Below are 57,051 nucleotides of genomic sequence, written 5' to 3' on the forward strand. Positions count from 1 at the left end.
CAGCAATCGCGCGTGACGATGCCGGGCGGCACACCGGAAAACGCCGGGGTGTCCGACTTCCTTGTCGGCGGTTCGGCGCTGTTGTACAACAACATCACGTTCAGCACCGATGTGCAGTACAGCCCTAACACGTCGCAATTCAACCGTTCGGACGCGGGCATCACGTGGCGCCCGGGCGAGCGCAGGGTGTTCAATCTGTACTACCGTTACCTGCGCAACCCTCCGCCGGTCGTGGGACAAACCGCATTGACGGTCACGCCGATCAACCAGATCGAACTTTCCGGTCAATGGCCGATCACACCGCGTCTTGGCATTGTCGGGCGTCTGAACTACAGCATTACCGACAAGACGTTCATCGATGCCCTGGCGGGTTTCGAGTATGATGCCGACTGCTGGGCCTTCCGGGTGGGGCTGCAGCGCTACGCGACCAATGCCACCACGACGACTTCGCGCATCTTCGCGCAGTTGGAGTTGAAGGGCTTGACCAAGTCGGGCACCTCAGCCACAGAAGCCTTCAAGGTCGGTGTGCCGGGCTATCAGCCGCCGCCGACGAACCAGATTCCTTCTCGATTCAGCAACTATGAATGACATGTTTGTGAAGCGTGCCTCGCTGCTGGCGAGCCTGTGTCTCGCCGCCGGGGTGGCGGTGGCCCAGCCGGCGCCGGTCAGTGCCAAAGCCGCCGGTGTGCCCGCGTCGTCCGCCCGCGCGGTCGATTCCATCGTGGCCGTGGTCAACGACAGTGTGATCACGCGCAAGGAACTCGACACGCGCATCGATGAGGCCAAGCACCAGCTCACGCTCGCCAAGCGCCCGATTCCGGACGCCGACATGCTGCAGCGTCAGGTGCTCGAGCAAATGATCGTCACGCAGGTGCAGCTCCAGCGTGCGAAGGAAGATGGCATCGTCGTGAAAGACGCTGACGTCGAGCAGGCCCTGCAGCGCATTGCCGCCGACAACCGTCTGAGCGTCGACCAATACAAGGCGCGTCTGTCGCAGGCCGGTGTGCCCTGGGACGCCTTCCGCAAGGAAGTGCGCGAACAGATCATTCTGGCGCGTTTGCGCGATCGCGAAGTCGACAGCCAGGTGCAGGTCAGCGATTCGGAAATCAACACGTTCCTCGCGGCACAGCGCGGCGCCACGGCAACGCCGTCCTCGACCGAATATCGTCTGAGCGAGATCCTCGTGAAGCTGCCGGATGGGGCGACACCCGATCAGGTCAGCGCAGCGCAGAAAAAGGCTGGCGAAGCGCTGGACAAGGCGAAAGCCGGCGGTGACTTCGCAGCGCTGGCGAAGCAGTATTCGGACGCAGCGGACGCCGTCAACGGCGGCGACATGGGCTTTCGCATTCCCGAGCGCATTCCCGATCTGTACCTGAATCAGGTGCAGAAGCTGCAGCCGGGCACGGTCGTGCCGCAGGTGCTTCGCAGCAACAATGGTTTTCACGTCGTCAAGCTGGTCGAGACCCGCAAGCAGGGTGGTGATCAGGGGATGACCGTGCCGCAGATCCATGCGCGTCACATCCTGATTCGGGTGGGCGATGGTGTGTCGGAAGCGCAGGCACGTCAGAAGCTGCTCGACATCAAGGCTCAGGTCGAGGCGGGCAAGGGCGATTTCGCCGACTTCGCGCGTCAGGTCTCGGTGGATGGCTCGGCGTCGCAGGGCGGTGACCTCGGCTGGATCTCGCCGGGCGAGACGGTGCCGGCGTTCGAGCGGGCAATGTCCGAACTCAAGGACGGCCAGATCAGCGACCCGGTGCGCTCGGAGTATGGCTATCACCTGATTCAGGTGCTCGGTCACCGCGAGTCGCAAGTCTCGGGCGATCAGGAGCGCAATCTCGCGATGCAGGAACTGCGTGGCCGCAAGGCCGAGCAGCAATATCGCGACTGGTTGCAGCAACTGCGCGACAGCGCTTACGTCGACTACCGTCTGAGCAACGCGCAGCAGTAAGCGCCGCGTGAGACGTTTCGCAACCTCCATCACTATCCAGGCATGACTTCCGACCGGTCCTTCGTCCTCGCCATCACCACGGGTGAACCGGCGGGCGTCGGGCCGGAGTTGACGGTGCAGGCGCTCGTGAAGTGCCTGTCCACCCCGGAAGCGACTGCTGGTGCCTCCGTCGACGCCTCCCTTTCCCTTTCCCTTTCCCGTTGCCAGTTCGCTGTGCTCGGCGATGCCTCGTTGCTCGCCGCGCGCGCGCAGGCGGTAGGACTTGGCGACGCATGGCAGGCGCTGCTGGCGGGCACCCGCGTGCGCGTCGTGCATCATCCGCTTGCCGTCACGGCACAACCGGGGCAACTCGACGCGGCCAATGGCCGCTATGTGCTGGGCTTGCTCGACGACGCCATCGACGGCGCGCTGGCGGGCACCTATGACGCCATCGTCACCGCCCCCCTGCAAAAGAGCACGATCAACGACTGCGGCGTGGCGTTCACGGGACACACCGAATACCTCGCCGAGCGCACCGGCACGCCCCGCGTCGTCATGATGCTCGCCGGTGGCGGATTGCGCGTGGCGCTGGCAACGACACACCTGCCGCTGGCGCAGGTCGCCGGTGCGATCCGCCGCGACGACCTGCTGCAAACGCTCGTCATCCTCAATCAGGATCTGATGCGCCACTTCGGCCTGACGCGACCGCGCATCCTCGTGACCGGGCTCAACCCGCACGCGGGCGAGTCGGGCTACCTGGGGCGCGAGGAAATCGACGTCATTTCCCCTGCGCTCGACGATGCGCGCGCCGCCGGCATCGACGCCCGCGGCCCGTATCCTGCCGACACGCTGTTCCAGCCGAGGTATCTCGAAGGGGCCGACGCGGTGCTCGCGATGTACCACGACCAGGGGCTGCCCGTGCTCAAATATGCGAGCTTCGGCGCAGGCGTGAACATCACACTCGGCCTGCCCATCATTCGCACGTCGGTCGATCACGGGACTGCGCTCGATCTCGCCGGCACCGGGCAAGCCGAGAGTGGCAGCCTGATCGAAGCCTTGCGCACGGCCGCTATCATGGCGGCCAACGCCGCAACACACGCACAATTGACGGCTGGCACGACCGGCGGTCCGGACGCCGCACAACCGCGTTCATAAGGAATTTCACATGAGTAGCGCATCGAAGCGCACGGGCGTCCAACAGGGCCACGTGGCGCGCAAACGTTTTGGTCAGAACTTTCTCGTCGACATGGGCGTGATCGATGCGATCGTGAGCGCCATTTCGCCGCGCGCCGATGACCTGATGGTCGAGATCGGGCCGGGGCTGGGCGCCCTGACGACACCGCTGACCGAGTGGGTCACCCATTTGCATGTCGTCGAACTCGACCGCGATCTGGTCGGCCGTCTCTCGCGCAAGTTCGGTGAGCGCGTGAGCGTGCATGCGGGCGATGCGCTCGACTTCGACTTCGGATCGCTCGTCTCGGCAGATCGCCGCGACGAAGCACCGCTGCGCATCGTCGGCAACCTGCCTTACAACATCTCCAGCCCGCTGCTCTTCCACCTGATGCGCTACGCGACGCTCGTGCGCGATCAGCATTTCATGCTGCAGAATGAAGTGGTCGAGCGCATGGTGGCGCCCGCCGGGTCGAGCAACTACAGCCGGCTTTCCGTCATGCTTCAGTACCGCTACTGGATGGACAAGGTGCTCGACGTGCCGCCGGACGCATTCAATCCGCCGCCGAAGGTGGATTCGGCCGTCGTGCGGATGATTCCGCGTGCGGTGGCCGACCTGCCGCAGGTCGATCTGGACGTGTTCGAAGCGGTGGTCGCACAGGCGTTTTCGCAACGCCGCAAGATGCTGCGCAACACGCTGCACAGCTATCGCGATCGGGTCGATTTCGACGCGCTCGGGTTCGATCTCACTCGCCGCGCCGAGGATGTTCCGGTCAACGAATACGTGAGCCTCTCGCGCGCGATCAGCGGCGCCGGTTCACAAGGCTGATCCCGGCGAACACGAGGACGACGGCGCCCGCAAAGCGCCAGCCGACCGATTCGCCGAGAATCAGCACGCCAAATGTCACGCCGAAGAGCGGACTCAGGAACGAGAACGACGCGAGGCGGGCGGCGCTGTAGCGCGTGAGCATCCAGAACCAGATCAGATAGCTCACAAACGCCACACCGATGGACTGGTAGACGAGGCTGATCCACGTTGTGGTCGTCATCGGGCCGATATGGACGTTTCCTGTCATCAGCGCCAACGCGCAAAGCAGAATGGCCGAGACGGCGAGCTGGTAGAGCAGCGTCTTTGACGGCGCGGCCGTGGCCAGGCGCGACGCCCGCACGACCACTGTCGTCAATCCCCAGAAAAGCCCCGCAATGATGCCGAGCAGGTCGCCAGGCCAGGTGGTCGCGAGGTCTGAGCCGCTGCCGTCGGAGAACGCCACCACGATGCCGCAAAAGGCGATCGCCATGCCGAGCCATTGCATGGGCCGCAGACGCTCGCTTGGCACCGTCCAGTGCAGGCCGATGGCGGTAAAGCACGGCGCCGAGTACAAGAAGACGGCCATGCGGGAGGCGGTCGTGTGCGTCAGACCGATGAAGATACAGAGGAATTCCAGCGAAAAGAGCGCTCCGGCGAGCAGGCCAGCCGGCAGGGTGCCGTCGCCGGTCATCAGCTTCTGACGGCGCCACAGCATCCAGCCGCCCACAAATATCGCCGCGATCACGGAGCGCAAACCCGCTTGCAGCACTGGGGGAGCGGCGGATACGGCCAGTTTGACGGCAACCTGCTGGCCGCCCCATATCGCGCACAAGACCAACATGATGGCAAGCGCGGTGGCATCGATCGGACGCGGAGTAGTCTTCATGGAATTGGTTAGGATGGCGATGCATTGTGCGTGCGGTGCACAGTGTCGCCCATTGTCACCGATCCCACCTCAGTAAGCCTCATTCCGGGGCGGGCAACATGGGTAATGCGGTGGGAATTGTTTCGTCGTTCGGCACAATATTTCCCGATTTCAAGGCTTTATTGCATACTATCGCACCGATACAATGCTCCGCGCGGCCTGTTATCGCCGCGCTTACCTACGCTTCCCCGCTTTCCGCCGACATTCATCGCAGTATCTCGTATGTACAAGAAAGGCTCTGCCGTCGAACTTCAGTTCTCCCCGTCGCGACTCAATGACGGCGCAGGCGATCCGTACTGGATCGATCTCACCCGTGACGAAGCACAGGCGTTGCTGACGGCCCTGCAAACGCATCTGAGCCGCCCGGCGCACGATGCCTCGGGCACGGAGTCGCCGCTGGTGTTCACGTTGCTCGACCCGGGCGCGTCGCAAAAGGTCGACAGCCCTCGGGGCGATGAGGTCGCGCCGGTGGCGTCCGATGAGGCGGTCGCGGCTTCCCGGCAATGGGTCTGCGTCATCTGCGGCTGGATTTATGACGAGGCGCTGGGTTACCCCGAAGACGGCATTGCGCCGGGAACCCGCTGGGAAGACGTGCCGGAAGACTGGCGTTGCCCGTTGTGCGACGTGGGCAAGGAAGATTTTGCGATGGTGGAGTTCTGAGGCCTCGCTGGCGTCGTGCCGGTATGCATCAAGGCCACCGGCATGACGTTGCGACGTCGGCACAGCGGCCACCGACGACAGGTGGCCGTCAGCGCATGCCCCCCGGGGCAGGCAGGGCTTACAGAGCTTACAGAGCGCCCTTGGCCGAGTGCTTCTGGATCAATTCGATCTTGTAGCCGTCAGGATCTTCCACGAAGGCGATGACCGTGGTGCCACCCTTGACCGGACCGGCTTCACGGCTGACCTTGCCGCCGGCCGCACGGATCGTTTCGCAGGCCTGATACGCGTCGTCGACTTCGACGGCCAGATGGCCGAACGCGGTGCCGATTTCGTACTTTTCCACGCCCCAGTTATAGGTCAGCTCGAGCACGGTGTTCTCCGACTCGGCGCCATAGCCGACGAAGGCCAGGGTGTACTTGTACTCGGGGTTCTCGCTCTGACGCAGCAGTTGCATGCCGAGCACGCGCGTGTAGAAATCGATCGAGCGCTGCAGGTCGCCGACGCGCAGCATGGTATGGAGCATTCGCATGGTGTTTTCATGTGTGGGGACAACGAGGCCTCGATTGTACCCGCGTCCATGAAAATGAGCCGCGTTCATGTGGCGTTGAAAAATTCTGAAAACCGGATGCGGCGTCCGATCAGAATTCTGGCAGCCACTCCGGCGCATGCGACTTGAGGGTATCGCGCGCAGCCTCGAATTCCGGGAAGATCGACGCCACCGCCTGCCAGAAGCGGGGTCCGTGGTTCATTTCCTTCAGATGCGCCAGTTCGTGCGCGACCACGTAATCGATCACGCCCAGCGGGAAATGAATCAGCCGCCAGTTCAGACGGATGCGTCCGTCGGCGCTGCAACTTCCCCAGCGGGTCGATGCGGATGACAGCCCCAGCGCCGTATGCCGCACGCCAAGCCGCTCGCCGTAGACCTCAAGCCGTGTCGTAAAGAGCTTGCGGGCTTCCTGCTGCAGCCAGCCTTGTACGCGATCGCGCATTTGCTCCGGCGCGGCCTGCGGCGGCAGGTCGAGCCATAGCGTATGGGTATGAATGTCGTATTGCGCGGCGCCTGCGCGTCCGCCAAGCCGCACGGTCAGCGTGTGTCCGAGGTGCGGCAGGGTGGCGCCGTCGACCCAGGTGACGCGCGGGACCACACGCCGCGCGGCGCGCTCGCGAAACTCGGTGATCTTGTTGAAGATCCAGCGCTTCTTCTCGACGATGGCCGCTTCCACATCGGCGAGCGTGACCCAGCGCGGGGCCGTCACAGCCAGTCCCGATTCGTCGATCATGAATCCGATGGTGCGGCGAGAGGAGCGTTTGAACCGGTAATAGATCGCATGGCCGTCCAGCGTGATCACGCGTTCGCCGCTCGCGGGCGTGCGGCGTGGGCCGGTGGTCCCCGACGGGGAGGTTTGCAGGGTGTTCGTGTCGGCCGCCGAGGGGCTCAGTGCAGCGGACGGGCTGGGCGCATCGGTGGCCACGCCATTGGCTTCGGCCGCGGGGTTGCCGAATAGATCGAGTTCCATCTGGGGGGCAGGTGTCTCATGCCGGGAGCGGGTGTCGCGGGTGGCGGGTTGGACTTTCGACATGAGACAGTCTCGGCGTGCGGATCAGGTCCGTGGTGTGGCGTCAGGCTTGTCGGCCGCGTTGGCCGCGTTGGGCGCGCGCGTTTTCGGCTTCGACGTGTAGGCGTCCGGGTCGATGCGCACCATCTCGCGCTCGATCCATTCAGCGACATCGGCATTGACGGCCTCGGCGGTACGGCCTTCCGTTTCAATGACCGGCCCGATCGATACGGTCACTTCGCCGGGGAATTTCTTGAACGAGTTGCGCGGCCAGACACGTCCGGCATTGTGCGCGATGGGCACGATGGGCACGCCGGTCGTTGCTGCGAGACGGGCGCCGCCCGACTTGTACTTGTTGCGCGAGCCGGTCTTCGTGCGCGTGCCTTCCGGGAACATGATGATCCACGATCCCTCGGCCAGACGCTCGCGGCCCTGTGCGACGACCGACTGAAACGCGTCGGTGCCCTTGCTGCGATTGATGTGAATCATGCTGAGCAGACCCAGCGCCCAACCGAAGAACGGCACGTAGAGCAGTTCGCGTTTGAATACAAAGCACAGCGGGCGCGGCATCAGGGCCGGCAGTGCGATCGTCTCCCACGCCGACTGATGCTTCGACAGAAGGATGGCGGGGCGGTCCGGCAGGTTCTCCCAGCCGATGACCCGGTAACGCATGCCGCACAGCTTGTCGGCCACGCGGATCACGACCTTGCACCAGCCCGCCGCGAACCAGTAACGCCGCACGCGCGAAAGGAACGGGAAGGACAAGATGCACGCAATGGCGTAGGGAATCGTCCAGACGATCAGGAAGATGAAAAAGAGAATTGAACGTAATTGCAGCATCGGGTCTTGGCCTGGGGTGGGTGCCGGAGCGATTGTCCTACGCGCTTTGATGCGCGTCCTGGGTCATGTGGCGGGCGAGCACCACTTACACGCTCTTGGCGTCCTCTTCAGCGAGCAGGTCGTTCACGAAGGCTTGCAGGCTGTCGTGGACACACGTGCCTTCGGGCAGATTGCCTGCGGCAAGCGTCTTCTTGCCCTTGCCGGTGAGGACCAGATGCGGTTTGGCGCCCACCGCGGCGGCGGCCTGCAAATCGCGCAGCGAGTCGCCCACGGCTGGCACGCCGGTCAGGTCGGTTTCGTAACGTCGCGCGATTTCCTGAAACATGCCGGGCTTCGGCTTGCGGCAATCGCAGGCGTCGACGGCGGTATGCGGGCAGAAGAACACGGCGTCGATGCGTCCGCCAGCGGCAGCCGCCAGCTTCGACATCTTCGCGTGCATGGCGCCGAGCGTCGCCATGTCGAACAGGCCGCGTCCCACTCCCGACTGGTTCGTCGCCACGACAACCCGGTACCCGGCCTGATTCAGGCGGCCGATGGCCTCAAGACTGCCGGGCAGCGGCACCCATTCATCCTTTGACTTGATGAACTGGTCCGAGTCGGCGTTGATGACGCCGTCCCGGTCGAGAATCACGAGCTTGCGGGCGGCGGGGCCGGGGGAGCGATCTTTGCGCGAATCCATGACGAACGGGCTTCCGGGACGTTAAGCCGCGATCAGGCGGCGAGCTTCGAGAGATCGGCCACGCGGTTCATCTGCACGTGCAGGTGCCAGAGCAGCGCGAGGCGATTGTTGCGCAGCGCCTCGTCGTCGGCCATCACCATCACATCGTTGAAGAAGGCGTCGACCGCATCGCGCAGTTCGGCCAGCGCCGAGAGTGCCTGCGCGTACTCGCGGGCTTCGAAGTTCCGCTGCACGACCGGCGCGACTTTCTCGAGCGCGGCCGCGAGCGACTTCTCGGCGGGTTCCATCAGCAGCGACGGCACGATCACGCCATCGGGCGGCGGTGCCGTCTTCTTCAGGATGTTGCCGATGCGCTTGTTCGCGGCGGCGAGCGCTTCGGCCTGCGGCAGTGCCGAGAAGGCGCGCACGGCTTCCAGGCGCTCGATCAGATCGCTCAGACTCAGATAGATCGACGGCGACACCAGCACCGCCTCGATCTCGTTGGCAGCGTAGCCACGCTCACGCAGATAACCGCGCAGACGATCGAGCACAAACTGGTAGACGTCGCTCAGATACTCAGGGCTGGCGACACCCGACGTGAATTGCTTGTAGGTCACGTCCAGCAGATCGGACAACATGACCGGCAGACGACGCTCGATGAGCATGCGCACGATGCCCAGCGCATGACGGCGCAGCGCGAACGGGTCTTTCTCGCCCGTCGGTTGCAGGCCGATGCCCCAGATGCCGACGAGCGTTTCGAGCTTGTCGGCCAGCGCCACGACCGTGCCGGTGTGGGTGGCGGGCAGTGCGTCGCCAGCGAAGCGCGGCTGATAGTGCTCCGAGCAGGCACGAGCGACCTCGTCGGCTTCGCCGTCGTGACGCGCGTAGTAAGTCCCCATCGTGCCTTGCAGTTCCGGGAATTCACCCACCATGTCGGTCAGCAGGTCGGCCTTGGCCAGCAGGGCGCCGCGTTCGGCCAGCGCCACATCCACGCCAATCATCTGTGCAATGGCGCCAGCCAGCTTCACCAGACGCTGCGTACGCTCGAACTGCGAGCCCAGCTTGTTGTGATAGACGACGTTCGCGAGCAGCGGCACACGATCTGCGAGCCGCTTTTTCTTGTCCTGCTCGAAGAAGAACTTCGCATCGGCCAGACGCGGGCGCACCACGCGCTCGTTACCCGTCACGATCTGCTCGGGGTGGGCCGTTTCGATGTTGGAGACGATCAGGAAGCGGTTCGTCAGACGGCCACCCTCGGCGAGCGGCTTGTCGGTCAACGCGAAATACTTCTGGTTCGTCTGCATCGTGAGAATCAGACATTCCTGCGGGACAGCCAGGAATTCCTGCTCGAAGTGGCAGGCGTAGATCGCGGGCCATTCGACGAGCGCGGTCACTTCGTCGAGCAGCGCGTCGGGCATGACCACGTGGTCGCCGCCCGCGGCGGCGAGCAATTGCGTGCGGATCGCGTCACGGCGGCCCGTGAAACTGGCCAGCACCTTGCCTTCGGCTTCAAGGGTTGCCGCGTAAGCGTCGGCGTTGGCAACGGTGACTTCGCCCTTCGACAGGAAGCGATGGCCCTGCGTCTTGTTGCCCGAGGCAAGGCCGATAGCCGTGGCGGGCACGAGCGTGTCGCCGTGCAGGGCGATGAGGCCATGCACCGGGCGCACGAACTGCACCGTCTCGCCGTCCGGGCGCTGGTAGCTCATCACCTTCGGGATCGGCAGCTTGCCGAGCGTTTCGTCGAGCGAGGCTTGCAGTGCGTCGGCGAGTTGAGCGCCCGCAGCGGTGTAGGTATGGAAGAAGGCTTCGGCCTTGCCGTCCATTGCGCGCTCGAGGCTGGCGACCGGCAGGTCGGCAAAGCCCATGGCGGCGAGTTTCTTCGCCAGCGGCGGTGTCGGGTTGCCGTTGGCGTCGAGGGCGACGGACACCGGCAGCACCTTGGCGCGGATCGTCGCGTCCGGGGCGCGCCCGAGCACGTTCGAAATCGTGACGGCCAGACGTCGCGGCGTGGCGTAGGGCGTAACGACGCTCGCGTCGGTGGTCAGGCCGCGCGTGCGCAGGCCGTTGGCAATACCGTCGGCGAACGCGTCGCCCAGACGCGCCAGCGCCTTCGGCGGCAGTTCTTCGGTCAGCAGTTCGACCAGCAGGGTGCGTTGTGCGGTGCTCATCATGCGGCTTGCGTTTGGTTTTGGGCGGCGGGGGCGTTCAGCATCGGGAAGCCGAGCTTTTCGCGCGAAGCGTAGTAGGCCTGTGCGATCAGACGCGACAGCGCCCGGATACGGCCGATATACGCCGCACGTTCGGTCACCGAGATGGCGCCGCGCGCGTCGAGCAGGTTGAAGGTGTGCGCGGCCTTGAGAATCATCTCGTAGGCGGGCAACGCCAGTTCGGCTTCGATGAGGCGCTTGGCTTCGCTTTCGTAGTTATCGAAGAAGCTGAACAGCATCGGCTGGTTCGAGTGCTCGAAGTTGTACGTCGACTGTTCCACTTCGTTCTGATGGAACACGTCGCCGTAGGTCAGACGGCGCTTGACCGGTCCGTCAGCCGTCTGCTCTTCCCACTCCGTCCATACGAGGTCGTAGACGTTCTCGACCTGCTGGAGATACATGGCCAGACGCTCGATGCCGTAGGTGATTTCGCCGAGCACCGGCTTGCAATCGAGGCCGCCGACTTGCTGGAAGTACGTGAACTGGGTCACTTCCATGCCGTTGAGCCACACTTCCCAGCCCAGGCCCCAGGCGCCGAGCGTCGGATTCTCCCAGTCGTCTTCCACGAAGCGCACGTCGTTTTGGGTCAGATCGAGACCGAGCGCGCGCAGCGAACCCAGGTACAGGTCGAGAATGTTCTCCGGGGCCGGCTTGAGCACCACCTGATACTGGTAGTAGTGCTGCATGCGGTTCGGATTCTCACCGTAGCGGCCATCCTTGGGACGGCGCGACGGCTGCACGTAGGCGGCGCGCCACGGCTCCGGGCCGATCGCGCGCAGGAACGTGGCGGTGTGCGAGGTACCGGCGCCGACCTCCATGTCGTAAGGCTGGAGCAACGCACAGCCTTGCTTGTCCCAGTAATCCTGCAACGTCAGGATGACTTGTTGAAAGGTAAGCATGATGAATTCGCGCGGACGAACAGGAAAAAGTGCGGATTTTGCGCAGTTTGCCGACCCGGCCGCGAGCGCGGCCGACAAACTAAAACGTTGAATTTTAGCGGGAATTCGACCCGAATGGGGCGTCAGTGCCCATTGGGTGGTGCGACAGGGGGATTTTCACGTCCCCCTGCGTCATTTCGATGGCGCCGGCGTGTCTCAGCGCGACGGCCGTGTCATCGCCACGCCGAGGCCCAGCGCGACGAGTGCCAGCACCAGCGCAGGGAGGTTGCCGAAGCGAACATACGGCGTGAGGCCGCTGTATGGCTGGACATGGCCCGTAAGCGCGCCCGTCGTCATTGCTGGCAGACGCCCCTGCACGTGACCCTGTGCGTCGATGATCGCCGTCGTACCGGTGTTCGTCGCGCGCAACATCGGACGCCCCGTCTCCAGCGCGCGCATGCGCGCGATCTGCAAGTGCTGGTCGAGGGCGATGGTATCGCCGAACCACGCGAGATTCGTCGCGTTGGCGAGTACCGTGGCGGGCTCCGGCATATGGCGCAACGCCTGTGCGATTTCCTCGCCGAACAGGTCTTCGTAGCAAATGTCGAGCGCCACACGCTGATCGCGCACCGGGAAGCCGCCAGGCGTGGCCGTGCCCCGCAGGAAGTCGCCCAGCGGGATGTGCATCATGTCGACGAACCAGCGGAAGCCCCAGGGGACGAATTCGCCGAAGGGCACGAGGTGATGCTTGTCGTAACGGTGCAGCGTCTGGTTGCGCGGGGTCACGCCGAACAGGCTATTGGTCAGATCCGTCGGGCCGCGATCGGTGAGGGTCGCGCCCACGGCGCCGAGCACCACGTGCGAACCGGTGCGATCGGCAAACTCCCGGATCGGGCCGGCCACTTCGGGCGGAATACCTTGCAGCAGTACCGGGAACGCCGTTTCCGGCGTGATGATGAGGTCGGCCGGCGCGGCCACGATCATGTCGCGATACAGCGCCATGGCGCGATCGATTCCGGCGCGCTCGAATTTCATGTCCTGCGCGATATTGCCTTGCAGCAGCCGTACCGTGAGCGGCTTGCCCGACGGCGTCGTCCATTCGTGCCGTGCGAGTCCGGCACCCGCGCCGAGCAACGCCAGCGCGCCGGCGACGGCCGCCAGACGCCGCGTGGGCCGCATGGGCCGCATAGGCCGCGTGGTCGCGACAACGGGCAGCACGGCACGAGCGAGCCACGCCGCCGCGAGCGCCGCGAGTCCGCCAATGCCGTAGACCCCGACGAGCGGCGCGAAGCCTGCCAGCGGACCGTCGACATGGGCGTAGCCGGGCGAGAGCCACGGGAAGCCGGTGAACACGGTGCCACGTAACCATTCCGCGAGTGTCCAGGCGCCCGCGAACGCGAAGGCGCGCCACGGGCCGGCGGCCCCGACCCAACGGGTGGCAAACGTCGCCAGTGCGGGGTAGAGCGCGAGGTAGATCGAGAACAGCACGACGGCCGCACCGGCCATGATGCCGGGCATGCCGCCGTACGTGTGCATGCTGATGTAGAGCCACCAGATGCCCGACACGAACGACGTCACGCCGAAGCAGCCGCCGAGCCAGAGGGCCTCGCGCCGCGAGACGCTGCGCTCGACGAGCGCGAAGAGTCCCGCCATGGCGAGCAGTTGCAGCCACCAGACGTCGCGCGGCGCGAAGGCCAGCGTCTGTGCAATACCGGCCAGACCGGCGAGCGCACGGGCACGCCAGGCCGGCCACGAGCGCCGCTCGGGCGCGTGGACGGTCATTTCCTGCATGGATCGATGGAGTGGTTACTCGGGCTGAACGGCCGGTGCCGGCTCCACGCGCCGCAACAGCAGCATGTGGACCTGACGGCCATCGGCGCGCAGCACTTCGAACACGAGATTGCCGATGCGCATACGCTCACCGCGGCGCGGCACACGGCCGAACTGGTGCGTGATCATACCGCCGATCGTGTCGTTTTCGGCGTCGACGAACTGCGTGCCGAAGGCGTCGTTGAACTGTTCGATCTCGGTCAGCGCGCGAATGCGGTACGTGCCGTCGGGCGCGGCGATGATGTTGTCTTCTTCCTCATCGAAGTCGTATTCGTCCTCGATGTCGCCGACGATTTGCTCGAGCACGTCTTCAATCGTGATGAGGCCTGCCACGCCGCCGTATTCGTCCACGACGATGGCGATGTGATTGCGATTCACGCGAAAGTCGTGCAGCAGCACGTTCAGACGCTTCGACTCGGGAATGAACACGGCCGGGCGCAGCATGTCGCGCACGTCGAAATCGTGATTCGCGTAGTAACGCAGCAGATCTTTCGCGAGCAGAATGCCGATGATGTTGTCGCGATTGCCTTCGTACACCGGATAGCGCGAGTGCGCCTGTTCCAGCACGAACGGGACAAATTCTTCGGGTGTCTGCTCGATGTTGATGGCGTCCATTTGTGCGCGCGGGACCATGATGTCGCGGGCGCACAGATCAGCCACCTGGAATACGCCCTCGATCATCGCCAGAGAATCGGCGTCCATCAGGTTGCGGGCGTGGGCGTCTTGCAGAATTTCGAGCAGCTCTGCGCGCGACTCCGGCTCCGGGGAGATCAGATCGGTGAGGCGTTCGAGCAGAGAGCGAGGTTTATCAGGGTTTTTTCGACCGGGTCGACTGGGATAAGGGTCGTTCATGACGGCGCGTCCAAGGCGGGCGGACGCCGAGCTGTTACAGGAAGCTCAAGGATACACCAGATGCGCGGCATCTCCGCGACAGGGCCGCAGCGTTTCGTTACGCAGTGTTCGCCGCCGGGCGACGCTGCGGATTTCAGAACATTTCAGGACATTTCGGGCGTTTCAGCGCGCACTGCAGCGGTGCAAAATGGCTTCCAGCGCCGGGTCGGGCATGCCGGCTTCGCGCAGCGCCTTGACCGTCCGGGCGACGTAATCGTGCGTCGTGCCGTAGCGCCCCTGCGCCTGATCGAAGACCTTGCGGATGATGTCGTCGGGCAGGCGGCCTGCGTAGCTCTTTACGTCGCGCCGCATGACGAACGCAAGGGCGGGTGCGGCGCGGCCGTCGGCGAGTGTGCAATTGAGCCACGCCGGACGATACGAGCCCATCGCCATTTCTCGATACCAGAGCGTTTCGAGTTCCGTGCGGGCCTTGGCGGCCGCGAGCCGCAGCGCCACGCCCGCACACGAACCGCCACGGTCGAGCGCGAGCACGAGGCCGGGGTGCTCAGGGGTGCCGCGATTGACGCGCGACCAGAGATACAGCCCCCGGTGGTAGCCATACACGCGGGCGCGCTGGCTTTCCTCGACGGGCAGACCGGGGTTCCAGATGAGCGAACCGTAAGCGAAGATCCACAGATCCTGACGACCATCCCAACCGGTGAGCGCTTCGTCGAGCGACGACGAGAGTTCTTCCGGCGTGAGGTGGCGGCCCAACCCGATGTCGGGCGGATATTTCGTGCATCCCGGACCGCTCGACACGCTGGCCGGTGACGTTTCGGAGGCAGTCGGGCGATCGGGGAAGCGGTCCATACGATGTCGGTTCAGGTGCGGCGCGGCTTGGCCGGCGTGCTGGCTTTGGCAGGCGTGGCAGGCATGGCGGGAGCGGACTTCTCCGACGCATAGGGATCGGCGTAACCGAGACCGGCGAGAATCTCCGTCTCGAGGCTTTCCATTTCCTGCGCCTCGTCGTCCGCTTCGTGGTCGTAGCCTTGCGCATGGAGCACGCCGTGCACGATCAGGTGCGCGTAATGGGCTTCGAGCGCAATACCTTGCTCGTTCGCCTCGCGCTCGACCACCGGGCAGCACAGCACGATATCGCCCGTCACCGGATCGCTGTCGTCTTGCGCGTAGGCAAACGTGAGCACGTTGGTGGCGTAGTCCTTGCCGCGATAGCCGCGATTGAGCGTCTGACCTTCCTCGGCGTCGACGAAGCGCAGCGTCAGTTCGGCGTCGGCCAGCAGCGCGGCCTGCACCCAGCGGCGCAGTGCAGTGCGCGAGAGCAGCGTCTTGTGCGCGGCGAACGCCGGGCCCGCCACGAACTGGCTCGTCAGCGCGAGCGCGTGGCGCGGCGAACGCGGGGGGCGCTCGCTCATGCCTTGCCTCGTGGCGCGCGGCCGTCGCGCCGTTCGCGGTCGGTCGATTCCGGCAGATCGAGCCCGGCTTCGGCGTGCTGCGCGTGCGCGTCGTACGCTTCGACGATGCGGGCGACCAACGGGTGACGCACCACGTCCACGCTGGTGAAGCGGGTCATGGCGATGCCGCGAACGTTCTTCAGGATCAGTTGCGCTTCCATCAGGCCGCTCTTCTGACCGCGCGGCAGGTCGACCTGCGTGGTGTCGCCCGTCACGACAGCCTTGCTGCCGAAGCCGATACGCGTGAGGAACATCTTCATCTGTTCGGGCGTGGTGTTCTGCGCCTCGTCCAGAATGATGAATGCATGATTGAGCGTGCGGCCGCGCATATACGCGAGCGGTGCGATCTCGATCATTTGCTTCTCGAAATACTTCTGCGTCTTGTCGAAGCCGAGCAGATCGTAGAGCGCGTCGTAGAGCGGGCGCAGGTACGGATCGACCTTCTGCGCCAGGTCGCCGGGCAGGAAGCCCAGTCGCTCGCCCGCTTCCACAGCAGGACGCGTGAGCACGATGCGCTTGACCGCGTCGCGCTCGAGCGCGTCGACGGCGCACGCTACGGCCAGATAGGTCTTGCCGGTGCCGGCCGGCCCGATGCCGAACGTGACGTCGTGCGAGAGAATCTGCTTGAGGTAATCGCGCTGCGCCGGGGTACGGCCATGCAGATCGGTGCGGCGCGTGTGCAGCACCGGCGAGCCGTCTTCGGTCTCGCCGGCGGCAAACGGGTTGTCGTCGCCATGGCGCACGGTCGGCGCGAGACCCTGACGCGACTCCACGAGGCCCAACTGGATGTCGTCGACGGACAACGGCTCGGTGGCGCGGTTGTAGAAGCTCTCGAGGGCCTGCGTGGCGATCACGGCGCTCTTGCCGCGAACGGAGAAGCGATGCCCGCGACGGGAAATCGAGACGTCGAGCGCCTGTTCGATCTGACGCAGGTTCTCGTCGAGCGGGCCGCAGAGGTTGGCCAGACGGCGATTGTCGTCGCGCGGGGCGGTGAATTCTTGGACGGGTGCTTTCAAAATGATCCGGTCGGGTGCCTGTTCAGGTCGTTCGATGGAGTCGCCGGGGGCAGGCTCGGGAATGCGGTGCGCACGCCAGGGACTGCCGGGTCCGTTCATATTCGCAAATATCGCTTAGTGCGTGGTGACCAGTTCGCCACGCAACGAGTGCGGGTAGGCGAACGTGATCACGACGTCGGTCATCTGGCCGATCAGGCTGGCGCGTTGCCCTTCAGAGGCGGGGAAGTTCACCACGCGGTTGTTCTCGGTGCGGCCTTGCAGCTCGTTCGGATCTTTGCGCGAGACGCCTTCGACGAGAATGCGCTGCCGCGAGCCCACCATGCTCTGGCTGATGCGTGCGGCGTTTTCCTCGATCACGGCCTGCAGGTGTTGCAGACGGCGCAGCTTGACTTCGCGGGGGGTGTCGTCCGGCAAGTTGGCGGCCGGCGTGCCGGGACGCGGGCTATAGATGAACGAGAAGCTCGTGTCGTAGCCGATCTCGTGAATCATTGCCATGAGCTTGTCGAAATCCTCTTCCGTCTCGCCAGGGAAACCGACGATGAAGTCCGACGACATCGACATGTCCGGGCGCACCTGACGCAGGCGGCGGATGATCGACTTGTATTCCAGCACGGTATAGCCGCGCTTCATGGCCGAGAGCACGCGGTCGGCGCCGTGCTGCACGGGCAGGTGCAGATGGCTCACCAGCTTGGGCACCTTGGCATAGGTGTCGATCAGGCGCTGCGTGAATTCCTTCGGGTGGCTGGTCGTGTAGCGGATGCGCTCGATGCCCGGCACTTCGGCCACGTATTCGATGAGCAGCGCGAAGTCGGCGATTTCGCCGTCGGCCATCAGGCCGCGATAGGCGTTCACGTTCTGGCCCAGCAGCGTGATCTCGCGCACGCCCTGCTCGGCCAGACCGGCGATCTCGGTGAGCACGTCCTCGAACGGGCGCGACACTTCGTCGCCGCGCGTGTAGGGCACCACGCAGTAGCTACAGTACTTCGAGCAGCCTTCCATGATCGAGACGAACGCAGTGGCGCCTTCGACCTTGGCCGGCGGCAGATGGTCGAACTTCTCGATCTCCGGGAACGAGATGTCGACCTGAGAGCGGCCGGTGGCACGGCGTGCCTCGAGCATTTGCGGCAGGCGGTGCAGCGTTTGCGGGCCGAACACCACGTCGACATACGGCGCGCGCTGCACGATGGCAGCGCCTTCCTGGCTGGCCACGCAACCGCCGACGCCAATGACCAGATCCGGCTTGATTTCCTTGAGCGCGCGCATGCGGCCCAGATCCGAGAACACCTTTTCCTGCGCCTTTTCGCGCACGGAGCAGGTGTTGAACAGGATGACGTCGGCGTCTTCGGGGGAATCGGTCTTTTCGAGACCTTCGGCTGCGCCGAGCACGTCCGCCATCTTGTCGGAGTCGTACTCGTTCATCTGACAGCCGAACGTCTTGATATAAATCTTCTTTGCCATTGAGTGTGCGCCGTTCGCAGTGGTTGACCTGGGGGCGTCCGTATTGGATGTTTCAGGGGTTCAGTCTTGCCGGGCCACGAGAGAAAAGCGGTGGCCCAAACGCAAAAGCCGGCGTGGCCGGCCTGTCCGGACCTCCGTAGCGGGGCCGGTGTGTGGTGCACGCATTATACCGCGTGCACCGCGGGGAAGCGCGGCCGGACTAGCGGTTGTCCTTCATTGCGGCGGCAATGGCGCGGATGTTGTGCTGGAACAACTGGAGGTAGGTCGTGGCTTCCGGGTTCTGCGACAGCGCGTCGGAGTAGAGCTTGCCGTCGACCGTCACCTTGGCGTCCTTGGCGATGCGCTGCACCAGACGCGGATTGGAGATGTTCTCCATGAAAACCGCCTTGATGCCCGTGCGGCGGATCACACGGATCAGGTTCGCCACATCCTTGGCGCTGGCTTCGCTTTCCGTCGAGACGCCTTCCGGGGCGAGGAACTTGATGCCGAAGCGCTGGCCGAGATAGCCGAAAGCGTCATGCGACGTCAGCACCACGCGGCGGGAGGGCGGAATTGGGGCGAGCTGCTTGTTTGCCCAGGTGATCAGGTCGTCGAGCGCGCCCTGATAGTTCCTTGCGCGATCCGCGTAGTAGGCGCTGCCGGCCGGATCGGCCTGCGACAGGGCGGCCGCGATGTTGCCGACCATTGCTTTCACGCGCTCCGGGTCTTGAAACATATGCGGATCGGTCACGGTCCTGCCGTCGTCGAGCATGGTGCGGGGCTTGAGCCCCTTCGTGACCGTGACGAGCGTGCCGGGATAGTGGCTCGACTTCATCAGGCGGGGCAGCCAGCCTTCGAAGCCCAGACCGTTCACGAAGAAGAGCTTCGTGCCTGAGATCTTGGCGACGTCCGCCGGGGTCGGCTCATAGACGTGCGTGTCCTGATCGGGGCCGACGAGTGTGGTGACGTCGATCCGTTCGCCGCCGACGGCCTTCACGATGTCGGACAGGATGCTGAAGCTCACGCCGACGGGCAGTCGCGTGTCCTGTGCGTGCGCCGGACTGGCAAACGCCAGCGCCAGGGCGAACATTGCGGCGAAGCATCCCGCGCCAAGCCACGATTTGCCACCCGACGAGTTGTTGCCCCATTGACCCAATCCGAACATGTTTTCCTCTCTTAAAGCGCCGATGCCTTGGCAGCATTCGCCTGACCCGGCGTGACAAGCAGTGCGCCCAGATAGGCGATGCCCGCCGTCAAAACGATGGCCGGTCCCGAAGGGCAGGCCAGGTAATACGAAATCAGCAGCCCGATCACGCTCGACGCGCTCGCGACCAGCCAGGCCACGAGCAGCATGCCCGGCAGCGTGCGGGCGACGAGCCGCGCGGTCGCCGCCGGCAGCATCATCAGTCCTACGGCCATGAGCGTGCCCATCGCCTGAAATCCCGCCACGAGGTTCATTACCGTCAGCACGGTAAAGCCGAGGTGATAACGCATCACGCTCTTGCCCTGCCCTTGGCCGAGGAATGTCGGATCGGCGCTGTCCAGCACGAGACCGCGATAATGCCATCCGAACCAGAGCAGCGTCACCGTCGCGATCACGGCGACCAGAATGAGCGACGGATCGTCCACCGCGAGTACCGAACCGAAGAGCAGATGCATCAGATCGACGCTGTTGCCCCATTTGGAGACGATCACCACACCACCGGCCAGTGCCAGAAGATAGAAGCCGGCAAACGAGGCGCCTTCGTCGAGCCGCGTGCGGCGGCTCGACAGCCCGGCGAGCAACGCGACGAGCAGACCGGCCACCATGCCGCCGCCCGCCATCCATGGCAGCGACAGGCCGCCGATCAGATACCCGACGGCCGCTCCTGGCAGCACCGCATGCGAGAGCGAATCGCCCATCAGACTCATGCGGCGCAGCAGCAGGAACACGCCCACCGGCGTGCATCCGATCGATAGCGCGAGGCTGCCGACGAGCGCATGCCGCATGAAGTCGAATTCCGAGAACGGGCCGACGAGCAGATCCAGCACAGTGCTCATCGGGGGCCTCCGCGTGTTGTCATGACCGTTGTTCCCGGCAGGTGTGCGCCGCCCTGGGCGCAGACGCCGGAGGTTGCCGAGACTGCACTTGCCGTGCGGGCGGTATAGCCGCCGGCGCCGGACAGTCCGGCATGTGTGCCGGCGTCTGTGCTATCACGCGACGGCAGTCCGGCGCGCAGACACTGTGCCGGCGCGCCGGACGCCACCAGCCGGCCAGCCATCACGGCGACATAGGAAAAGCGCTCGAGCACGAGCGGCAGGTCGTGAAGTACCGTCACCACCGTACGTCCTTCCCCGCGCCATTGATCCAGCAAGGCGAGTAACAGTTCCGCCGACGGGACATCGATGCCCGTGAGCGGTTCATCCAGCAAAACGATGGGGGCATCTTCCACGATCAGCCGTGCAAAGCGGGCGCGCTGCCACTGGCCGCCCGACAAGACCTCAAGCGGCTGTGTGCACTTGTCTGCGAGGCCGACGCGTGCGAGGGCGTCGTGAGCGCGATCGAACTCGTCGCGGCCGAGGCGGCGTGCGTCGCCGGTGCGCCGCCACGTGCCGGTCAGCACATATTCCTCGACGCACATGGGGAAGCGGTGATCGGTCTCGGGCCGCTGCGAGAGATAGGCCACGGGGCCGTCGCAAACGATCTTGCCCTGCGACACCTTTTGCAGGCCGGCGAGCGCGCGTAACAGGGTGGTCTTGCCGCCGCCGTTGGGGCCGACGACTGCCGAGAGCACGCCGGGCGCGAACGTGGCGCTCACCCCTTCCAGGGCAATAGTCGGTCCGAAGTGAACCGAAAGATCTTGGCAGCCGATCACAAGGCAACTCCTTGCAGCGCCCAGTAGACGAGCGCCCAAAGCGGTACGAGCACGAGCAGCGTGAGTGCCGTGCGTTCCCAGCCTGCGAGACGGTAGAGCCAAACGGAAAAGCGGATCATGGGTGAGACGGGCGATGCCCAGACACAGTTTGCAACTGTGTAATAAATGCAACAAGGTTGCATTATCGCATGAATTGACGCGTGGCGCCGTTGTGGCCGATCGAGCGCGCCGGAGCGCACAGAACGCCGGTGAAGCGTGCCGGGACACAACGCGTTACATATCAGCGCAGCACATTTGGGCGAACCGGCGTAACATGGATTCACGCTTGATCGACTGGCACGCTGTTCGCTTCATTCCAGAGATCGGCAATATGCAAGGCATCGATGAGACGGTGGCATGGTGCGGTGCGGCGACCCTGAGCCAGGGCATTCGGCGAGTGGTTCGGAATGCGCCGCCGGCAGCCGTCACTGCCTAGGAGGTTCGCCCGTTCAGACAATCGGCCGTCTTCGACTTTCCGCCTGCGACACCATGCGCCCACGCGTGTTGCTCGCACGACCTTCGCGACTTCGCGCAGTCACGTTGCCTCGACAGGAAAGCACGCCGTTACGCGCCCACGTCTTCGCATTCGTCGACGTCGTCGGGCCGCCCACTTTTTTTTCGCAAAACATGGCACGCGGTGCATCGAACGTTCGCGAGAAATTCTGTCAAATAAATAGGATTCCTTAATTAATGCCGGAGAGATTCTAACGTTCCGGAATGCAGGCAAACCCGAGTGCGCAATGCGTGTGTGAGTGCTTGAAAAGTCGCTCGAATTTTGATGTATCGGGGCTGACGTGCGCAATGCGTAGATGACTCGGAAACCCTTGTGAAATGCGGGTTATCGACAATGCTTAGCGCTGCGGAAAATATCTAGCGACAGTTTTTTTGTTTGTGCATATGATGAGTTAACGGTTGCAATTTCCGGTGACAAGTTTAAAGTCAACCTAAACCTATTTTGAGTCGTTCATGTAAGGGAGGGGACAGTGCGAAAGGTTTCGCGACAGTCGCTCCGGCATGCAGTGAGCCAGGTCGAAACCATTGCGCAGTCATCCTTGTCTTAGGCAACAGAGCGGACATCGTTTGCGATGTTTTCCGATGAAGCGGGGGTGAGGCATATGGATATTTTCAGCCACTACACGACACGTTTCGAAGCACGCAGGGAAGAGGAATACAGCATCCAGGAATATCTGGAGATCTGTAAGAAGGACTCGACGGCGTATGCGACGGCAGCCGAGCGCATGCTCAGCGCCATCGGTGAGCCTGAGCTCATCGACACGCATCACGACCCGCGGCTCTCGCGGTTGTTCTCGAACAAGATCATCAAGATCTATCCTGCCTTCCGTGAGTTCTACGGCATGGAAGACACGATCGAGCAAATCGTCTCGTTCTTCAAACATGCCGCGCAAGGGCTCGAAGAGCGCAAACAGATTCTGTACCTGCTTGGACCTCCGGGGGGCGGCAAGTCGTCGCTGGCCGAGAAGCTCAAGGCGTTGATGGAAGATGTTCCCATCTATTGCCTGAAGGGATCGCCAGTGCACGAGTCGCCTCTGGGCCTGTTCTCGTCCGAGGAAGACGGCAAAATTCTGGAAGAGGACTTTGGCATCCCGCTGCGGTATCTCAATACGATTCCGTCGCCGTGGGCCACCAAGCGTCTGAACGAGTTCAACGGTGACATCACCAAGTTCCGCGTGGTGAAGGTGCGTCCGTCGGTGCTGCAACAGATCGCGATTGCGAAGACCGAGCCGGGGGACGAGAACAACCAGGACATTTCGTCGCTCGTCGGTAAAGTCGACATTCGCAAGCTCGAGGAATTTCCGCAGGACGATCCGGACGCCTACTCTTACTCCGGCGGTCTGTGCCTGGCCAACCGCGGCCTGCTCGAGTTCGTCGAAATGTTCAAGGCGCCGATCAAGGTGCTCCACCCGCTGCTGACCGCCACGCAGGAGGGCAACTACAAGGGTACGGAAGGGTTCGGTGCGATTCCGTTCGACGGTATCGTGCTCGCCCACTCGAACGAGGCCGAATGGCAGAGCTTCAAGGGAAATCGTAACAACGAGGCTTTCCTCGATCGTATTTATATCGTGAAGGTGCCGTACTGCCTGCGCGTGACCGACGAGGTGAAGATCTACGAGAAGCTCGTGAAGAACAGCTCGCTCGCCAACGCGCCGCGCGCGCCGAACGTGCTCAAGATGCTTGCACAGTTCGCCGTGCTCACCCGTTTGAAAGAGCCCGAAAATTCCAACATCTTCTCCAAGGTGCGTGTCTACGACGGTGAAAACCTCAAGGACATCGACCCGAAGGCGAAGTCGTATCAGGAGTACCGCGACTACGCCGGGGTGGACGAGGGGATGACGGGCATGTCCACGCGTTTCGCCTTCAAGGTACTGTCGAAAGTCTTCAACTTCGACAACACCGAAGTGGCGGCCAATCCGGTGCATATGCTGTACGTGCTCGAGCAACAGATCGAGCGCGAACAGTATCCCAGCGAAGTCGAGAAACGCTATCTCGCCTACATCAAGGAGTATCTGACCGCGCCGTTTGTCGAATTCATCGGCAAGGAAATTCAGACCGCGTATCTCGAGTCGTACTCGGAGTACGGCCAGAACATCTTCGACCGCTACGTGAATTTCGCGGATCTCTGGATTCAGGATCAGGAGTATCGCGATCCGAACACCGGCGAGATTCTCGATCGCACCGCGCTCAACGATGAACTGGAGAAGGTCGAGAAGCCGGCCGGGATCACCAACCCGAAAGACTTCCGCAACGAGATCGTCAACTTCGTCCTGCGCGCACGCGCCAACAACGCGGGCAAGAATCCGCTCTGGACGAGTTACGAGAAGCTGCGAGCGGTCATCGAAAAGCGCATGTTCTCGACCACCGAGGACTTGCTGCCGGTGATCTCGTTCAACGCGAAGTCGTCCAAAGAGGATCAGGAAAAGCACGCCAACTTTGTCAACCGGATGGTGGAAAAAGGCTATACCCCGAAGCAGGTTCGTCTGCTCGTGGAATGGTACCTGCGCGTGCGCAAATCCTCGTAACCAATCGGGGCCACTATGTCAGCAATCATCGACAGACGGCAAAACGGCAAGAACAAAAGCGCCATCAACCAGCAGCGTTTCATCAAGCGCTACCGCGATCAGATTCGACGCGCGGTGGCGAAGGCGGTGGGCGGGCGCAAGATTACCGATATCGATGGCAGCGGACAGGTCTCGATCCCGGTCAAGGACATTTCGGAGCCGTTGTTCCACCACGGGCCCGGCGGGCGGCGGGAGATGGTACATCCCGGCAATCGCGAGTTCGTGGTGGGCGACAACTTCGAGCGTCCACCGTCGGGGGCTGGCGGCGGCGGAAGCCGTGCCAGCGACTCGGGAGAGGGCGAGGACGATTTCGTCTTCAACCTCTCACGCGAGGAGTTCCTGAAATTCTTCTTCGAGGATATGGCCCTGCCGGATCTCGCGAAACGACGCCTCGCGCAGATTCCCGAGTTCCGCAAGGTTCGTGCGGGCTATTCCATCGACGGCACACCGTCGAACCTCAATGTCATTCGCACGATGCGCAGCTCGCTGGGCCGCCGCATCGCGCTCACGGCCCCCTATCGCAAGCAGTTGCGCGAGCTGGAGGCCGAGTACGCGGACCTCGTCTCGCGCGAGGGCGACGCGTCGCCGCGCGCGTTGGCGCTGGCGCACGAGATCACGCATCTGCGCACGCGTGTCGAAGCGATTCCGTACATCGAGAAGCTCGATCTGCGCTACTCGAACCGGGTCATGCAGCCGCGTCCGCAGGCCCAGGCCGTCATGTTCTGTCTGATGGACGTCTCCGGCTCCATGGATCAGAGCCGCAAGGATCTCGCCAAGCGTTTCTTCATGCTGCTCTATCTGTTCTTGCGGCATAACTACGAGCGCATCGATCTGGTGCTCATCCGGCACCACACCACGGCGAAGGAGGTCAACGAAGACGACTTCTTCTATGCGCGCGAGTCGGGCGGCACGGTGGTCTCGAGCGCGCTCAAGCTGATGACGGAGATCATTGCGGATCGCTACTCGCCGAGCGACTGGAATATCTACGGGGCGCAGGTCTCCGATGGCGACAACTGGGACGGGGATTCGCCCATCTGCCGCGACATTCTGAATCAGACGATCATGCCAGCCGTGCAGTACTTCGCGTATGTGGAGGTAGCCAGCGCCGAGCCACAGAACCTGTGGAACGAATACCTGTCGGTCAAGCAGCAGCATCCGAATTTCGCGATGCAGCGCATCATGGAAGCTGCCGAGATCTATCCGGTGCTGCACGACCTGTTCAAGAAGAAAGCGGCCTGAAAACGGTCTCGCGTCGATACCCCCAATGAGGGCAACGAGGGCGCATCATGGCGTATATATCCACCGGATCGGAATGGACGTTTGAGCTGATTCAACGTTACGAGCACGAAATCGCGCGTATCGCGGCGGACTTCAAGCTCGACACGTATCCGAATCAGATCGAGATCATCACCGCCGAGCAGATGCTCGACGCTTACGCGACCGTGGGCCTGCCCATCGGCTATCACCACTGGTCGTACGGCAAGCACTTCCTGTCTTCCGAGCGCGGGTACAAACGCGGTCAGATGGGGCTCGCGTACGAGATCGTCATCAATTCGAACCCCTGCATCGCGTATCTGATGGAGGAGAACAGCATGACCATGCAGGCGCTGACCATCGCGCATGCCAGCTACGGTCACAACTCGTTCTTCAAGGGCAATTACCTTTTCCGCACGTGGACGAGCGCCGACGCCATCGTCGACTATCTGCTGTTCGCGCGCAATTACATCACCGAGTGCGAGCAGCGCTACGGCGAACAGTCGGTCGAGTTGCTGCTCGACTCCTGCCACGCCCTCATGAACTACGGCGTGGATCGCTACAAGCGGCCGAAGCGGCTCTCGCTCGCGCAGGAGCAGGCGCGTCAGAAAGAGCGCGAGAACTATCTGCAATTGCAGATCAACGATCTGTGGCGCACGTTGCCGCATCACGCCTTGCACGACGATGACGAGGACGACGGACTCGACCCCACCGAATCCGACGATCCGCGGTTCCCGGGCGAGCCGCAGGAGAACCTGCTGTACTTCTTCGAGAAGAACGCGCCCAAGCTGGCCCCGTGGCAGCGTGAGATCGTGCGCATTGTGCGCAAGCTCGCGCAGTACTTCTATCCGCAGCGCCAGACCAAGGTAATGAACGAGGGCTGGGCGACGTTCTGGCACTACACGATCCTCCAGCAGCTCTACAAGGAGAAGCTCGTCAACGACGCGTTCATGATGGAGTTCCTGCACGCGCATACGAACGTGGTGTATCAGCCGTCGTTCGACAGTCCGTACTACAGCGGCCTGAATCCGTATGCGCTGGGTTTTGCGATGTTCCAGGACATTCGCCGCATGTGCGAGGACCCGACGGAGGAAGATCGCCAGTGGGCGCCCGACATCGCGGGCACGAACTGGCTGACGACGCTCGACTTCGCCATGCGCAACTTCAAGGACGAGAGCTTCATCCAGCAGTTCCTGTCGCCGAAGGTCATTCGCGATCTGAAGCTGTTCTCGGTGCTCGACGACGACCGCGACAGCCGTCTGCGCGTGACCGCCATCCACAACGACACCGGCTATCGTGAAATCCGCGAGATGCTCGCGCAGCAATACAACCTCAGCCAGCTCGAGCCGAACATTCAGGTCTCGCACGTGGATCTGCATGGCGATCGCTCGCTCACGCTGCGGCATGTGCAAAGCGATCGCAAGCCGCTGGATGAAGGCTTCGAGGAGGTGCTCAAGCACGTGGCGCGTCTCTGGGGGTTCACGGTGCGGCTCGAGACGGTGTTCGAGGATGGCCGCAGCGAGATGACGCATGAGACCAAAGTCGAGAAGCGGCGGCGCTACGCATTGAGCGCGTGATGAAGATTCCGTTCGTCGCGCTCGATCACGTCGTGCTGCGCACCAATGACATTGCCCGGCTTCAGCATTTCTACATCGATATTCTGGGCTGCACGCTGGAGAAGGTGCAGGCCGATATCGGGCTGGTGCAGTTGCGTGCGGGCGATGCGTTGATCGATCTGGTCGACGTCGCCGGCACGATCGGACGGCAGGGCGGTGAAGCGCCCGGTCCGGAAGGTCACAATCTCGATCACTTCTGTCTGCGCGTCGAACCGTTTGACGATGTGGCTATCCGTCAGGGACTGGCCGCGCATGGCGTGACACTGGGTGAAGCAGTGCAACGCTATGGCGCGCATGGCGAGGGGCCGTCGTGCTATCTCGTCGATCCGGACGGCAATACCGTCGAACTGAAGGGGCCGCCGTCCCGCGCTCAGGGCTGACGCAGCTTACGCACTCAGGCAATCCGCCACTTCTGCACTTCTGGACTTCTGGACTTTACGCGCCGGACCGTGCGGGCTCACGCTGCCATCTGTCCCAACACACTTTGGTCGCGTCCCTTGTGCTTGGCCTGATAGAGCGCCTTGTCTGCGCGCTCGAGCATTGCACTGATGACGAGCGGTTCGCCCGGTTGCCATGACGCGATGCCGACGCTGATGGTGATGGCCTCGCCTTCGTCTCGCGCCCTCTGCGGAAGCAGCTCCGTGCTGGCACGCTTGACCGACTCGCGAATCCGATCCGCCACCCGAAGCGCAGCATGCTGATCGATCTCCGGCAGCACCACGGCGAATTCCTCCCCGCCCAGACGCACTGCGAAATCGCTCGGCAGACGAATGCAATGCTGAATCGTGTTGGCCATGCGCTGGAGCACGGCGTCGCCAAACGGATGACCGTAGCGGTCATTCACCTGCTTGAAGAAGTCGATGTCGATCAGCAGTACCGATAACGGTATCGCACGCTGCTGAACACGCTCGGCGACAAGACGAATGCGATTGTCGAAGTAGCGCCGGTTGTAGATGTGCGTGAGCGGATCGATGAAGACCTTCTCGACCAGATCCGTGTTCGTGAGTGCGAGCGACTGATACTGCCGCGTGATTTCCCAGACGAGTGCGAGCGTTGCGACACCCGGCGAGGCCAATGCCAGAAGACGCGCGGCATACCACTGGTAGGAGGCTTCGCTCGGCGCAGTCAGCGACAGCAACAACTGGCAAAGCGAGATGGTGACGACCACCCACACGAGCAGGAACAGCTTGTGCGACAGTCGCGTGACGGCCGCGATACGCCACCACAATGCGATGTAGCCGACGAAAAGCGCGCCGAGCGCGAGCGTCTCGATGTCCAGGCTGCCCGTCAGATGCGGCGTGACGAGTGTGCGTCCGGCGCCGACCACCGAGAGCGATACCGTTATCCAGACGACGAGCACGACGGCGCCGTAGCGGGCCGCTTCCGAATAGCCGGGGCGCGTGTGAGGATGGGTCCGTGTGAGCGAATAACTGCGCACGCTCAGCATCACGTACACGGCGAAGCTGGCTTCTGCGACAAGCCAGAGCCAGAACGGCGCGCGCGTGACGTTGGCGGAGATGCCGGCGAGCTGATTGGCGAGCAACACGCCTTCGGTGAACATGAAGAGTCCGCGCAGCAGGAACGCGCATCCGAATTGCGCGAAGTAGCGTTTGCCGTTGTAGAGATACTGAACGCCAAGCAGGCAGGCCGTCGACAGATTGAGAATGCCGCCGGCGGACACGAGGAAGAACGTCAGCAGCGGATTCACCGCGCCTTCGAGTGCGCGAGCGAGAAACCCCGCGAGGGTGAGCGTGGCACACGCCGCCAAGATCGTGGTCGCGGCAACGCGATTGCCTTGTTCGGTACGGCTGATGGTACTTTTCATAGTTGTTATTCGCCGATCAACGACCTCGTGCCTCGCGCACGATTGCCTTTTACCTTTTCAACCATTCGCGCCGCGCGACTGGCCGCAAGGTCGTCGCCTCGCGTTACCGTCCCGCTTCCCCGATTTTGCGCTAAATGATTGAAAACTAAGATAAACCTCGGAGAATACACGAGTTTCCCTGGGTTGGCATCCGTTTCGAACGGTGTCCTCTAATTTCCCGTTCGACCCTTGGAAGCATGCGGATTTCAGGCGATTTCTGCACCGCTTTCGGACGTTCGAAAGCCCCTCGCCGCCTCGCAGGAAAAGAATTCCTTGCGGCACATTGATCCGCTCTGCGAAACATCGAAATATTGAATTTCGGGACGCTGACCGCGACACACGGGCAAGGCCAGTGATGGCGGGGGATTGCCGCGCACGCAATTGATTCGTTGTCCGATTTATATGGAAAATGAGCGATGTAATATCGTGTCAATGCATGGGATTCTTCACGATACGCCGGCTACGGGTTGGCATCGACGCACTATCTGTACTAGAATAAAAAAAGCCAATCGCTGCGATTGGTCCATAGAAACAGAAGCAAAAGCGTTGCCGGTGTTCCTCGTTGCGCCGGCGATCAGTTCCATCACGCAATGAGTTTGTGCAGTAAAACATTCGCGCGCTTTCAATGAGCGTGCACCGAGAGGCCCAGGCGCCCACGGCGTCGAAAGCTCGTCTCTCATGTCGCAATCCGCGACGCCTGGTTCGTCACCGTTGTCTTCCACAGACCTTCGGAGCGAACACTTCACAATTCGCAAGGCAGCTAACAGTTGTCATGCTTGTTTGACCGCGTTGTCACGCGGGGCGATTGCTATTGCCTCGCGCCAGCGCTGCCAACCCATTCAAAGGGAGCATGAACGTGGCGAAGCAGTATCGCATTCTCTATTTGGCCGGTTTCGGATTGCTCGGCGTGGCCGCCGCAGTCACCGGCCTGGTGTATTGGCTGGGCGTCGATGCGTTCGTCAAATACCGGGGCGACCTGGTGTACTACACCCAGCAGCACCTCAAGCTCGTGGCGATATCGATGACGATGGCCATTGCCGTTGGCGTGCCCGCAGGCGTGCTGATCTCACGGCCCAAGTTCGAGAAACATGCCGAGCGCGCCGTGCAGCTTTTCAATATCGGAAATACGCTGCCGTCGCTGGCCGTACTGGCGTTGTCGATGGCCGTGCTCGGTATCGGCGACCGGCCCGCCATTCTGGCGCTGTGGCTCGCGTCGCTGTTGCCTATCGTGCGCAACGCCTACGAAGGCTTGCGGCAGGTGCCGCCCGCGTTGCGGGAGTCGGCACGAGGCATGGGCATGACGCCCGCACAAGTGCTGTTCCGTGTGGATCTGCCCAATGCCATGCCGGTCATCGTCGGCGGCATTCGCACCTCGCTCGCGATCAACGTCGGCACTGCGCCGCTCGCATTCCTGATCGGCGCGGACAGTCTGGGGCAACTGATCTTCCCGGGCATCTATCTGAACGACCCGACGAAGCTGCTCCTCGGCGCTGCCGGGACGGCGCTGTTGGCGCTCGTACTGGACGGCATCGTCGCCTTCGCGAGCGGGCTCTGGTTCGCACGTCACGGCGCTCCCGCGCGCTAAGACAAAGGAGACTCACACGTATGCAAGTTTCATTTCCTCGCACGCTCGCCGGCATGATGCCGCGCTGGATGCGGCTGCTCGGTGCGGCTTGTCTCGCGTTAGGCGTGATCGCCGCGAGCGCCACCGCCCATGCCGCAACGCTGACCATTGGCGGCAAGAATTTCACCGAGCAGTTGATTCTCTCGGAGATGACGGCGCAGTACCTGCGCAGCAAAGGGTACGACGTCGAACTCAAGAACGGCCTGGGCAGCGTTGTCATGCGCCAGGGCATGGAGAGCCATCAGCTCGACATCGTCTGGGAGTACACCGGCACGTCGTTGATCGTCTACAACAAGATCACCGAGAAGCTCGATCCTGAGCAGACCTATGCGCGCGTGAAGGACCTCGACGGCCGGATCGGCATTGTCTGGCTCAACCCGTCGGCGCTCAACAACACGTATGCCTTCGCCATGCCGGGCAAGATCGCTCGCGAAGCCGGCATCGAGACGGTCTCGCAGCTCATCGACCGATTCCGCGCGAATCCGAAGATGCAGTTTGCCTTCGACATGGAGTTCGTCGGCCGCTCGGACGGTCTCGAGCCGATGGAGCAACTCTACGACTTCCATCTCGAGCGACCCAACATCAAGCAGATGGACCCGGGTCTGGTCTACACGGCGCTCAGAAACGAGCAGATTGACGCGGGTCTGGTCTACACGAGCGATGGCCGCAACAAGGGTTTCGATCTGAAGGTGCTGACAGACGACAGGGGTTTCTTCCCGGCATATGCGGCCACGCCCGTGGTGCGCAAGGAAGTGCTCGATGCCAACCCCAAGCTCGCCGACGAACTCAACGCGCTGTCGGCGAAGATCAACAGCGAGAACATGAGCGACATGAACGCGAAGGTCGACATCGACCATCGGGCCGTGTCACGTGTGGCGAGCGACTTCCTCAAGCAGGAAGGACTGGTGCAGTGACGGCGATGGCTGTCGTTGTACCTGATAGTTACTGATTGAGGAGTCCCATGATTGAATTTCTGACGCATAACTGGCATCGCATTCTGACCCTGACGGGGCAGCATGCGTGGCTGGTGGCCGCATCGGTCGGGGCGGCCATCGTGGTTGGCGTGCCGCTGGGCGTGCTGGTCACGCGTTTTCGTTGGTTGTCGGGCGTGGTACTTGGCCTGGCGACCGTTGTCCTCACGATCCCGTCGATCGCGCTGTTCGGTCTGATGATCCCGCTCCTGTCGGTCTACGGCATGGGGATCGGGCCGGCGCCGGCCGTGGCCGCCGTCTTCCTGTATTCGCTGCTGCCGATCATGCGCAACACAAGCCTCGCGTTGCGGCAGATCGATCCGAGCATTCGCGAAGCGGGCATCGGCATCGGCATGACGTTCTGGCAGCGCCTGCGTCTGGTGGAATTGCCGCTGGCCGTGCCGGTGGTACTGGGCGGCGTGCGCACGGCCGTCGTCATGAATATTGGCGTGATGGCCATTGGCGCCATCGTCGGGGCCGGCGGTCTCGGGGTGTTGATCACCCAGGGGATCAGCCAGAGCGATACCCGGCAGCTCGTCGTGGGTGCGGTCCTGGTGAGTTTGCTCGCCATCGTCGCCGACACTCTGTTGCACCGCCTGCAGCGTGTGCTGACACCCAAAGGAATCCGAACCGTATGATTACACTCGACAATCTCACCAAAAGCTTCGTCCAGAAGGACGGCACACCCGTGACCGCGGTCAATTCGGTCAGCCTTGAGGTGCCGCCGGGCGAAATCTGCGTCTTCCTCGGCCCGTCGGGGTGCGGCAAGACAACCACACTCAAGATGATCAACCGGCTGATCAAGCCGACGTCCGGGCGTATTCTGCTCAACGGCGAAGACACCGGCAACATCAATGAAATCGAACTGCGCCGCCACATCGGCTATGTGATTCAGCAGATCGGTCTGTTCCCGAACATGACCATCGAGGAGAACATTACCGTCGTGCCGCGTCTGCTCGGCTGGGACAAGAAGCGTTGCCGCGAGCGTGCCATCGAACTGATGGGCATGGTGGCACTCGATCCGAAGCGCTATCTGTCGCGGTACCCGCGTGAGCTGTCGGGCGGGCAGCAGCAGCGCATTGGCGTGATTCGCGCACTGGCTGCCGATCCGCCCGTGCTGCTAATGGACGAGCCGTTCGGTGCCGTCGACCCGATCAACCGCGAGTCGATTCAGAACGAGTTCTTCCAGATGCAGCGTCAACTGGGCAAGACCGTCATCATGGTCAGTCACGATATCGACGAAGCGATCAAGCTGGCCGATCGCATCGCAATCTTCCGTCAGGGGCGTCTGGTGCAGTACGCGCAGCCCGATGCGTTGCTGGCACGTCCGGTCGACGAGTTCGTGGCGAGCTTCGTGGGACACGACCGAATTCTGAAGCGTCTGTTGCTGGTGCGTGCGGAGGACGCGGCCACGCCGCAGCCGACCGTCAAGCCGCAGACCACGCTGGCCGAGGCATACGGCATGATGGACGAACTCGACACGCGTTCGCTGGTTGTCGTTGACGAAAACGCGCGTGCGCTGGGCTACATTGCGCGCCGCGACACGCGTCATGCGCAAGGCACGTGCGCTGAGCGGGTGCGTGACTTCAAGGCGTCGGCCGTCGCGGGCGACAACTTGCGGGTGCTGCTCTCGCGGATGTACGAACACAATCTGGCATCTCTGCCGGTATTGGGCGATGACAATCAGTATCTCGGTGAGGTGACGCAGGATTCCATCGCCGACTATCTGAGTTCGGGCAAGTCGCGCGGTAATGGCGGCGGCACCATCATCGCACCATCGCTGCCGGGTGTGCCGAACGTGGTCGCCAGCGTTCCGTTCGGAGCAACGGTGTAAGCTGGCCGGCGTCTTGAGGCGGTTGCGTGTCAGGTCGCCGATCGGGCGGACGTCGTTGACGTTCGTCCGGCAAGTCAGAGAATGACGGCCCGGTGCGGCCGTCATTTTTGCATTCATCAGCCCCGCGGGGGCGGTTGACGTAAACAGTAGCAAGGAGTTGCAGGATGACGTGGGAAGCGATGATGGCGTGGCTCGAGAGCGCGCCCTGGGCGCGGATGGCCGGGGCGTTGGTGTTGCTGGCCGGGGTGGCATTGCTGGTGCAGGCCGTGGCGCAGTTTCTGATCGTTCGGGTGGTTCGAATCGTTGTGCAGCGCACGGCCAATCGCTGGGACGACGCGTTGCTCGCGCATCGAGTGTTTCATCGCGCGGCGCGCATTTTGCCGTATCTCGTGATTCAGTTCGGTATCGCGTGGGTGCCGGATCTGCCGTCGAAGGCGGTGATGGTGATCAGCAACGTCGCGCTCGCAACGACGCTGCTCTACGCGACGCTCGCCATCGCCGGCATTCTCGACGCAGCGCAAACCGTCTATGCGCTCTCGGAGCATGCGCGCACGCGCTCGATCAAAGGGTACGTTCAGTTAGGCAAGATCGCGCTGTATGTGGTCGCGGCGATTGCCATTGTGGCCACCATCATCGATCGCTCGCCGTGGCTGCTGCTCTCAGGGCTTGGGGCGATGTCGGCGGTGCTGTTGCTGGTGTTCAAGGACACGATCATGTCCTTCGTTGCCAGTGTGCAACTGACGTCGAACGACATGCTTCGTGTGGGCGACTGGATCGAGATGCCGCAAGTGGGTGCCGACGGTGACGTGGTGGATATCGCGCTGCACACGGTCAAGGTGCAGAACTGGGACAAGACGATCACCACGATCCCGACATGGCGGCTGATTTCCGAGAGCTTCCGCAACTGGCGTGGCATGCAGCAGTCAGGTGGCCGGCGTATCAAGCGAATGCTGTGCGTCGATGCGGGCAGCGTCGGGTTCCTCGACGAGGCGGAGATGGCTCGCCTGTCGAAGCTGCATCTGTTGGAATCGTATCTGACGGACAAGCAGCGCTCGCTGGCGGATGCGAATGCGGCGCTGGGGACGGCGGCAGGCGTGCCGGCGAACACGCGGCGTCTGACGAACATCGGGACGTTCCGCGCGTATGCGCTCGCGTATCTGAAGGCGCATCCGAACATTCACGAGGGCATGACGTGCATGGTGCGCTCGCTCCAGCCGTCGGCAACGGGGATTCCGATCGAGCTTTATTGCTTTACGAACACGACGGTGTGGGCCGAGTACGAACGCGTGCAGGGCGATGTCTTCGATCATCTGCTGGCGATTCTGCCGGAGTTCGGCCTGCGCATGTACCAGAATCCGGCTGGCGCGGATCTCGTGCGCTGGCAGGGGCCGCGGGCGGCGTAACCGTGGAGTCGTGGAGTCGCGGGGTTTCGGAGTCGGGGCGTTGCCCTGATGACATCGTCCGTGCTCGCATCTCGATATTGAATCCCGGCAATGCTTGCCGGACGGCGAGTGGCAGTGACGCTCGATCCGGTCAGGGCCATGGATCGGTGATGTCTGCTTCGACGCGTCGGCGCGCCTGACCGTGAATCACTGAGGACGACGATGGGAAAACTCCGGGAGGTCTCTCGGACGATTCGCACGGCAGACGTCGCGGTTGACGCGACATCGAAGCCGGCAAAAAGGGCTCCCGCAGGAGCCCTTTCTGATTCGGCGCAACGTTCAGGTGCGTTGACTTGCGGATGTTACGCCGCCGATTCGTCGAGCGTCGGATAGTCGACGTAGCCGTGGGCGTCGCCGCCGTACAGCGTGTTGCGATCCAGTTCGTTGAACGGGCCGCCGCGCTTGAGGCGCTCCACCAGATCCGGATTGGAAATGAATGGCTTGCCGAACGCGATCAGATCGGCCAGGTTTTCCTTGCGTGCCTTGAGCGCGAGCGCGAGGTCGTAACCGTTATTGGCCATGAACGCGCCATTGAAGATGCGGCGCAGCTTTTGCAGATCGAAGCCGTTCTCCACTTCGCGCGGACCGCCCGTCGCGCCTTCGACCACGTGCAGGTACACGAGGCCGAAGCGATTGAGTTGCTCGACGGCATACGTGAACACCGGCTCCGGGTTGCGGTCGCCGCAGTCGTTCGCCGGGCTGATCGGCGAGAGACGAATGCCCACGCGCTCGGCGCCCCAAACATCGACGACTGCCTGCGTGACTTCCAGCGTGAGACGCACACGATTCTCGATGCTGCCGCCGTACTGGTCGGTGCGATGGTTCGTCTTGTCACGCATGAACTGGTCGAGCAGATAGCCGTTCGCCGCATGAATCTCTACGCCGTCGAAACCAGCGCGCTTCGCGCATTCGGCTGCGTGGCGATATTGCTCGATGATGCCCGGGATCTCGGACGTCTCGAGCGCACGCGGTGTCGGATGCGGCTCGAAACCGTGCTCGGTGAAAGCCTTGCCCGCTGGCTGAATCGCCGACGGCGCGACCGGCAGCGCACCGCCAGGTTGCAGCGACGGGTGCGAGATGCGGCCGACGTGCCAGAGCTGGCAGAAAATCTTGCCGCCCTTGGCATGCAGGGTGTCAGTCACCTGTTTCCAGCCGGCAATCTGTGCTTCGGTATAGATGCCCGGCGTGAAGGCGTAGCCTTTGCCCTGCTGCGAGATGTTGGTGGCTTCACTGATGATGAGGCCGGCCGACGCACGCTGGGCGTAGTACTCCGCAACCATCGGGCCTGGGACGTCGCCAGCGCCTGCGCGGCTGCGCGTGAGCGGGGCCATGACAATGCGATTGCTTAGCGCGAGCGGGCCGAGCGCGTACGGCGAGAAAAGATCCGTGTCGAGCGCGGCGAGTTGGGTATGTTGCGAGTCCGTCATTGCTGAAGGTCCTGTGAAATTGGGGGGAATGCTGTGCTGCACAAAACTCGCACAGGTTACGACAATTCTTCTGGTCGTGCCGACGACCTCAACGTCAGGACGGCCAGACTTTTACCGTCGGCGACTGGCCGCACTTTCCGCACCAAAACAGGGAGGCGCGACGAGTCGTAGACAGCGGCATCGGCTGGCCGATGCGTCGCCTTGCGCGGTCGTCTGACGTATCGCTTCAGACCTCAGACGCTGGCGGCGACGGGGCGCTTCGGCGCGTGCGGCGCAATACGCAGCACCATGAACGCACCGAGAATGCACACGCCGCCGGAGAGCATCGAGGCCATCGTGTAGTTGCCCAGCGTGGCTCGCAGCGAACCGGCCACGAGTGCCGCCGTCGCCGCACCGAGCTGGTGGCCGGCAACGATCCAGCCGAACACGATCGGGGCCATCGTCTTGCCGAAGACATCGGTCGTCAGGCGCACCGTCGGCGGTACCGTCGCGATCCAGTCCAGACCGTAGAACAGCGCGAAGAGCGGAATGCCGAAGAAGTCGAGACCGAAGGCGTACGGCAGATAGATCAGCGACAGGCCGCGCAGCCCGTAGTACCAGAACAGCAGCACACGGCTGTTGTAGCGATCGGAGAGCCACCCGGAAGCGGTGGTGCCCATGAGGTCGAGCACACCCATCGCTGCCAGAATGCCCGCACCCTTGACTTCGGATATCCCGTAATCGCCGCACATCGCAATGAAGTGCGTGCCGATGTAGCCATTGGTGCTCGCGCCGCAAATGAAGAAGCTGAAGAACAGCAGCCAGAAATCCCGCTTGCCGGCTGCCATGCGCAACGCCGACAAGGCGGCCGTGAGCGGATTGCCTTGGGCGAGCGGGACATCCGGGGTGTCTGCCGGCGCACCGACCGGGCGCAGACCAACCGACCCCGGGCGCTCCGGCACGAGAAACGCCACGAGCGGCAAGACCAGCGCAGCGACCACCGCCACGATCAGTACCACCGGACGCCACCCGTAGTGCTCGGTGACCGCGGCCATGATCGGCAGAAATACCATCTGGCCGGTGGCCGAGCTTGCCGTGAGAATCCCCATTGCCAGTCCGCGATGCGCGTGAAACCACCGGTTCGCCACCGTGGCCGCCAGCGTAACGGCCGCCACACCGGTACCGCCGCCCACCATCACGCCCCAGATCAGCACCATCTGCCAGGGCGCCGTCATCAGCGAGGAGAGCGCCGTGCCCGACGCGAGCAACAACAGGGCCACCATCACCGTCGGACGGATGCCGAAGCGCTGCATCGCGGCGGCGGCAAACGGGCCGGTCAGGCCATAGAGCGCCAGATTGACGGAAATCGCCAACGAGATCGTCGCGCGGCTCCAGCCAAAGTCGTGCTCGAGCGGCACCATCATGACGCTCGGCGTCGCGCGAATGCCCGCCGAGGCGAGCAGGACCAGGAAAATGACGCCGACAACGATCCAACCATAGTGGAAGCGTCCGTCAATGCGCCTTGCAAGTGCAGCCTTCATGGCGGAAGTCCTTGCTGAAGTTCGGTTTCGTCGACCGAACCGGGAACGTTTGCGGGAATCGGGCTGTCTACGCTCATCGTCAGAATTGTGACAGCTCGGTAACATTAGGTTGCCATGTTATGAACCGATCGGTAACATGTCAAGTATTCCTTTGCGGCGGCAGGGCTTTGTCCGGCTTCGCAAATCACTGCATCTGGGGAGCGCCAGACAATGGCCAAATCGACGACGACCGTACCACCCGTCAGGTCTGACATGCCGGACCCGGTGAACACGGGTGTGGAGGCGCCAGCCAAGGGCGAAGGCAAGGCGGCGCCGGTGCGCCATCGAAGTGCGGCGTCGCGCGCGGGTAAGACCGGGCGGCATGTCACACCGGCGCCGGTCGCACAGGAGTATTTGCTCAAGGCGGCGGTGGAACTGTTTCACGCTGAAGGGGTGCGCGCCGTGGGCGTGGATGCGGTCGTCAAGCGCGCCGGTGTGAACAAGATGTGCCTCTACCGCCAATTCGCGTCGAAGGACGAGTTGATTCTGGCGTACCTCGATCACATGCAGACGGCGAGTCTGACGCGTATCGACGAGAGCATCGCAAAACGGGCGGGCGAGCCGCGTGCGCAGATGCTGCAAATCTTCTTGGATCTTGCCGAGCGAGCGAGCAAGCCTGGCTATCGCGGGTGCCCGTTCGTGAATGTAGCGGCTGAATTCCCCGACCCGGAGCATGCGGCGCGCAAGTCGGTGGTGAATTACAAGGCGGAAGTCGTGCAGCGCTTAACGGCACTCGCTACGGCCGCCGGGGTGCGCAATCCGGCGCCGCTGGTCGACGCGCTTTCGCTGATTCTCGAAGGTGCCTACGCGGCGAGCCAGACCTTCGGGCCCGGATCGCCGCCGCTGCGCATTTTGCCGACGGTGGCGCGTCAGATCATCGAGGCCGGGATGGCGGGCGAGTTGGACGCGGCCTGAGGTCAGGCGCGCATCGCAGACTTTACGACGCCCGACGCCCGACGCCCGGCGTCAACGCGCCCGTCAGGCGGCGAGCCGCTGAAGTGCCATCGCCGCTGTACCGCGCGCGCCAGAGGCCGCGCTCGCGAGTTGGCTCTCCGACGTCATACGAAACGCCGCCACCGCCTCGTCGAGTGCGCGAGCCTGATCTTCCATCGACGCGGCCGCCGCAGCGGCCTGCTCCACGAGCGCGGCGTTCTGCTGCGTCACCTCGTCCATTTGTGTGACGGCGCGCCCGACCTGCTCGATACCGTGGCTCTGCTCCTCGGACGCCGCAGAGATCTCGCCCATGATGTCGGTGACCCGCCGCACCGCCTGAACCACGTCGCGCATGGTCTGACCGGCCTGCGTCACGAGGACCGAGCCGTCCTGCACCCGGCCGTTCGAGGATTCGATCAATTCCTTGATCTCCTTGGCCGCGGCCGCACTGCGCTGGGCAAGTGTGCGAACTTCGCCCGCAACGACCGCGAAGCCTCGACCCTGCTCGCCGGCGCGGGCCGCTTCTACGGCGGCGTTGAGGGCGAGGATGTTCGTCTGGAATGCGATGCCGTCGATCACGCTGATGATGTCGACCACCTTGCCTGAGCTGTGCGAGATACCCTCCATCGTGGCGACCACCTGATCGACGACTTGCCCGCCACGCACGGCAATGGCTGACGCGTTCTGCGCCAGTTGGCTGGCCTGACGCGCGTTGTCGGCATTCTGGCGCACGGTAGAGGTGAGCTGCTCCATCGACGAGGCCGTTTCTTCCAGCGCTGCCGCCTGCTGCTCGGTGCGCGCCGACAGATCGGTATTTCCTTCGGCAATCTCGCGCGCGGCGAGCGTGATGGCGCTCGTGCCACCGCGAATGCGTCCGATCATCTGCTGAAGATTGGCTTGCATGCGTTGCATGGCGAAGAGCAGGCTGGCGCGGTCGCCCTGACGCAGACGCACTTGCGTGAGCAAGTCGCCATCGGCAATGCGGGTGGCGATATCGGCCGCGTATTCGGGCTCGCCACCGAGACTTTGCTGGACATTTCGGATGATGAGCAGCATGACGCCCGACACGGCCAGGCCGATGACGGCGAGCATCGCACCCCAGCGCAGCAGCGCCCCGAAGAAGGCGGCGTTAATGTCATCGACGTAGACGCCGGTCGTCAGATACCAGTCCCACGGCGCGTACGTGCCCACGCGGCTGATTTTCTCGACGGGTTTGTCCGAACCCGGCTTGGGCCAGAGATACGTGACGAATGGATCATCGGTGCGCGCGGCGGCGACGATGTCCGAGAACATGAGCTTGCCCGACGGATCGCGGAACTGGCTCATGTCCTTGCCTTCGAGCTTCGGATTGATCGCGTTCAGCACGATGACGCGCTGCGAGTTCAAGATACCGAAATAGTTGTCGCCGTCGTAGCGGATCGCGCCGATCTGCTCGCGCGCGAGCTTTTGCGCATCGGCCACGCTGATCTCGCCGTGCTCGGCGCGTTCGGCGTAGTGCTTGACCAGACTGAGGCCGGAATCGACCACGTGCGTGAGGCCCTCACGACGCTCGGCAAGCATGGTGTCCCGCTGTGCCCACGCGCCCCAGACTGCCATGGCCAGCAGGCTGACCCACATCAACGCAACGGCAGACCACAACTTCGCTTTCAAACTCAACTGCTGCATCACTTCGTCTTCCCCACGGATTCCCGCGCTGGTGTCCCTTTGGCGGCGGCCGCATGTGACGTGTAGCCACGTCCGTGCGGTGCTATTGTCGATCGATTATCAGTGTTCCTGATGAGAACACGGACTGCACGTGTGCTAACGGCAGTCTGCCAAAGGACTTGAGCGGCGGGAGGGGAGGAAGGGCGAAGCCGGCTTATCCGTGAATCACCACCAGCAGGCCGCGGGCCACGGATTTGCCCACGTTTCGGATGGCATGGGCGCGGTCTGCGGGATAACGCGCGGTCTCGCCCGGCTTGGCGCGTCGCGTGAAGTGTTCGACTTCGACATCGACCTGGCCGTCGAACACCGTGAAGTGTTCGCGCGTGCCCGGATCGTGCGGCTCGGACACGAGCGCCGCACCCGGTTGCAGGGTCAACTCATACCACTCGTATTTGCCGGCCAGCTCCATCGGTCCGAGGATCTTCAACTGATAAGCGTGCTCCGCCCCCGCAAGCGTCGGAATTTCATGCTTGCCGATCACGCGCACGGGCTCGGGGTCGCCCGTGGGGGCGCCGAGCAATTGGTCGAGCCGCACGCCCAGCGCATTGGCCAGCCGCCACGCCACGGCGATGGTCGGGTTGGCTTTGTCGCGCTCGATCTGGGAGAGCATCGACTTCGAGACGCCGGAAGCGCGAGAGAGCGTCTCAAGCGTCATCCCGCGCTCTTTGCGCAGTTGCTGGATCATGTCGCCGACAGGCGGCGGGGCGACCACGGACACCGCAGACGCAGCGGGAGTACTTGCCATATGAATTCCGGGATATTAGAATTTTCCAATATATTGAAACTTGTTCAATATAAAGTATAGTTTCCGATAAGGTGAATGGCTGCATGGTAGCAGAGCCCACGCGCCGTTCACTCATGGCTTTCGACATCCGGCGGTATTCACCGATGCCGCCGGATGCCTCCGGCGGCGCCGCACAACGGCAGCCGCCGACCGCACAAAGGAGATGCGCACGATGACCGCACACACCCCGGAGGCCCGCGAGGGCTTCTACCGTCAACTGACCGAACGACTGGAAGACACGCGCCGCCAGGGCCTTTTCAAGCAGGAACGCGTGCTCATGTCGCGGCAGGGGCCGGAGGTCATGTGCGACGACGGGCAGACGCGTATCAACCTGTGTGCCAACAACTACCTGGGATTGTCGGGCAGCGAAACGCTCGTCAAGGCCGGGCAGAAGGCACTGGAAGACTTCGGTTTCGGGCTGTCGTCGGTGCGCTTCATCTGTGGCACGCAAGGGCCGCACAAAGACCTCGAAGCCCGGATCGCCGCGTACCTCGGCACGGAAGACGCGATCCTGTATGCCGCTGCGTTCGATGCCAATGGCGGCGTGTTCGAGCCGCTGTTCGACGAGCAGGACGCCATCATCTCCGACGCTCTCAACCACGCCTCGATCATCGATGGCGTGCGTCTTTGCAAGGCGCAGCGTCTGCGCTATGCCCACAACGACATGGACGACCTCGAGCGCCAGTTGCAGGCGGCGGCCGGGGCGCGTCATCGCATCGTCGTCACCGACGGTGTGTTTTCGATGGATGGCACGATTGCGCAGCTCGATCGCATCGTGGCGCTGGCCGAACAATACGGTGCGCTCATCATGATCGACGAGTGCCATGCGACCGGCTTCATGGGGCCGACGGGGCGCGGTACGCACGAGCATCACGGCGTGCTCGGCAAGATCGACATCATCACCGGCACGCTGGGCAAGGCGCTGGGCGGTGCAATGGGCGGCTTTACCGCGGGGCGACGCGAGGTGATCGAGACGCTGCGTCAGCGCTCGCGCCCGTACCTGTTTTCGAACAGCCTCGCGCCAGCCATCGTCGGCACGTCGCTCGCGGTGTTCGATGAACTCGAGCATTCGTCGGCGCGACGCGAGCAATTGCACGAGAACACGGCGTTCTTCCGCAAGGAAGTGGCGGCGCTGGGCTTCACCATCAAGCCGGGCACCCATCCGATCGTGCCCGTCATGCTCTTCGACGCCACGCTTGCCCAGCGTTTTGCGCAACGACTCTATGAACTGGGCGTGATCGCCACGGGCTTCTTCTATCCGGTGGTGCCGCAGGGCCAGGCGCGGGTGCGCGTGCAGCTCTCGGCGGCGCATACCCGCGAACACCTGACCCGGGCGCTGGCGGCGTTCGCTCAGGCCGGCAACGAACTCGGCATTCTCAAGCAAGGTTGACCATGGAACGCATCCTCATCATCGGCGCCAACGGGCAGATCGGCAGCGAACTCGTCGAAGCGCTGGCCGCGCAGTACGGCAACGAGAATGTCATCGCCACCGACATCGCGCCGGGACCGTCGCGTCACCCGGTGCACTACGAGACGCTCGACGTGCTCGATGCGCAGCGTCTGGCCGCGCTCGTCGAGCGCTTCGGCATCACGCAGATATTCCATCTGGCGGCGCTGCTCTCGGCGACCGGCGAGACACGTCCGCTCCAGGCCTGGACGCTCAACATGAATGGGCTGCTCAACGTGCTCGAGCTGGCGCGCGAACGCAAAGGGCTGCGAGTGTTCTGGCCGTCGTCGATTGCCGCGTTCGGCCCGCATACGCCGGCCGTCGAAACACCGCAGCTCGCCATCATGGACCCGACCACGATGTACGGCATCAGCAAGCAGGCGGGCGAGCGGCTGTGCGAGTACTACTTCACGAAGTTCGGTGTGGACGTGCGAAGCCTGCGCTATCCGGGCGTCATCAGCTACAAGACACCGCCGGGCGGCGGCACGACCGACTACGCCATCGAGATCTTTCAGGCGGCGCGTCGCGGCGAGACCTACACATGCTTCCTGAAGGAGGACGCCACGCTGCCGATGATCCACATGCCCGACGCGGTGCGCGCCACGCTCGAATTGATGAACGCGGATGCGTCGCGACTGCGCGTGCGTTCGTCCTACAACGTGGCAGGGGTGAGCTTCGACCCGGCCACGCTGGCTGAAGCGATTGCGCGCCGCGTGCCGGGCTTCACGGTGAAGTACGCGCCGGACTTCCGTCAGGCGATCGCCGAGACATGGCCGCACACGCTCGACGATACCCACGCGCGTTACGACTGGGGCTGGCAACCGGCCTTCGGGTTGGACGCGATGGTCGACGACATGCTGGCCAACGTGCCGCTGGACTGGCACGCGCCGGCGTTGGGGCACGCTGCCTGAAGGGCGCTGCCGCGCCGCTTACCTTGGGTGATGCACCGCGTAGTAGGCGAGTGCGGCGAGCACTGCACACGTCACGGCAAATGCGCGACGGCGCCAGCGATGGGCCGACGTGAAGGTGATGGCCCGCCCGCGGCCTTCTTCTTTGGAGTGGTAGTAGCTCATATTGCGTCTTCTCGGGTCTGATACACGGTCTTCGCCGCGGAAAGAACCTGCCTGAGCGTCCGTCGATGCGGCCCCCCGGCGCAGGACTGGCAGGTTCTGAATCGATTATGCGACTGCACAAAAACGACCGCGAATCCGTATCTTTACCGATAGGTGTGGCCTTTTTGACACGGTCGCACTGACGCGTCGCGCGTTTCGAGGTGGGGATCGGAAGGGGGGCGGGCACCCCTCCTTTTCTGTCTGCGCCAATCCCCATGGCCCGGTGCCTGAGCCTGCTCGCACAGGTATCTCGATCCTCGAGAGGCTTGCGATGCGAAGGTTGCGCAGAATCCACATTTCCCCGCTTGCGCCCCGCGTCACGCGCTGAAACAATGCCGGAAAACGGTGGCCATGCCGATGGCCACTTCCGAGCCGTCGTTGAGATCACGCCTGGGGAGGGTCGTGCCATGACGCCGAACACGCGCCGCACCATCGCTTGCGGCCAATGCGGGACCGCCATCGCGCGCACCGCATTCGTATTGATGGCCGCTGGATTCGTTGCGGCCAATGTCCATGCGCAGGAAGCCATGCTGCGCGCCAACAATCAGGTCTGGATCGGTGCCGGTGCGCAGCAGTTGCACTACTGGGAAAACATCGCGCCGGGCAAGAGCGATGCCGAGCGCGGCACCACGGCGGCATTTGCGCTGGGCGCATCGACCCAGCGGCAGTTGTTCGGGGTGTCCAATCTCTACTTCAGCGGGTCGGTGCGCGTGGCGCACGGTAACGTCGACTACGGCGGCTACCTGCAAGACTTTGCGGGCCGCGTCATCCAGCCGAATTACCAGATGAACACGCGCTCGACGACGACGGACGTCACGCTCAAGGCCGGTAAAGCCCTTCCGTTTCAACTCGGCACCTGGAATGCGCAGGTGATTCCGTACGTGAGCTATAGCTACCGGGACTGGATTCGCGACAGCAGTCGTGACCCGTACGGTTTCTACGAGCGCTATCGCCATCACGTGATCGGCGGGGGCCTTATGGGGCAGCTCGAATTGACGCAGAAACTGGTGGCAACGGCCGATATTCGGGCGGGCGCCATGGTGGGGGCCTCGATGACCCTCGCGGGGTCGCAGAACACGTTCAGCCTCGGCAACAAGCCGGTCGTTGTGGCGGGCTTCGGCCTCGATTACGCGATCGCGCGCAATTTCCATGTGAATGCAACGTATGAATGGTCGCGCTTCCAGTACGGCCGCTCGAGCGTCACGCAGGTGGCGCCGGGCACGAACGCCTACGAACCTGATTCAAAGACGATCAACCAGACATGGATGATCGGCGCGGGCTACGCGTTCTGACAAAAAACAACGCCGCGCGGTCGAACGACTCGCGCGGCGTGGTGTGCCTGGCGGCAACACGCTTCTCGTGGACGATCAGGTCGCGCCTTCCACGTCCTCGAGACTGAACGTCTCTGTGTGGTCGTTGTACGAGAAGATCTCGGCGTAGCGGCCCCAGTTGATGGCGGTGTCGAGCGTTTCCTGCGCGAGATCGTCCGACATCGAATCTTCCAGCTCCTGCTCGAAACGCACGCGCGGCGCGCGCTGCCCGCGACGCTCTTGCAGCACCGCGCGGATCTTCGCGGCGAGCGGCACGTGACGCAGCAAATGCTCGGCGAACAGCACTTTGCGCTCCTGCGTGCTCACGTCTACGAAACGTTTGCCTGCGGCGGTCAGCAGAATGTCGCCTTCCTTGAGTTCCGCGAAGCCCAACTGGTCGAGAATTTCGGCGACCGGGAAGAGGTCGTCGACTTCGAGCAGCAGCGTCTGCGCAATTTCCGGCAAGTCGGCGCGGCCGTTGTAGGGCGGTCCGGCGAGCGCTTCGAGCAGACCGGCCATCAGGTTGGTCGACACCTCGTGCAGCGGGCTCGACAGCTCCAGCGGCATCTTTTGCGTGGTGTGCGCGTTGCGGCGCGAGGTCATCAGCGCATAGATATCGTCGACCATCTTGCGGAAGGCCGGCTCGAGACGGTTGCGACGGTGCGGGAACGGCACCTTGATCTCGGCGACCACCCGGCCCGGATTCGACGACAGCACCAGAATCCGGTCGCACATGAACACGGCTTCTTCAATGTTGTGCGTGACGATCAGGATCGACTTGATCGGCAACTGACGCTGGCTCCACAGATCGAGCAAGTCGGTACGCAGCGTCTCGGCGGTCAGGACGTCGAGCGCGGAGAACGGTTCGTCCATGAGCAGCAACGTGGGATTGACCACGAGCGCACGGGCGAAGCCCACGCGCTGGCGCATACCGCCCGAGAGTTCGCGCGGATAGGCATTTTCGAAGCCGTCCAGGCCGATCAGGTCGATGGCGGCGAGCGCGCGGCGGCGACGCTCCTTCGGCTCGACACCGAGCGCCTCAAGACCGGCTTCCACGTTTTGCAGCACGGTCAGCCACGGGAACAGGGCGAAGGTCTGGAACACCATTGCCACGCCCTCGGGCGGGCCTTCAAGCGGCTGACCGAGGTAGCGGATGTCGCCGGAGCTGGGCTGAATCAGACCGGCGATGATGCGCAGCAGCGTCGACTTGCCCGAGCCTGAGCGGCCCAGCATCCCGACGATTTCGCCTTCGTGCAGTTGCAGATTCACGCCGTCGAGCACCTGGCGCTCGTCGCCGCCCTTGCGGAAGCCGCGGCTGACGTTGGCAAGCGAGAAGATCTCTTTTCCGGCAATCGTATGGGTATCGTTCGGCATCACGGTCCCTTCAATTCAGGCGAAGCTTGTTTTCAGCGATGGCGTACATGGGGCGCCACAGCAAGCGGTTGAACAGTACGACGAACAGCGCCATCACGGCGATGCCCAGCAAAATACGCGGATAGTCGCCAGCGGCCGTTGTCTCGGCGATGTAAGCGCCGAGACCGTGAGCGGCGACCTTGTCGTCGCCCCACTGGACATATTCCGAGACGATGGACGCGTTCCATGCACCGCCCGACGCTGTGATCGCACCCGTCACGTAGTAGGGGAAGATGCCCGGCAGCATGACCTGACGCCACCATTGCCAGCCGCGAATGCGGAAGTTGGTGGCGGCTTCCTTGAAGTCGTTCGGGAAGGTCGTTGCGCCCGCGATGACATTGAACAGGATGTACCACTGCGTGCCCAGCACGATCAGCGGCGAGAGCCAGATATCCGGATTGGCGTGGAAATGGACAATGGCCACCACGAAGATCGGGAACAGCAGGTTCGCCGGGAACGCCGCGAGGAACTGCGCAAGCGGCTGAATGCGCTCGGCGAGCTTCGGACGCAACCCGATCAGCACGCCTAGCGGCACCCACACGACGGAGGCGATGGCGATCAGCACGATCACCCGCACGAGCGTGATGAGGCCGAGGCCGAACACGCGCAGGATTTCGGAGTAGCCGACTTCGGCCAGCACGAAGGCGCAGATCTTCCAGGCGGCGCTCACGCCCAGCGCGACCAGCAGCGCGGCCCACAACCAGTCAATCACGCGTGAGAGCGGGGTTCTCGATTCGGAATGGATCGCGGCGGGCAGCGAGATCGGCATGCGCATGAGCGCGATCGTGCGCAGCAGCTTGCCGAAGGGGCGCAGCAGGAACTGAATCGCGCGGGTGCGCTGAATCACGTTGAGCACCCACGACTCGGGCGCCGCCTGCGAGACCGTGTCTTCCAGACGGAATTTGTCGGACCACGCGACCATTGGCCGGAACAGGAACTGGTCGTAAATGACGATAACGACGACCATCGCCAGAATCACCCAGCCCACCGCGTGCAGATCGCGCTGCAAGATGGCGGTGGCGAGATACGCGCCGATGCCCGGCAAAGTGACGGTCTTGTCGCCGACGGTGATCGCCTCGGACGCCACCACGAAGAACCAGCCGCCCGACATGCTCATCATCATATTCCAGATGAGGCCCGGCATCGAGTAGGGCACGTCGAGTTTCCAGAAGCGCTGCCACGGCGAGAGGCGCAGATTCACGGCCACTTCCGCCAGGTCGCGCGGTTGGGTGCGCATCGACTGATAGAACGAGAACGTCATGTTCCACGCCTGGCTGGTGAAGATCGCGAAGATGGCGGCGCATTCGGCGCCGAGCACGCGTCCCGGGAACAGGGCGAGGAAAAAGGTGACGGTAAACGAGATGTAGCCCAGCACCGGCACCGACTGGAGGATGTCGAGCATCGGCACGAGCAGCTTCTCGGCACGGCGGCTCTTGGCCGCGAGCGTGCCGTAGATGAGCGTGAAGAGGAGCGAGGCGACCATCGCCGCGAGCATGCGCAGCGTGGTGCGCAGCGCATATTCGGGCAGGTTGGACGGGTCCAGCGAAATGACTTCGGACTGCAGGTCGGCCAGCGGGGCCCATGTCTGGCGAATGCCGGACGAACTGACCATCAGAAAACCGATGATGAGCGGGAAGGCAATGAAATCCCAGCGATTGGGCAGCAGGCGTCGCGCAGTGGCGGGGATGAACGGACGGGCTACGCGCGTCATCAAGACCTCGTGTGGATGAGGGTTCGGACGGACAACAGGGCTGAAGCGTCAGTATGCGGCACGGCAGCGACGGTGCGCGTGTGCAGTGACGGCAGCGGATGCTACCAGATTGCCCCGTAAAAAGATGTTAAAGCGCGTGCCTTGAACTGGCAAATTCCGCCTTCCATGAGCGATTGTGGTTTTTATGCTGCACTGCGGGAAACGGGTGTTTCGGCAGGTGATACATGAGCGGTGGCCGCGGCGATCCGGGCGTTGGGAGGGCGGTATCCGGTGAGGGATTTCGCGGCGCTGCGAATGCAAAATGACGCTGTGAAGATGTGAACTTTATTCGCGTCGCGCAGACCAATCCCCGCGGCTTGCTTCGCGCCGTGCGCTCGTGTAGTGTGCAGCGCTTGATCGGGCCACGGCGCCTGTTGCCGGGGCTGCAAGATGCCTCGGCTTTCCTGTGGCTTGCCGGCCCGCCTCCCTCCCATTCCCAGACAAGCAAGGATGCGCCGCATGACGACGCCATTAGACGCGCGTTGCGAGCGTGCACGACAATTGAGTGCCGCCGGCCGGCTCGACGAGGCGATTGCCGAGTTGCGTCAAGTACTGAAACAATCCCCTGAATTTCTACCTGCCCTTGAAGGACTGGCCTACGTCTCGCTGCGCATGAACGCCTTCGAGTCGGCCGCCGACGCCTTCGATCGCCTGATCGCACTCGTGCCCCAGCCCGGCGCACAGGCCACCTTCGACGCCGCGATGGCCAGCCTTCAGGCCGGTCGTCAGATGCGTGCCGAGGCGCTATTCGAAGCGACGGTGCAGCAGTCGCCGGACGTCATCGGCACGATGCATACCGTTGGCCTGACCTGGGCGCAGGCGGGCGACAACGCCCGTGCGCTGGTCTGGTTCGAGCGCACGGCGGTCAAGGCCCCGGCCCTGTGGCAGGCGCATTTCAACCGTGGGCGTGCCCTGGGGGCACTCGGTCGCTACGACGAAGAGATCGACGCTTACCGTGTCGCCAACGCCATTGCCCCGCGACAACCGGATCCGCTGGTGAACCTTGGTGTGGCGCTGCGCGAACGGCATGCGTTCACCGATGCGCTGCAATGCTTTCGCGAGGCCGTAAAGCTCGCACCCGAGCACGCCGGCGCGCGTACCAATCGTGCGCAAACCAACCTGCTGCTGGGCGACTTCGAGCACGGCTGGCATGACTACGAATGGCGCTGGCAGGACGGCGGCCAGCGGCGTCGTTTCAGCGACCGCCTCTGGGACGGCCGCGCGCCGCTCGCGGGCAAGACGGTGTTCGTTTACAGCGAACAGGGCTTGGGCGACACGTTGCAGTTCGTGCGGTTCGTGCCGCGTCTGGTCGAGATGGGTGCCAACGTCGTGTTGTCGGTACAGGCGCCGCTCGTCACGCTGCTCGGCGGTTTCGCGCGCGGGGTGACGGTGCTCGGTGAACACATGCCGGTGCCGTCGTTCGACTGGCAGTTGCCGCTGCTCAGCCTGCCGCATCTGCTCAAAGCGGGCGGCAAGGTGGCCGTCCATTCCCCCTATCTGCGCGCCAGCGCCGGACGGGAGATGATCTGGCGCTCGATGCTCGGCGCCAAACCGGAAGGGGTATTGCGGGTAGGGTTCGCGTGGCGCCCGCGTCCGTTCCCGCCGCAGCGCGACATAGCGCTCAAGCACTGGGCGCCGGTCTTCGGCACCAACGCCCAGTTCTACTCGTTACAGGTCGATGCGACCGACGAGGAGCGTGCGGAACTCGCTCGCCATGCCAATGTGCATGACATCGGGGCGAAGCTCAGCGACTTTGCCGAGACCGCGGCCGTGATTGCGCAGATGGATCTCGTGATTTCGGCCGACACGGCGGCGCTGCACGTTACCGGTGCGCTGGGCAAACCCGTTTGGGGGCTGGTCAACTTCACCCCCGACTGGCGCTGGCAGTTGGCGCGCCGGGACAGCGACTGGTATCCGTCGCTCACGCTCTTCCGCCAGCCGCAACGCGGTGATTGGGATGGGGTGATGGCACAGGTCGGCGCGGATCTGGCCGCCGCTGTGCAGGTCGAGGCGGCGGCGCGGGCGTCTGCGTAGCCAGCAGCGCAGGCGAAGCTGCAGTCAGGTCAGTGGATGACGACGCCGTACCTTCCGGGGGGCGTCAGTCACACATCGCCCGATGCCTGGCATCAATACGCATCAGTGCGCATCAACCGGCGTCGGCCTGTGCGTCGTCATCGTCACGCAAGCGCGTGTAGATGTTCCAACTGGCGATGAACAGAGCGGCGATCAGCGGCCCGATCACGAAGCCGGTCAGACCGAAGAGCGACATGCCGCCGAGGGTGGAGATCAGCACGACCCAGTCGGGCAGCTTGGTGTCCTTGCCGACCAGAATCGGACGCAGCACGTTGTCTACCAGACTCACGATGGTGCCGCAGAACGCAAACAGCACCACGCCCTTCCAGATTTCCCCCGAGAGCAACAGCCAAACGCCGACGGGCACCCACACGACAGCCGCGCCCACTGCAGGCAGCAGCGAGAGGAATGCCATCACCACGGCGGCGAGAACGTAGCCTTGAATGCCTAGGACCGCGAAGATGAAGCCGCCAAGGGCGCCCTGTGCCACGGCAACGGCGATGTTGCCCTTGACCGTGGCGCGTACGACGGTGGTGAACTGCCGGATCAACTGGCTCTTGTGACGCTCGTCGAGCGGCAGGGCGCGGCGTACCATCGCGCCCAGTGCCGTGCCGTCGCGCAGCAGGAAGAACAATAGATAGAGCATCACGCCGAAGCTCACGAGCAGTTGCGCCGTGTTCTGGCCGATGCTCACGAGATAGACCGCCACCAGGCGCCCGATCTGCGCGGCACCGTCGCCGAGCTTCTGCTGGATCGCGTTGACGTCCTGCACGCCGGCGAGGTCCATCACGCGATGCACGCTTGCGGGCAGCCGGTCGAGCAATTGCTGGAAGGCGATCGTGAGCTGCGGCAAATCGGTGCGGAAGCGAACGAGCGCGGTACTGACCTCCTGCGTGAGCATGCCCACGACGAGCGTGAGCGGCAGAATCACGATCAGCAGAATCAACGCGAGCGTGGTGAGGGCGGCCAGATTCGGGCGGCCGCGCATCCGGCCAAGCATACGGCGCTGCACGGGCTGAAACAGCACGGCGAGGATGGTCCCCCAGAAGACGGCACCGAACAGTGGCAGCAGAATCCACCCGAACACGATCGTCACGACAAACAGCATGAGGTGGAAGAACTTGCGCTGGTCGCTACGACTCGACATGAGGTTTCCTCGCAGATGGCGGCGGCACGGACGGCTCGCCAGTGGCTCTTATATCAGAATCGGTTGTCTTGCCGATTTCCCGGAGGATTTGCGCCACGAGCGGATGACCTTCACCGCGGCGCGAGCGAATGGCATGAATGTCTTCGTGGACATCGTCGGGGCGGCCCAGCCAGCGCAGTCCGCGCAGCAGCGAGACATCGCCTGCACCCGCCTCACTCAGCGCAAAAACGCCCATGCCACGCGTGGCGAAGACGGCCATGAGCGCACTGTCCTCGAATTCGCCGACGATATTCGGGCGAATGCCTAGCGCCTCGAACCATTGATCGAGCCGGGCGCGCAACGCCGAGTGACCCGTTGGCAGCAACACCGGCAGATCGGTCAGGCATTGGGGGAACGCGTCACGTGAGGCGTTGCGCACGAGCGATGCGGGGCCGTACCAGTCGACCGGCGACTCGACCAGACGTTCGCTGGCCAGCCGCAACGTCGGGTTGTAGGGCGCGGGCTGGCTCGCGAGCACCAGATCCAGCTTGTGCAGCGCGAGTTCGGCGAGCAACTGCTCATGTTCGCCTTCGTGGCACACGAGCCGAAGCGAGGGCGTGCCGAGCACGGGCGCGAGGATTGCGTGTGCGGCCAGCTTGGAGATGCCGTCGGCTAGCCCGACGGCCAGCCGCGCGACCCGGCCGCTCGCGGCTTCGCGCACTTCGTCCGGGATCGACTGACCGAGCCGGAAGATCTCTTCCGCGCGCCGGAAGGCCGCCTGCCCCGGTTCGGTCATCGCGACGCCGCGCCCGGCGGGCTTGAGCAACTGGTAGCCCAGTGACTTTTCAAGCTCGCGCACCTGCGCGCTGATCGTCTGCACGGCCATGTCGAGGCGTTCCGCCGCACGGGCGAACCCGCCTTCCTTGACGACGACCCAAAAATAGTAAAGATGTCGATAGTTCAACATGTTGAGGAGACTTCGAAAAAACCGAACCTTTTTGAAGTATATAGCTGGTTTTTGCGAAGCATGAGTTCGGAGATGATGCTGTCCTGAACCCGCACCTCACGTATTGGGCGGGATAACGAAGGGGGATGACTGCTGCCTGTGTGCGGCGGATGCCCCGATAACCATGCGGAATTTCTGGCGCACATATGGACTATCTACTTGCTTTGGCGGCTGACCCGGCGGTATGGGCGGCGCTTGTCACGCTGGTGGTCATGGAGGTCGTGCTTGGCATCGACAACCTGATCTTCATCTCGATCCTGACCAACAAACTGCCGTTGTCGATGCGTGCCCGCGCGCAGCGCATGGGCATTGGCCTGGCGCTGGTCATGCGTTTGGCGTTGCTTGGCACGGTGGCGTGGATCGCCAAGCTGACGACACCGCTCTTCGAGCTGTTCGACCATGGATTTTCGTGGCGCGATCTGATCCTGATCGCGGGCGGCCTCTTCCTAGTCTGGAAGGCGACGAAGGAGATGCATCACCATGTAGCGTCGGGCACGGGCGAGGCAGAGCATGGCGAGGACGCATCGGCTGCGGGTGCGGTGGCAACGATCACCGCTCGCGCGGCCGTGGTACAGATTCTGATGCTGGACCTCGTGTTCTCGATCGACAGTATCGTGACGGCGGTGGGCATGACCGAGCACATCCCGATCATGTTCATTGCGGTGATTGCGGCAGTGACGGCGATGTTGTTCATGGCGGGACCGCTCTCGCGATTCATCGCGGCGAACCCGACGGTCGTGATGCTGGCGCTGGGCTTCCTGCTCGTGATCGGTATGACGCTGATTGCGGAAGGCTTCGGGTCGCATATCCCGAAGGGCTACATCTACGCGGCGATGGCATTCTCGGCGTTCGTCGAGGGGCTGAACATGATGACGCGTCGTGCTGCAGCGCGACGTAAAGCGGAGAAGGCTCGCGTGCTGCATTGAGTGGTACGGATGGATATAGGTGAATGAGGCGGCGCCGCTTTCTTGAGGTTCATCATGGATAACCGGGGAAAGCGGCGTGGCGAAACAATACTCCTCGTTGCGCAGCAGATAGACGCACAGCAGCGGCTGATTGGCTTGCAGCAACTCGCCCAGATGGACTGACTGCTCCGGTTTGCTGGACCCGCAGCCCCGGCACATCGCGCTGACCATCGGCCTGAATCTCAAATGGCAAGCACGCGACCTTGTTGCCGGGCTCGCGCTCATCTCGAATCTTCACGCGGACTCACACGACGCGTACATGCCGATGATTCGAGCGCCGGACTGCCTCACCGGCCCAGGTTGACCCGCTCGCCCAGACTCGCCTCAAGCATCGTCGTGCTACGATCCATTTTTATTTAACAGCATGACAAATTTCGTGAGCACTCGAAGCGAACGCATCCAAACCGTGTCGACCACTACGAGCCAACCGAAAAAGCGCGTGCGCACTCGGCTGGCGATGCTGCGCGCCACGATCGATCTGCTTGGTCAGGAAGACGGGCGCGTCGTTCGGGTGGAGGACGTGGTGTCGCAAGTGGGCATGACGCGTACCACGTTCTATAACCATTTTGACAGTCGCGAAGCGCTGATCGATACGGTCGCGTTCGAACTGACACATCACTTCAACTCGATCATCCTGCCGATCATCAATCTGGAAAAGGATGCGGCGCGACGTGTTGCGATGGCGACCCGGTATTACCTCAGCCATGCCCGGGCGGACCGGAAATGGGCGTGGGCCGTCGTCAATGTGAGCCTTAACTCGAAAGTCCTGTTCGGCGAGGCGACTCACAACGATGTCACACGTAACATCGTTGCCGGTCAGGCAGACGGCACCTTCCGGCTGCAGGACTTGAATGCTGGGCGCGATATGCTGATGGGAACGGTGCTGGCAGCATTCCTGCATATTCTTCGCGCAAAGCCGACGTCGCGCTATCAGTCCGATATGGCGATGATCATTCTCCGGGGGTTGGGCGTGCCGACCAGAAAGGCGGAGCGCATCGTGGCCGAACCTCTCCCTCCGTTGCCCTCCTACAGCGGACCGTTCTCGACGGTCAACGCAATCGATGCCGACGAGTAGCTGTCGCCGGGCACGGGCCGATTGTCAGCGCGTCGCCCGCTCACGCATTGTCCGCATCGTGCGCCTGTGCATCCGTGTCTGCGATGGCGCGCGATGCGCCGATGAATTTGTCCGGTTCCAACAATGTGTGTGAGGGCTTGCGACCGACAACGCTGTCGGTTGCGAGCCCTTGAACCTCATCGCTTCGTTGTGTCGACGCGATCAGAACTTGTGGGTGTACCCCACGGAATAGACCTGGAACCGCGCCGTAATGTTGGTGCCGGTACTTGGGCCCGTGCCAACCACCGTCCGCGGAATATCGTATTCCAGGGACGCGGTCAGCGCATTCTTCTTGTCCAGATTGTAGGTCGCGCCAATCGTGATGCCTTTGTCGCAGATGCCGTTCGCAAAGAGATTGGCGTTCGTATGATCGGAATCAAGAAAAGAACTCGAGGTGAAGAAACCCGCGCGCACCGTGAACTTGTCGCTTACGTCGTAAGCAACACCGAAGCGGAGGACGTTCTGATCGTGCCAGTTGAAGGACGTCGCGTCGTTATAGCCATCTGCCGAACTCCATTTGATCTTCAGATAGTCGAGCGCCAGCGTCACGCGATTGATCGGATGAAGTGCAATACCGACACCGTACCGCGACGGCATGTTCAGGCGCCCTTTTGAATTTGCCAGAACGTCATCTCGATATCCCGACAGTGGAGTGAACCAGGTCTTGGTGTAGTACGAAGCGCCGATATCCAACCACGGCAGAGGCTTCCAGAGCACCCCGATGCCGGCACCGATGCCGGTGGCATAGGCGGTGCCATGACTCGGCACCCCAACGGCGCCGGTTGGGCCCGCGCCGACCAACCCGTTCACCCGGAATTGTTGTAACCCGAAAATGGCTGATGCGCCAATTGAGAGGTTCGGCAACGGCTTGTAGGTGACTGTGGGGGCCGTGTTGACCACCAACAGGCTCGAGCTAGCCTTGTTGGCTCCGGGAACCGGTGCAATCGGCCCGCCATAATACGTGCCGATTCCTGCCCCGTAGACAGCAACGCCCGCGGTCCACTGTGGACTAATGTCCCAGTTGGCACCGAGGCCCGGCGCCGGCTTGATGATTCGCGAATACAGATGGTTTGCGGTGGAGCCGGACGTTACGTCGCCGGCGCCGACGACCAGAAGCCCGAATACATCGAGCCGTGAGCCGACGAAGGCCATTCCGGCGGGGTTGTCGGCCGCTGCGGTAGCGTCTTGGGGAAATGCGATCGATGTGCCCGCAATCCCGTTGGACGAAGGACCGTTGCCCGTGAGCATCGACCCATAGTTCGCATAGACGGGGAGTGACGCGAGACTTCCAAATGAAGCGAGTGCAAAAAGCTTGATGCCGCGGTGCTTTGCCATCATTGTCTCCGGGGTATTTTTTTTTCTTCGCCGACGGGTGTATCTGTCAGTCGTGGTTGCATTGCCGTGTACGGAGTCGGGGGTTTTTCGCCCCTTCTGGTGTACGTCGTAGCCGGCGCGGCATATGAGCGTGACGCGCCGGCTAGGGGCGACCTTCTCAGAATTGCTTCACACACCGAGGGCAAGATCGGGGTGTGGGGTCACCATCGAATAACTGCCCTGGTGATACAGCAGCGGCGCTCGGTTCTCGGCCTGGAACGTCACCACCTTTCCGAGAAAGATCCAGTGGTCACCCGCGTCCACCATCGAATGGTGTTCACACTGGAACGTTGCACTGACGCCCTCGAACAACTTGCAACCGCCCAGTCCCTCGACCGCCGCCACGCCAGCGAACTTGTCGTCACTCGATCGCGCAAAGCGGTTGGAGAGCTGAATCTGGTCGGATGCCAGGACGTTCACGGCGAAGTGACTCGCGTCCCTGAACACGGGAAAGCTCCGAGACGTCTTGTTAATACTCCAGAGAATCAACGGAGGATCCAGCGATACGGAATTGAAGCTGTTTGCCGTCACACCGGCCAGGCGATCGCCAGAGCGAGCGGTGATGATGGTCACGCCAGTTGCAAAATGGCCGAGCGTCTGTCGGAACTTGCGAGTATCGAATTCGGCAGGTTCCTGCGGATAGGTCGACATCTGGCTCATATATCCTCCATTGCAATTTTCAATTCACGCCTTCGATGCGCTGATATACAACCAGCAGGAAATTTCAGAACAGGTTCGGATCAGGCTCTAGCCCCATCAGCGCGCGGCCGAGGATCTGTGCGCACACGTCGTAGTCGGTATAGGCGTGAGCGCCAGTCATGTGACCGTCCCGGAAAAGCTTCTGAAGCTCGTTGTCCTCGAACCACGCCATGCCGCCCGCCGCAGCGAAGAGACGGTCGATGGCGGCGATGAACAGCTTGACCGCATAGGCCTGATTGGTACGCCAGAAGGCCATCTTCTCGGCGTCGGGCGTCATTCGCTCGACGGCGTGCACGCGCATCTCTTCCCAGGTTTTCTCGAGCAGTGCGCGCCCGGCCGCGACCTGGTGCGTCGACTCTGCAAGCCGCATCAGTCCCGGCGTGGCGGTACCGACGCTAGCGCCGGTGTAGGCCCGAACACGGCTCTTGGTCTTCTCGCGAAACACCGTCAGCATCCGCTCGGCG

The 57,051-nt window shown here is 63.1% G+C and carries 52 protein-coding genes (2 of these 52 cut by a window edge); 22 read left to right on the forward strand and 30 right to left on the reverse strand.

Annotated features, from left to right (window positions below):
• The 4 genes in view from PBR20603_RS18630 to rsmA are tightly spaced (at most 42 nt apart) and all read left to right on the forward strand, a layout consistent with a single transcriptional unit that may run on beyond the window.
• Positions 1 to 588, forward strand: partial view of an LPS-assembly protein LptD gene (locus PBR20603_RS18630; protein WP_174977975.1) — the 3' portion only. 1,827 nt of this gene lie to the left of the window's left edge; only the last 588 of its 2,415 coding nucleotides appear in the window; its start codon lies beyond the left edge, outside the window; its stop codon occupies positions 586 to 588.
• Complete coding sequence (locus PBR20603_RS18635; RefSeq protein ID WP_150560981.1) at positions 581 to 1,948, forward strand: peptidylprolyl isomerase; 1,368 nt, start codon at positions 581 to 583, stop codon at positions 1,946 to 1,948. Before PBR20603_RS18630 ends, PBR20603_RS18635 begins: the two co-directional genes overlap by 8 nt.
• A 42-nt stretch (positions 1,949 to 1,990) precedes the next feature.
• Positions 1,991 to 3,082: a 4-hydroxythreonine-4-phosphate dehydrogenase PdxA gene (pdxA, locus tag PBR20603_RS18640; RefSeq protein ID WP_150560982.1), complete on the forward strand. Its 1,092-nt coding sequence runs from the start codon at positions 1,991 to 1,993 to the stop codon at positions 3,080 to 3,082.
• A 10-nt stretch (positions 3,083 to 3,092) separates the two neighbouring features.
• Positions 3,093 to 3,926: a 16S rRNA (adenine(1518)-N(6)/adenine(1519)-N(6))-dimethyltransferase RsmA gene (gene rsmA, locus PBR20603_RS18645; protein WP_150560983.1), complete on the forward strand. Its 834-nt coding sequence runs from the start codon at positions 3,093 to 3,095 to the stop codon at positions 3,924 to 3,926.
• Here the strand turns inward: rsmA and PBR20603_RS18650 are convergent.
• On the reverse strand, positions 3,901 to 4,791 hold the full coding sequence (locus PBR20603_RS18650) for a DMT family transporter (RefSeq protein ID WP_150560984.1): 891 nt from the start codon (positions 4,789 to 4,791) through the stop codon (positions 3,901 to 3,903). The genes rsmA and PBR20603_RS18650 overlap by 26 nt on opposite strands.
• Before the next feature lie 261 nt (positions 4,792 to 5,052).
• Between PBR20603_RS18650 and PBR20603_RS24375 the strand changes: the two genes are divergently transcribed.
• Positions 5,053 to 5,490: a rubredoxin gene (locus tag PBR20603_RS24375; protein WP_150560985.1), complete on the forward strand. Its 438-nt coding sequence runs from the start codon at positions 5,053 to 5,055 to the stop codon at positions 5,488 to 5,490.
• A gap of 127 nt (positions 5,491 to 5,617) precedes the next feature.
• On the opposite strand, the gene gloA is transcribed toward PBR20603_RS24375, so the two are convergent.
• From gloA to PBR20603_RS24470, 16 genes are all read right to left on the reverse strand, one after another.
• A complete protein-coding gene (gene gloA, locus PBR20603_RS18660; protein WP_150560986.1) occupies positions 5,618 to 6,019 on the reverse strand; it encodes a lactoylglutathione lyase in 402 nt (133 codons plus the stop codon).
• A 109-nt stretch (positions 6,020 to 6,128) separates the two neighbouring features.
• Positions 6,129 to 7,070 carry a M48 family metallopeptidase gene (locus PBR20603_RS18665; RefSeq protein ID WP_425495832.1) on the reverse strand — a complete coding sequence of 314 codons (942 nt, stop codon included), beginning with the start codon at positions 7,068 to 7,070 and terminating at the stop codon, positions 6,129 to 6,131.
• Between the two features lie 21 nt (positions 7,071 to 7,091).
• Complete coding sequence (locus PBR20603_RS18670; RefSeq protein WP_150560987.1) at positions 7,092 to 7,886, reverse strand: lysophospholipid acyltransferase family protein; 795 nt, start codon at positions 7,884 to 7,886, stop codon at positions 7,092 to 7,094.
• A gap of 85 nt (positions 7,887 to 7,971) precedes the next feature.
• A complete protein-coding gene (gene gmhB, locus PBR20603_RS18675; RefSeq protein WP_150560988.1) occupies positions 7,972 to 8,565 on the reverse strand; it encodes a D-glycero-beta-D-manno-heptose 1,7-bisphosphate 7-phosphatase in 594 nt (197 codons plus the stop codon).
• A 32-nt stretch (positions 8,566 to 8,597) separates the two neighbouring features.
• A complete protein-coding gene (gene glyS / locus PBR20603_RS18680; RefSeq protein ID WP_150560989.1) occupies positions 8,598 to 10,715 on the reverse strand; it encodes a glycine--tRNA ligase subunit beta in 2,118 nt (705 codons plus the stop codon).
• A complete protein-coding gene (glyQ, locus tag PBR20603_RS18685; RefSeq protein ID WP_150560990.1) occupies positions 10,712 to 11,650 on the reverse strand; it encodes a glycine--tRNA ligase subunit alpha in 939 nt (312 codons plus the stop codon). Before glyQ ends, glyS begins: the two co-directional genes overlap by 4 nt.
• A 195-nt stretch (positions 11,651 to 11,845) precedes the next feature.
• Positions 11,846 to 13,411, reverse strand: a complete 1,566-nt coding sequence (lnt, locus tag PBR20603_RS18690; protein WP_246174822.1) for an apolipoprotein N-acyltransferase — start codon at positions 13,409 to 13,411, stop codon at positions 11,846 to 11,848.
• A gap of 24 nt (positions 13,412 to 13,435) precedes the next feature.
• Positions 13,436 to 14,311, reverse strand: a complete 876-nt coding sequence (locus PBR20603_RS18695) for a CorC family transporter (RefSeq protein ID WP_150560992.1) — start codon at positions 14,309 to 14,311, stop codon at positions 13,436 to 13,438.
• A gap of 162 nt (positions 14,312 to 14,473) precedes the next feature.
• The gene (locus tag PBR20603_RS18700; RefSeq protein WP_150560993.1) at positions 14,474 to 15,160 is read right to left on the reverse strand and encodes a gamma-glutamylcyclotransferase; all 687 of its coding nucleotides are present in this window, start codon (positions 15,158 to 15,160) and stop codon (positions 14,474 to 14,476) included.
• Between the two features lie 11 nt (positions 15,161 to 15,171).
• Positions 15,172 to 15,723, reverse strand: a complete 552-nt coding sequence (gene ybeY, locus PBR20603_RS18705; RefSeq protein ID WP_246174823.1) for an rRNA maturation RNase YbeY — start codon at positions 15,721 to 15,723, stop codon at positions 15,172 to 15,174.
• The gene (locus PBR20603_RS18710) at positions 15,720 to 16,778 is read right to left on the reverse strand and encodes a PhoH family protein (protein WP_150560994.1); all 1,059 of its coding nucleotides are present in this window, start codon (positions 16,776 to 16,778) and stop codon (positions 15,720 to 15,722) included. The genes ybeY and PBR20603_RS18710 overlap by 4 nt, the downstream gene beginning before the upstream one ends.
• Before the next feature lie 114 nt (positions 16,779 to 16,892).
• Entirely contained in the window at positions 16,893 to 18,236 is a 1,344-nt protein-coding gene (gene miaB / locus PBR20603_RS18715) for a tRNA (N6-isopentenyl adenosine(37)-C2)-methylthiotransferase MiaB (protein ID WP_150560995.1), read from the reverse strand.
• 199 nt (positions 18,237 to 18,435) lie between these two features.
• Positions 18,436 to 19,380 (reverse strand): metal ABC transporter solute-binding protein, Zn/Mn family, encoded by a 945-nt coding sequence (locus PBR20603_RS18720; protein WP_150560996.1) that lies wholly within the window; start codon positions 19,378 to 19,380, stop codon positions 18,436 to 18,438.
• A gap of 11 nt (positions 19,381 to 19,391) precedes the next feature.
• Positions 19,392 to 20,255, reverse strand: a complete 864-nt coding sequence (locus PBR20603_RS18725) for a metal ABC transporter permease (protein ID WP_150560997.1) — start codon at positions 20,253 to 20,255, stop codon at positions 19,392 to 19,394.
• Entirely contained in the window at positions 20,252 to 21,070 is an 819-nt protein-coding gene (locus PBR20603_RS18730; protein ID WP_174977976.1) for a metal ABC transporter ATP-binding protein, read from the reverse strand. Before PBR20603_RS18730 ends, PBR20603_RS18725 begins: the two co-directional genes overlap by 4 nt.
• Positions 21,067 to 21,189 carry a hypothetical protein gene (locus PBR20603_RS24470; RefSeq protein ID WP_281356071.1) on the reverse strand — a complete coding sequence of 41 codons (123 nt, stop codon included), beginning with the start codon at positions 21,187 to 21,189 and terminating at the stop codon, positions 21,067 to 21,069. The genes PBR20603_RS18730 and PBR20603_RS24470 overlap by 4 nt, the downstream gene beginning before the upstream one ends.
• A gap of 194 nt (positions 21,190 to 21,383) precedes the next feature.
• On the opposite strand from PBR20603_RS24470, the gene PBR20603_RS24210 reads away from it, so the two are divergent.
• The 5 genes from PBR20603_RS24210 (at position 21,384) to PBR20603_RS18750 (ending at position 27,436) form a co-directional block, all read left to right on the forward strand.
• Positions 21,384 to 21,545 carry a hypothetical protein gene (locus tag PBR20603_RS24210; RefSeq protein ID WP_174977977.1) on the forward strand — a complete coding sequence of 54 codons (162 nt, stop codon included), beginning with the start codon at positions 21,384 to 21,386 and terminating at the stop codon, positions 21,543 to 21,545.
• A gap of 679 nt (positions 21,546 to 22,224) precedes the next feature.
• Entirely contained in the window at positions 22,225 to 24,147 is a 1,923-nt protein-coding gene (locus PBR20603_RS18735; RefSeq protein WP_150560999.1) for a PrkA family serine protein kinase, read from the forward strand.
• A 15-nt stretch (positions 24,148 to 24,162) separates the two neighbouring features.
• Positions 24,163 to 25,425, forward strand: a complete 1,263-nt coding sequence (locus tag PBR20603_RS18740; protein WP_150561000.1) for a YeaH/YhbH family protein — start codon at positions 24,163 to 24,165, stop codon at positions 25,423 to 25,425.
• Positions 25,426 to 25,472: 47 nt separating this feature from the next.
• Entirely contained in the window at positions 25,473 to 27,017 is a 1,545-nt protein-coding gene (locus PBR20603_RS18745) for a SpoVR family protein (RefSeq protein ID WP_150561001.1), read from the forward strand.
• Positions 27,017 to 27,436, forward strand: a complete 420-nt coding sequence (locus PBR20603_RS18750; protein ID WP_150561002.1) for a VOC family protein — start codon at positions 27,017 to 27,019, stop codon at positions 27,434 to 27,436. The genes PBR20603_RS18745 and PBR20603_RS18750 overlap by 1 nt, the downstream gene beginning before the upstream one ends.
• 77 nt (positions 27,437 to 27,513) lie before the next feature.
• On the opposite strand, the gene PBR20603_RS18755 is transcribed toward PBR20603_RS18750, so the two are convergent.
• Positions 27,514 to 28,881 (reverse strand): GGDEF domain-containing protein, encoded by a 1,368-nt coding sequence (locus tag PBR20603_RS18755; protein ID WP_150561003.1) that lies wholly within the window; start codon positions 28,879 to 28,881, stop codon positions 27,514 to 27,516.
• Positions 28,882 to 29,770: 889 nt separating this feature from the next.
• On the opposite strand from PBR20603_RS18755, the gene PBR20603_RS18760 reads away from it, so the two are divergent.
• The 5 genes from PBR20603_RS18760 to PBR20603_RS18780 all read left to right on the forward strand — a co-directional run bounded on the left by PBR20603_RS18760 (position 29,771) and on the right by PBR20603_RS18780 (position 34,752).
• Positions 29,771 to 30,505, forward strand: coding sequence for an ABC transporter permease (locus tag PBR20603_RS18760; protein ID WP_150561004.1), 735 nt, complete (start codon positions 29,771 to 29,773; stop codon positions 30,503 to 30,505).
• 20 nt (positions 30,506 to 30,525) lie between these two features.
• Positions 30,526 to 31,458 (forward strand): glycine betaine ABC transporter substrate-binding protein, encoded by a 933-nt coding sequence (locus PBR20603_RS18765; RefSeq protein WP_150561005.1) that lies wholly within the window; start codon positions 30,526 to 30,528, stop codon positions 31,456 to 31,458.
• Between the two features lie 47 nt (positions 31,459 to 31,505).
• On the forward strand, positions 31,506 to 32,153 hold the full coding sequence (locus PBR20603_RS18770) for an ABC transporter permease (protein ID WP_150561006.1): 648 nt from the start codon (positions 31,506 to 31,508) through the stop codon (positions 32,151 to 32,153).
• On the forward strand, positions 32,150 to 33,349 hold the full coding sequence (locus PBR20603_RS18775) for an osmoprotectant ABC transporter ATP-binding protein OsmV (protein ID WP_150561007.1): 1,200 nt from the start codon (positions 32,150 to 32,152) through the stop codon (positions 33,347 to 33,349). The genes PBR20603_RS18770 and PBR20603_RS18775 overlap by 4 nt, the downstream gene beginning before the upstream one ends.
• Positions 33,350 to 33,513: 164 nt before the next feature.
• Positions 33,514 to 34,752, forward strand: coding sequence for a mechanosensitive ion channel family protein (locus PBR20603_RS18780; RefSeq protein ID WP_150561008.1), 1,239 nt, complete (start codon positions 33,514 to 33,516; stop codon positions 34,750 to 34,752).
• 341 nt (positions 34,753 to 35,093) lie between these two features.
• On the opposite strand, the gene PBR20603_RS18785 is transcribed toward PBR20603_RS18780, so the two are convergent.
• Positions 35,094 to 36,218, reverse strand: a complete 1,125-nt coding sequence (locus tag PBR20603_RS18785; protein ID WP_150561009.1) for an alkene reductase — start codon at positions 36,216 to 36,218, stop codon at positions 35,094 to 35,096.
• 233 nt (positions 36,219 to 36,451) lie between these two features.
• Positions 36,452 to 37,738 (reverse strand): MFS transporter, encoded by a 1,287-nt coding sequence (locus tag PBR20603_RS18790; RefSeq protein ID WP_150561010.1) that lies wholly within the window; start codon positions 37,736 to 37,738, stop codon positions 36,452 to 36,454.
• Between the two features lie 210 nt (positions 37,739 to 37,948).
• Here PBR20603_RS18790 and PBR20603_RS18795 point away from each other — a divergent pair, with 210 nt between their 5' ends.
• Positions 37,949 to 38,692 (forward strand): TetR/AcrR family transcriptional regulator, encoded by a 744-nt coding sequence (locus PBR20603_RS18795; RefSeq protein ID WP_246174825.1) that lies wholly within the window; start codon positions 37,949 to 37,951, stop codon positions 38,690 to 38,692.
• A gap of 63 nt (positions 38,693 to 38,755) precedes the next feature.
• On the opposite strand, the gene PBR20603_RS18800 is transcribed toward PBR20603_RS18795, so the two are convergent.
• Entirely contained in the window at positions 38,756 to 40,375 is a 1,620-nt protein-coding gene (locus tag PBR20603_RS18800; protein WP_150561011.1) for a methyl-accepting chemotaxis protein, read from the reverse strand.
• 193 nt (positions 40,376 to 40,568) lie between these two features.
• Positions 40,569 to 41,159 (reverse strand): helix-turn-helix domain-containing protein, encoded by a 591-nt coding sequence (locus PBR20603_RS18805; protein ID WP_150561012.1) that lies wholly within the window; start codon positions 41,157 to 41,159, stop codon positions 40,569 to 40,571.
• 211 nt (positions 41,160 to 41,370) lie between these two features.
• On the opposite strand from PBR20603_RS18805, the gene kbl reads away from it, so the two are divergent.
• Positions 41,371 to 42,588, forward strand: a complete 1,218-nt coding sequence (gene kbl / locus PBR20603_RS18810) for a glycine C-acetyltransferase (RefSeq protein WP_150561013.1) — start codon at positions 41,371 to 41,373, stop codon at positions 42,586 to 42,588.
• Between the two features lie 2 nt (positions 42,589 to 42,590).
• Entirely contained in the window at positions 42,591 to 43,556 is a 966-nt protein-coding gene (locus PBR20603_RS18815) for an NAD-dependent epimerase/dehydratase family protein (RefSeq protein WP_150561014.1), read from the forward strand.
• An 18-nt stretch (positions 43,557 to 43,574) separates the two neighbouring features.
• Here PBR20603_RS18815 and PBR20603_RS24215 read toward each other — a convergent pair whose 3' ends face one another.
• Positions 43,575 to 43,718 (reverse strand): hypothetical protein, encoded by a 144-nt coding sequence (locus PBR20603_RS24215; protein ID WP_174977978.1) that lies wholly within the window; start codon positions 43,716 to 43,718, stop codon positions 43,575 to 43,577.
• A 446-nt stretch (positions 43,719 to 44,164) separates the two neighbouring features.
• On the opposite strand from PBR20603_RS24215, the gene PBR20603_RS18820 reads away from it, so the two are divergent.
• Entirely contained in the window at positions 44,165 to 45,049 is an 885-nt protein-coding gene (locus tag PBR20603_RS18820) for a hypothetical protein (protein ID WP_150561015.1), read from the forward strand.
• Between the two features lie 75 nt (positions 45,050 to 45,124).
• Here the strand turns inward: PBR20603_RS18820 and PBR20603_RS18825 are convergent, their stop codons facing one another.
• Complete coding sequence (locus PBR20603_RS18825; protein WP_150561016.1) at positions 45,125 to 46,441, reverse strand: ABC transporter ATP-binding protein; 1,317 nt, start codon at positions 46,439 to 46,441, stop codon at positions 45,125 to 45,127.
• A gap of 10 nt (positions 46,442 to 46,451) precedes the next feature.
• Entirely contained in the window at positions 46,452 to 48,191 is a 1,740-nt protein-coding gene (locus PBR20603_RS18830; protein WP_150561017.1) for an ABC transporter permease, read from the reverse strand.
• Between the two features lie 498 nt (positions 48,192 to 48,689).
• On the opposite strand from PBR20603_RS18830, the gene PBR20603_RS18835 reads away from it, so the two are divergent.
• Positions 48,690 to 50,264, forward strand: coding sequence for a tetratricopeptide repeat protein (locus PBR20603_RS18835; protein WP_174977979.1), 1,575 nt, complete (start codon positions 48,690 to 48,692; stop codon positions 50,262 to 50,264).
• A gap of 112 nt (positions 50,265 to 50,376) precedes the next feature.
• Here the strand turns inward: PBR20603_RS18835 and PBR20603_RS18840 are convergent, their stop codons facing one another.
• Both PBR20603_RS18840 and PBR20603_RS18845 read right to left on the reverse strand, forming a co-directional pair.
• Entirely contained in the window at positions 50,377 to 51,450 is a 1,074-nt protein-coding gene (locus PBR20603_RS18840; RefSeq protein WP_150561019.1) for an AI-2E family transporter, read from the reverse strand.
• The gene (locus PBR20603_RS18845) at positions 51,437 to 52,396 is read right to left on the reverse strand and encodes a LysR substrate-binding domain-containing protein (RefSeq protein WP_150561020.1); all 960 of its coding nucleotides are present in this window, start codon (positions 52,394 to 52,396) and stop codon (positions 51,437 to 51,439) included. Before PBR20603_RS18845 ends, PBR20603_RS18840 begins: the two co-directional genes overlap by 14 nt.
• A gap of 185 nt (positions 52,397 to 52,581) precedes the next feature.
• Between PBR20603_RS18845 and PBR20603_RS18850 the strand changes: the two genes are divergently transcribed.
• Entirely contained in the window at positions 52,582 to 53,361 is a 780-nt protein-coding gene (locus PBR20603_RS18850; RefSeq protein ID WP_150561021.1) for a TerC family protein, read from the forward strand.
• Between the two features lie 445 nt (positions 53,362 to 53,806).
• Positions 53,807 to 54,475, forward strand: coding sequence for a TetR/AcrR family transcriptional regulator (locus PBR20603_RS18855; protein WP_174977980.1), 669 nt, complete (start codon positions 53,807 to 53,809; stop codon positions 54,473 to 54,475).
• A gap of 201 nt (positions 54,476 to 54,676) precedes the next feature.
• Here the strand turns inward: PBR20603_RS18855 and PBR20603_RS18860 are convergent, their stop codons facing one another.
• From PBR20603_RS18860 to PBR20603_RS18870, 3 genes are all read right to left on the reverse strand, one after another.
• Positions 54,677 to 55,852, reverse strand: a complete 1,176-nt coding sequence (locus PBR20603_RS18860) for an OmpP1/FadL family transporter (protein ID WP_150561023.1) — start codon at positions 55,850 to 55,852, stop codon at positions 54,677 to 54,679.
• Positions 55,853 to 56,017: 165 nt separating this feature from the next.
• Positions 56,018 to 56,548, reverse strand: a complete 531-nt coding sequence (locus PBR20603_RS18865; RefSeq protein WP_217425978.1) for a flavin reductase family protein — start codon at positions 56,546 to 56,548, stop codon at positions 56,018 to 56,020.
• A gap of 64 nt (positions 56,549 to 56,612) precedes the next feature.
• On the reverse strand, positions 56,613 to 57,051 hold the final stretch of the coding sequence (locus tag PBR20603_RS18870) for a p-hydroxyphenylacetate 3-hydroxylase oxygenase component (protein WP_217425979.1). The gene runs 797 nt beyond the window's last position; the window shows 439 of its 1,236 coding nt (coding positions 798–1,236); the start codon falls outside the window, past its right edge — the gene reads right to left on this strand; it ends in the stop codon at positions 56,613 to 56,615.

The sequence above is a fragment of the Pandoraea bronchicola genome (assembly GCF_902459805.1).
GTDB classification, from domain to species: domain Bacteria; phylum Pseudomonadota; class Gammaproteobacteria; order Burkholderiales; family Burkholderiaceae; genus Pandoraea; species Pandoraea bronchicola.

Coding starts and splice junctions, on each gene's coding strand:
- PBR20603_RS18750 (WP_150561002.1), top strand. CDS start 27,017: ATGAAGATTCCGTTCGTCGCGCTCGATCACGTCGTGCTGCGCACCAAT.
- PBR20603_RS18650 (WP_150560984.1), bottom strand. CDS start 4,791: ATGAAGACTACTCCGCGTCCGATCGATGCCACCGCGCTTGCCATCATG.
- PBR20603_RS18835 (WP_174977979.1), top strand. CDS start 48,690: ATGACGACGCCATTAGACGCGCGTTGCGAGCGTGCACGACAATTGAGT.
- PBR20603_RS18860 (WP_150561023.1), bottom strand. CDS start 55,852: ATGATGGCAAAGCACCGCGGCATCAAGCTTTTTGCACTCGCTTCATTT.
- PBR20603_RS18745 (WP_150561001.1), top strand. CDS start 25,473: ATGGCGTATATATCCACCGGATCGGAATGGACGTTTGAGCTGATTCAA.
- PBR20603_RS18845 (WP_150561020.1), bottom strand. CDS start 52,396: ATGTTGAACTATCGACATCTTTACTATTTTTGGGTCGTCGTCAAGGAA.
- PBR20603_RS18790 (WP_150561010.1), bottom strand. CDS start 37,738: ATGAAGGCTGCACTTGCAAGGCGCATTGACGGACGCTTCCACTATGGT.
- lnt (WP_246174822.1), bottom strand. CDS start 13,411: ATGACCGTCCACGCGCCCGAGCGGCGCTCGTGGCCGGCCTGGCGTGCC.
- PBR20603_RS18760 (WP_150561004.1), top strand. CDS start 29,771: ATGAACGTGGCGAAGCAGTATCGCATTCTCTATTTGGCCGGTTTCGGA.
- PBR20603_RS18825 (WP_150561016.1), bottom strand. CDS start 46,441: ATGCCGAACGATACCCATACGATTGCCGGAAAAGAGATCTTCTCGCTT.
- pdxA (WP_150560982.1), top strand. CDS start 1,991: ATGACTTCCGACCGGTCCTTCGTCCTCGCCATCACCACGGGTGAACCG.
- PBR20603_RS18740 (WP_150561000.1), top strand. CDS start 24,163: ATGTCAGCAATCATCGACAGACGGCAAAACGGCAAGAACAAAAGCGCC.
- PBR20603_RS24470 (WP_281356071.1), bottom strand. CDS start 21,189: ATGATCCGCTTTTCCGTTTGGCTCTACCGTCTCGCAGGCTGGGAACGC.
- PBR20603_RS18775 (WP_150561007.1), top strand. CDS start 32,150: ATGATTACACTCGACAATCTCACCAAAAGCTTCGTCCAGAAGGACGGC.
- PBR20603_RS18725 (WP_150560997.1), bottom strand. CDS start 20,255: ATGAGCACTGTGCTGGATCTGCTCGTCGGCCCGTTCTCGGAATTCGAC.
- kbl (WP_150561013.1), top strand. CDS start 41,371: ATGACCGCACACACCCCGGAGGCCCGCGAGGGCTTCTACCGTCAACTG.
- glyQ (WP_150560990.1), bottom strand. CDS start 11,650: ATGCTTACCTTTCAACAAGTCATCCTGACGTTGCAGGATTACTGGGAC.
- PBR20603_RS24215 (WP_174977978.1), bottom strand. CDS start 43,718: ATGAGCTACTACCACTCCAAAGAAGAAGGCCGCGGGCGGGCCATCACC.
- ybeY (WP_246174823.1), bottom strand. CDS start 15,723: ATGAGCGAGCGCCCCCCGCGTTCGCCGCGCCACGCGCTCGCGCTGACG.
- PBR20603_RS18850 (WP_150561021.1), top strand. CDS start 52,582: ATGGACTATCTACTTGCTTTGGCGGCTGACCCGGCGGTATGGGCGGCG.
- PBR20603_RS18695 (WP_150560992.1), bottom strand. CDS start 14,311: ATGAACGACCCTTATCCCAGTCGACCCGGTCGAAAAAACCCTGATAAA.
- PBR20603_RS18670 (WP_150560987.1), bottom strand. CDS start 7,886: ATGCTGCAATTACGTTCAATTCTCTTTTTCATCTTCCTGATCGTCTGG.
- PBR20603_RS18665 (WP_425495832.1), bottom strand. CDS start 7,070: ATGTCGAAAGTCCAACCCGCCACCCGCGACACCCGCTCCCGGCATGAG.
- PBR20603_RS18820 (WP_150561015.1), top strand. CDS start 44,165: ATGACGCCGAACACGCGCCGCACCATCGCTTGCGGCCAATGCGGGACC.
- PBR20603_RS18795 (WP_246174825.1), top strand. CDS start 37,949: ATGGCCAAATCGACGACGACCGTACCACCCGTCAGGTCTGACATGCCG.
- gloA (WP_150560986.1), bottom strand. CDS start 6,019: ATGCGAATGCTCCATACCATGCTGCGCGTCGGCGACCTGCAGCGCTCG.
- PBR20603_RS18805 (WP_150561012.1), bottom strand. CDS start 41,159: ATGGCAAGTACTCCCGCTGCGTCTGCGGTGTCCGTGGTCGCCCCGCCG.
- PBR20603_RS18785 (WP_150561009.1), bottom strand. CDS start 36,218: ATGACGGACTCGCAACATACCCAACTCGCCGCGCTCGACACGGATCTT.
- PBR20603_RS18865 (WP_217425978.1), bottom strand. CDS start 56,548: ATGAGCCAGATGTCGACCTATCCGCAGGAACCTGCCGAATTCGATACT.
- gmhB (WP_150560988.1), bottom strand. CDS start 8,565: ATGGATTCGCGCAAAGATCGCTCCCCCGGCCCCGCCGCCCGCAAGCTC.
- PBR20603_RS24375 (WP_150560985.1), top strand. CDS start 5,053: ATGTACAAGAAAGGCTCTGCCGTCGAACTTCAGTTCTCCCCGTCGCGA.
- PBR20603_RS18815 (WP_150561014.1), top strand. CDS start 42,591: ATGGAACGCATCCTCATCATCGGCGCCAACGGGCAGATCGGCAGCGAA.
- PBR20603_RS18780 (WP_150561008.1), top strand. CDS start 33,514: ATGACGTGGGAAGCGATGATGGCGTGGCTCGAGAGCGCGCCCTGGGCG.
- PBR20603_RS18840 (WP_150561019.1), bottom strand. CDS start 51,450: ATGTCGAGTCGTAGCGACCAGCGCAAGTTCTTCCACCTCATGCTGTTT.
- PBR20603_RS18755 (WP_150561003.1), bottom strand. CDS start 28,881: ATGAAAAGTACCATCAGCCGTACCGAACAAGGCAATCGCGTTGCCGCG.
- miaB (WP_150560995.1), bottom strand. CDS start 18,236: ATGGCAAAGAAGATTTATATCAAGACGTTCGGCTGTCAGATGAACGAG.
- PBR20603_RS18765 (WP_150561005.1), top strand. CDS start 30,526: ATGCAAGTTTCATTTCCTCGCACGCTCGCCGGCATGATGCCGCGCTGG.
- PBR20603_RS18800 (WP_150561011.1), bottom strand. CDS start 40,375: ATGCAGCAGTTGAGTTTGAAAGCGAAGTTGTGGTCTGCCGTTGCGTTG.
- PBR20603_RS18635 (WP_150560981.1), top strand. CDS start 581: ATGAATGACATGTTTGTGAAGCGTGCCTCGCTGCTGGCGAGCCTGTGT.
- glyS (WP_150560989.1), bottom strand. CDS start 10,715: ATGATGAGCACCGCACAACGCACCCTGCTGGTCGAACTGCTGACCGAA.
- PBR20603_RS18720 (WP_150560996.1), bottom strand. CDS start 19,380: ATGTTCGGATTGGGTCAATGGGGCAACAACTCGTCGGGTGGCAAATCG.
- PBR20603_RS18770 (WP_150561006.1), top strand. CDS start 31,506: ATGATTGAATTTCTGACGCATAACTGGCATCGCATTCTGACCCTGACG.
- PBR20603_RS18830 (WP_150561017.1), bottom strand. CDS start 48,191: ATGACGCGCGTAGCCCGTCCGTTCATCCCCGCCACTGCGCGACGCCTG.
- PBR20603_RS18700 (WP_150560993.1), bottom strand. CDS start 15,160: ATGGACCGCTTCCCCGATCGCCCGACTGCCTCCGAAACGTCACCGGCC.
- rsmA (WP_150560983.1), top strand. CDS start 3,093: ATGAGTAGCGCATCGAAGCGCACGGGCGTCCAACAGGGCCACGTGGCG.
- PBR20603_RS18735 (WP_150560999.1), top strand. CDS start 22,225: ATGGATATTTTCAGCCACTACACGACACGTTTCGAAGCACGCAGGGAA.
- PBR20603_RS24210 (WP_174977977.1), top strand. CDS start 21,384: ATGGATTCACGCTTGATCGACTGGCACGCTGTTCGCTTCATTCCAGAG.